At 70.7% G+C, this 55,255-nt stretch carries 60 protein-coding genes and 2 tRNA genes (1 of these 62 cut by a window edge); 39 read left to right on the top strand and 23 right to left on the bottom strand.

All coding sequences use genetic code 11. The annotated features are described in order from the left end of the window. The 9 genes in view from ACFWW9_RS17120 to ACFWW9_RS17080 are tightly spaced (at most 31 nt apart) and all read right to left on the bottom strand, a layout consistent with a single transcriptional unit that may run on beyond the window. Positions 1–490: the 5' portion of a sirohydrochlorin chelatase gene (locus ACFWW9_RS17120; protein ID WP_390377939.1), read on the bottom strand. It extends 260 nt beyond the left edge of the window; the window shows 490 of its 750 coding nt (coding positions 1–490); the start codon lies at positions 488–490; its stop codon lies off the left edge, out of view. Further along, on the bottom strand, positions 490–1,386 hold the full coding sequence (locus ACFWW9_RS17115; protein WP_390377936.1) for an ABC transporter permease: 897 nt from the start codon (positions 1,384–1,386) through the stop codon (positions 490–492). Before ACFWW9_RS17115 ends, ACFWW9_RS17120 begins: the two co-directional genes overlap by 1 nt. Then, positions 1,364–2,161 carry an ABC transporter ATP-binding protein gene (locus ACFWW9_RS17110; protein WP_390377933.1) on the bottom strand — a complete coding sequence of 266 codons (798 nt, stop codon included), beginning with the start codon at positions 2,159–2,161 and terminating at the stop codon, positions 1,364–1,366. The genes ACFWW9_RS17115 and ACFWW9_RS17110 overlap by 23 nt, the downstream gene beginning before the upstream one ends. A gap of 31 nt (positions 2,162–2,192) precedes the next feature. Beyond that, on the bottom strand, positions 2,193–3,281 hold the full coding sequence (locus ACFWW9_RS17105) for an ABC transporter substrate-binding protein (RefSeq protein ID WP_390377931.1): 1,089 nt from the start codon (positions 3,279–3,281) through the stop codon (positions 2,193–2,195). 25 nt (positions 3,282–3,306) lie between these two features. Then, entirely contained in the window at positions 3,307–4,653 is a 1,347-nt protein-coding gene (locus ACFWW9_RS17100) for a sulfate adenylyltransferase subunit 1 (protein WP_390377928.1), read from the bottom strand. Continuing rightward, positions 4,654–5,559 (bottom strand): sulfate adenylyltransferase subunit CysD, encoded by a 906-nt coding sequence (gene cysD, locus ACFWW9_RS17095; protein WP_390377925.1) that lies wholly within the window; start codon positions 5,557–5,559, stop codon positions 4,654–4,656. Further along, positions 5,556–6,257, bottom strand: coding sequence for a phosphoadenylyl-sulfate reductase (locus ACFWW9_RS17090; protein WP_390377922.1), 702 nt, complete (start codon positions 6,255–6,257; stop codon positions 5,556–5,558). Before ACFWW9_RS17090 ends, cysD begins: the two co-directional genes overlap by 4 nt. Next, positions 6,254–6,418, bottom strand: a complete 165-nt coding sequence (locus tag ACFWW9_RS17085) for an Insertion element protein (protein WP_106192632.1) — start codon at positions 6,416–6,418, stop codon at positions 6,254–6,256. The genes ACFWW9_RS17090 and ACFWW9_RS17085 overlap by 4 nt, the downstream gene beginning before the upstream one ends. Continuing rightward, positions 6,415–8,100, bottom strand: a complete 1,686-nt coding sequence (locus ACFWW9_RS17080; protein WP_390377919.1) for a nitrite/sulfite reductase — start codon at positions 8,098–8,100, stop codon at positions 6,415–6,417. The genes ACFWW9_RS17085 and ACFWW9_RS17080 overlap by 4 nt, the downstream gene beginning before the upstream one ends. Positions 8,101–8,398: 298 nt before the next feature. Here ACFWW9_RS17080 and hemW point away from each other — a divergent pair, with 298 nt between their 5' ends. The 6 genes from hemW to ACFWW9_RS17050 all read left to right on the top strand — a co-directional run bounded on the left by hemW (position 8,399) and on the right by ACFWW9_RS17050 (position 13,934). Then, on the top strand, positions 8,399–9,613 hold the full coding sequence (hemW, locus tag ACFWW9_RS17075) for a radical SAM family heme chaperone HemW (protein WP_390377916.1): 1,215 nt from the start codon (positions 8,399–8,401) through the stop codon (positions 9,611–9,613). Positions 9,614–9,692: 79 nt separating this feature from the next. Continuing rightward, the gene (gene hrcA / locus ACFWW9_RS17070) at positions 9,693–10,715 is read left to right on the top strand and encodes a heat-inducible transcriptional repressor HrcA (RefSeq protein ID WP_390377913.1); all 1,023 of its coding nucleotides are present in this window, start codon (positions 9,693–9,695) and stop codon (positions 10,713–10,715) included. A gap of 94 nt (positions 10,716–10,809) precedes the next feature. Continuing rightward, complete coding sequence (gene dnaJ, locus ACFWW9_RS17065; protein WP_390377910.1) at positions 10,810–11,976, top strand: molecular chaperone DnaJ; 1,167 nt, start codon at positions 10,810–10,812, stop codon at positions 11,974–11,976. Continuing rightward, positions 11,973–12,710 (top strand): 16S rRNA (uracil(1498)-N(3))-methyltransferase, encoded by a 738-nt coding sequence (locus ACFWW9_RS17060; protein ID WP_390377907.1) that lies wholly within the window; start codon positions 11,973–11,975, stop codon positions 12,708–12,710. Before dnaJ ends, ACFWW9_RS17060 begins: the two co-directional genes overlap by 4 nt. 203 nt (positions 12,711–12,913) lie before the next feature. Then, entirely contained in the window at positions 12,914–13,579 is a 666-nt protein-coding gene (locus tag ACFWW9_RS17055; RefSeq protein WP_390377904.1) for an alpha/beta hydrolase family protein, read from the top strand. Between the two features lie 10 nt (positions 13,580–13,589). Further along, positions 13,590–13,934: a histidine triad nucleotide-binding protein gene (locus tag ACFWW9_RS17050; RefSeq protein ID WP_390377901.1), complete on the top strand. Its 345-nt coding sequence runs from the start codon at positions 13,590–13,592 to the stop codon at positions 13,932–13,934. On the opposite strand, the gene ACFWW9_RS17045 is transcribed toward ACFWW9_RS17050, so the two are convergent. Beyond that, on the bottom strand, positions 13,931–14,776 hold the full coding sequence (locus tag ACFWW9_RS17045; protein ID WP_390377898.1) for a carbon-nitrogen hydrolase family protein: 846 nt from the start codon (positions 14,774–14,776) through the stop codon (positions 13,931–13,933). The two genes, ACFWW9_RS17050 and ACFWW9_RS17045, sit on opposite strands and share 4 nt — an antisense overlap. Before the next feature lie 12 nt (positions 14,777–14,788). Beyond that, positions 14,789–15,607 (bottom strand): GNAT family N-acetyltransferase, encoded by an 819-nt coding sequence (locus ACFWW9_RS17040; RefSeq protein ID WP_390377895.1) that lies wholly within the window; start codon positions 15,605–15,607, stop codon positions 14,789–14,791. A 195-nt stretch (positions 15,608–15,802) separates the two neighbouring features. Here ACFWW9_RS17040 and ACFWW9_RS17035 point away from each other — a divergent pair, with 195 nt between their 5' ends. The 4 genes from ACFWW9_RS17035 to ACFWW9_RS17020 are packed head-to-tail and all read left to right on the top strand — an operon-like array spanning position 15,803 to position 19,097. Continuing rightward, positions 15,803–16,882, top strand: coding sequence for a PhoH family protein (locus tag ACFWW9_RS17035; RefSeq protein ID WP_390378025.1), 1,080 nt, complete (start codon positions 15,803–15,805; stop codon positions 16,880–16,882). Between the two features lie 4 nt (positions 16,883–16,886). Further along, positions 16,887–17,450 (top strand): rRNA maturation RNase YbeY, encoded by a 564-nt coding sequence (ybeY, locus tag ACFWW9_RS17030; RefSeq protein ID WP_390377891.1) that lies wholly within the window; start codon positions 16,887–16,889, stop codon positions 17,448–17,450. Between the two features lie 11 nt (positions 17,451–17,461). Continuing rightward, on the top strand, positions 17,462–18,775 hold the full coding sequence (locus ACFWW9_RS17025) for a hemolysin family protein (protein WP_390377888.1): 1,314 nt from the start codon (positions 17,462–17,464) through the stop codon (positions 18,773–18,775). Continuing rightward, positions 18,768–19,097 carry a cytidine deaminase gene (locus ACFWW9_RS17020; protein ID WP_390377885.1) on the top strand — a complete coding sequence of 110 codons (330 nt, stop codon included), beginning with the start codon at positions 18,768–18,770 and terminating at the stop codon, positions 19,095–19,097. The genes ACFWW9_RS17025 and ACFWW9_RS17020 overlap by 8 nt, the downstream gene beginning before the upstream one ends. Before the next feature lie 7 nt (positions 19,098–19,104). On the opposite strand, the gene ACFWW9_RS17015 is transcribed toward ACFWW9_RS17020, so the two are convergent. Further along, positions 19,105–21,771 (bottom strand): AAA family ATPase, encoded by a 2,667-nt coding sequence (locus ACFWW9_RS17015; protein ID WP_390377882.1) that lies wholly within the window; start codon positions 21,769–21,771, stop codon positions 19,105–19,107. 129 nt (positions 21,772–21,900) lie between these two features. On the opposite strand from ACFWW9_RS17015, the gene ACFWW9_RS17010 reads away from it, so the two are divergent. The 8 genes from ACFWW9_RS17010 to ACFWW9_RS16975 all read left to right on the top strand — a co-directional run bounded on the left by ACFWW9_RS17010 (position 21,901) and on the right by ACFWW9_RS16975 (position 27,718). Then, the gene (locus ACFWW9_RS17010) at positions 21,901–22,332 is read left to right on the top strand and encodes a 4-oxalocrotonate tautomerase family protein (RefSeq protein ID WP_390377879.1); all 432 of its coding nucleotides are present in this window, start codon (positions 21,901–21,903) and stop codon (positions 22,330–22,332) included. 76 nt (positions 22,333–22,408) lie between these two features. Then, on the top strand, positions 22,409–23,305 hold the full coding sequence (gene era / locus ACFWW9_RS17005; RefSeq protein ID WP_390377876.1) for a GTPase Era: 897 nt from the start codon (positions 22,409–22,411) through the stop codon (positions 23,303–23,305). Next, complete coding sequence (gene recO / locus ACFWW9_RS17000; RefSeq protein ID WP_390377873.1) at positions 23,306–24,058, top strand: DNA repair protein RecO; 753 nt, start codon at positions 23,306–23,308, stop codon at positions 24,056–24,058. A 41-nt stretch (positions 24,059–24,099) separates the two neighbouring features. Further along, positions 24,100–24,921, top strand: a complete 822-nt coding sequence (locus tag ACFWW9_RS16995; RefSeq protein WP_390377870.1) for an isoprenyl transferase — start codon at positions 24,100–24,102, stop codon at positions 24,919–24,921. Next, positions 24,918–25,346 carry a hypothetical protein gene (locus tag ACFWW9_RS16990; RefSeq protein WP_390377867.1) on the top strand — a complete coding sequence of 143 codons (429 nt, stop codon included), beginning with the start codon at positions 24,918–24,920 and terminating at the stop codon, positions 25,344–25,346. The genes ACFWW9_RS16995 and ACFWW9_RS16990 overlap by 4 nt, the downstream gene beginning before the upstream one ends. After that, positions 25,346–25,804, top strand: a complete 459-nt coding sequence (locus ACFWW9_RS16985; protein ID WP_390377864.1) for a hypothetical protein — start codon at positions 25,346–25,348, stop codon at positions 25,802–25,804. Before ACFWW9_RS16990 ends, ACFWW9_RS16985 begins: the two co-directional genes overlap by 1 nt. A gap of 190 nt (positions 25,805–25,994) precedes the next feature. Next, entirely contained in the window at positions 25,995–27,008 is a 1,014-nt protein-coding gene (locus ACFWW9_RS16980) for a permease (protein ID WP_390377861.1), read from the top strand. Next, the gene (locus tag ACFWW9_RS16975; RefSeq protein ID WP_390377858.1) at positions 27,005–27,718 is read left to right on the top strand and encodes a TIGR03943 family putative permease subunit; all 714 of its coding nucleotides are present in this window, start codon (positions 27,005–27,007) and stop codon (positions 27,716–27,718) included. The genes ACFWW9_RS16980 and ACFWW9_RS16975 overlap by 4 nt, the downstream gene beginning before the upstream one ends. 1 nt (position 27,719) lies before the next feature. On the opposite strand, the gene ACFWW9_RS16970 is transcribed toward ACFWW9_RS16975, so the two are convergent. The 3 genes from ACFWW9_RS16970 to ACFWW9_RS16960 all read right to left on the bottom strand — a co-directional run bounded on the left by ACFWW9_RS16970 (position 27,720) and on the right by ACFWW9_RS16960 (position 28,899). After that, complete coding sequence (locus ACFWW9_RS16970; RefSeq protein WP_390377855.1) at positions 27,720–28,142, bottom strand: Fur family transcriptional regulator; 423 nt, start codon at positions 28,140–28,142, stop codon at positions 27,720–27,722. Continuing rightward, the gene (locus tag ACFWW9_RS16965; RefSeq protein WP_390378022.1) at positions 28,139–28,543 is read right to left on the bottom strand and encodes an ArsR/SmtB family transcription factor; all 405 of its coding nucleotides are present in this window, start codon (positions 28,541–28,543) and stop codon (positions 28,139–28,141) included. Before ACFWW9_RS16965 ends, ACFWW9_RS16970 begins: the two co-directional genes overlap by 4 nt. Before the next feature lie 83 nt (positions 28,544–28,626). Then, positions 28,627–28,899, bottom strand: coding sequence for a hypothetical protein (locus tag ACFWW9_RS16960; RefSeq protein ID WP_390377852.1), 273 nt, complete (start codon positions 28,897–28,899; stop codon positions 28,627–28,629). A 17-nt stretch (positions 28,900–28,916) separates the two neighbouring features. Here ACFWW9_RS16960 and ACFWW9_RS16955 point away from each other — a divergent pair, with 17 nt between their 5' ends. Further along, entirely contained in the window at positions 28,917–29,300 is a 384-nt protein-coding gene (locus ACFWW9_RS16955; RefSeq protein WP_390377849.1) for an antibiotic biosynthesis monooxygenase family protein, read from the top strand. Positions 29,301–29,304: 4 nt separating this feature from the next. Here ACFWW9_RS16955 and ACFWW9_RS16950 read toward each other — a convergent pair whose 3' ends face one another. After that, complete coding sequence (locus tag ACFWW9_RS16950; protein ID WP_390377846.1) at positions 29,305–30,153, bottom strand: tetratricopeptide repeat protein; 849 nt, start codon at positions 30,151–30,153, stop codon at positions 29,305–29,307. 103 nt (positions 30,154–30,256) lie between these two features. Here ACFWW9_RS16950 and ACFWW9_RS16945 point away from each other — a divergent pair, with 103 nt between their 5' ends. Then, on the top strand, positions 30,257–31,636 hold the full coding sequence (locus tag ACFWW9_RS16945; protein WP_390377843.1) for a glycine--tRNA ligase: 1,380 nt from the start codon (positions 30,257–30,259) through the stop codon (positions 31,634–31,636). A 43-nt stretch (positions 31,637–31,679) separates the two neighbouring features. Here the strand turns inward: ACFWW9_RS16945 and ACFWW9_RS16940 are convergent, their stop codons facing one another. Continuing rightward, a complete protein-coding gene (locus tag ACFWW9_RS16940; protein ID WP_390377840.1) occupies positions 31,680–33,227 on the bottom strand; it encodes a helix-turn-helix domain-containing protein in 1,548 nt (515 codons plus the stop codon). Between the two features lie 359 nt (positions 33,228–33,586). Here ACFWW9_RS16940 and ACFWW9_RS16935 point away from each other — a divergent pair, with 359 nt between their 5' ends. Continuing rightward, positions 33,587–35,044 carry a DUF1996 domain-containing protein gene (locus tag ACFWW9_RS16935; RefSeq protein WP_390377837.1) on the top strand — a complete coding sequence of 486 codons (1,458 nt, stop codon included), beginning with the start codon at positions 33,587–33,589 and terminating at the stop codon, positions 35,042–35,044. Between the two features lie 530 nt (positions 35,045–35,574). Here the strand turns inward: ACFWW9_RS16935 and ACFWW9_RS16930 are convergent. Continuing rightward, a complete protein-coding gene (locus ACFWW9_RS16930) occupies positions 35,575–36,528 on the bottom strand; it encodes a serine hydrolase (RefSeq protein ID WP_390377834.1) in 954 nt (317 codons plus the stop codon). An 18-nt stretch (positions 36,529–36,546) separates the two neighbouring features. Continuing rightward, positions 36,547–37,278, bottom strand: a complete 732-nt coding sequence (locus ACFWW9_RS16925) for a Type 1 glutamine amidotransferase-like domain-containing protein (RefSeq protein WP_390377832.1) — start codon at positions 37,276–37,278, stop codon at positions 36,547–36,549. 92 nt (positions 37,279–37,370) lie between these two features. On the opposite strand from ACFWW9_RS16925, the gene ACFWW9_RS16920 reads away from it, so the two are divergent. The 9 genes from ACFWW9_RS16920 (at position 37,371) to ACFWW9_RS16880 (ending at position 44,869) form a co-directional block, all read left to right on the top strand. Beyond that, a complete protein-coding gene (locus ACFWW9_RS16920; RefSeq protein WP_390377829.1) occupies positions 37,371–38,282 on the top strand; it encodes an ABC transporter ATP-binding protein in 912 nt (303 codons plus the stop codon). After that, on the top strand, positions 38,279–39,019 hold the full coding sequence (locus ACFWW9_RS16915; RefSeq protein ID WP_390377826.1) for an ABC transporter permease: 741 nt from the start codon (positions 38,279–38,281) through the stop codon (positions 39,017–39,019). Before ACFWW9_RS16920 ends, ACFWW9_RS16915 begins: the two co-directional genes overlap by 4 nt. Before the next feature lie 17 nt (positions 39,020–39,036). Continuing rightward, positions 39,037–40,131, top strand: coding sequence for a sensor histidine kinase (locus tag ACFWW9_RS16910; protein WP_390377823.1), 1,095 nt, complete (start codon positions 39,037–39,039; stop codon positions 40,129–40,131). Further along, a complete protein-coding gene (locus tag ACFWW9_RS16905; RefSeq protein WP_390377820.1) occupies positions 40,128–40,733 on the top strand; it encodes a response regulator in 606 nt (201 codons plus the stop codon). The genes ACFWW9_RS16910 and ACFWW9_RS16905 overlap by 4 nt, the downstream gene beginning before the upstream one ends. 45 nt (positions 40,734–40,778) lie before the next feature. Beyond that, positions 40,779–41,396 carry a YdcF family protein gene (locus tag ACFWW9_RS16900; RefSeq protein ID WP_390378019.1) on the top strand — a complete coding sequence of 206 codons (618 nt, stop codon included), beginning with the start codon at positions 40,779–40,781 and terminating at the stop codon, positions 41,394–41,396. A gap of 13 nt (positions 41,397–41,409) precedes the next feature. Further along, positions 41,410–42,657: a deoxyguanosinetriphosphate triphosphohydrolase gene (locus ACFWW9_RS16895; protein WP_390377817.1), complete on the top strand. Its 1,248-nt coding sequence runs from the start codon at positions 41,410–41,412 to the stop codon at positions 42,655–42,657. 41 nt (positions 42,658–42,698) lie between these two features. Next, positions 42,699–43,751 (top strand): serpin family protein, encoded by a 1,053-nt coding sequence (locus ACFWW9_RS16890; RefSeq protein ID WP_390377814.1) that lies wholly within the window; start codon positions 42,699–42,701, stop codon positions 43,749–43,751. Between the two features lie 82 nt (positions 43,752–43,833). Continuing rightward, the gene (locus tag ACFWW9_RS16885; RefSeq protein ID WP_390377811.1) at positions 43,834–44,715 is read left to right on the top strand and encodes a helix-turn-helix domain-containing protein; all 882 of its coding nucleotides are present in this window, start codon (positions 43,834–43,836) and stop codon (positions 44,713–44,715) included. Then, positions 44,696–44,869: a DUF397 domain-containing protein gene (locus ACFWW9_RS16880; RefSeq protein ID WP_390377808.1), complete on the top strand. Its 174-nt coding sequence runs from the start codon at positions 44,696–44,698 to the stop codon at positions 44,867–44,869. Before ACFWW9_RS16885 ends, ACFWW9_RS16880 begins: the two co-directional genes overlap by 20 nt. Here the strand turns inward: ACFWW9_RS16880 and ACFWW9_RS16875 are convergent. Continuing rightward, a complete protein-coding gene (locus ACFWW9_RS16875; protein WP_390377805.1) occupies positions 44,859–45,059 on the bottom strand; it encodes a hypothetical protein in 201 nt (66 codons plus the stop codon). The genes ACFWW9_RS16880 and ACFWW9_RS16875 overlap by 11 nt on opposite strands. A gap of 128 nt (positions 45,060–45,187) precedes the next feature. Then, positions 45,188–46,114 carry a sigma-70 family RNA polymerase sigma factor gene (locus ACFWW9_RS16870; protein WP_390377802.1) on the bottom strand — a complete coding sequence of 309 codons (927 nt, stop codon included), beginning with the start codon at positions 46,112–46,114 and terminating at the stop codon, positions 45,188–45,190. A gap of 33 nt (positions 46,115–46,147) precedes the next feature. On the opposite strand from ACFWW9_RS16870, the gene dnaG reads away from it, so the two are divergent. From dnaG to ACFWW9_RS16855, 3 genes are read left to right on the top strand one after another with little or no spacing between them, the layout of a single operon-like run. Further along, complete coding sequence (gene dnaG, locus ACFWW9_RS16865) at positions 46,148–48,052, top strand: DNA primase (RefSeq protein WP_390377799.1); 1,905 nt, start codon at positions 46,148–46,150, stop codon at positions 48,050–48,052. 2 nt (positions 48,053–48,054) lie between these two features. Beyond that, positions 48,055–48,564, top strand: a complete 510-nt coding sequence (locus ACFWW9_RS16860; protein ID WP_390377796.1) for a hypothetical protein — start codon at positions 48,055–48,057, stop codon at positions 48,562–48,564. Positions 48,565–48,616: 52 nt separating this feature from the next. Further along, positions 48,617–49,366, top strand: coding sequence for a trans-aconitate 2-methyltransferase (locus ACFWW9_RS16855; RefSeq protein ID WP_390377793.1), 750 nt, complete (start codon positions 48,617–48,619; stop codon positions 49,364–49,366). A 730-nt stretch (positions 49,367–50,096) separates the two neighbouring features. Here ACFWW9_RS16855 and ACFWW9_RS16850 read toward each other — a convergent pair. Next, positions 50,097–50,357 carry a hypothetical protein gene (locus tag ACFWW9_RS16850; RefSeq protein WP_390377790.1) on the bottom strand — a complete coding sequence of 87 codons (261 nt, stop codon included), beginning with the start codon at positions 50,355–50,357 and terminating at the stop codon, positions 50,097–50,099. 133 nt (positions 50,358–50,490) lie between these two features. Here ACFWW9_RS16850 and ACFWW9_RS16845 point away from each other — a divergent pair. The 3 genes from ACFWW9_RS16845 (at position 50,491) to xerC (ending at position 52,251) form a co-directional block, all read left to right on the top strand. Further along, positions 50,491–50,565 (top strand) — tRNA-Asn (locus ACFWW9_RS16845). Between the two features lie 248 nt (positions 50,566–50,813). Beyond that, positions 50,814–50,891, top strand: a tRNA-Ile gene (locus ACFWW9_RS16840). Positions 50,892–51,078: 187 nt separating this feature from the next. Next, a complete protein-coding gene (gene xerC / locus ACFWW9_RS16835) occupies positions 51,079–52,251 on the top strand; it encodes a tyrosine recombinase XerC (RefSeq protein WP_390377787.1) in 1,173 nt (390 codons plus the stop codon). Positions 52,252–52,253: 2 nt separating this feature from the next. On the opposite strand, the gene ACFWW9_RS16830 is transcribed toward xerC, so the two are convergent. Beyond that, positions 52,254–53,414, bottom strand: coding sequence for a hypothetical protein (locus ACFWW9_RS16830; protein ID WP_390377784.1), 1,161 nt, complete (start codon positions 53,412–53,414; stop codon positions 52,254–52,256). Between the two features lie 183 nt (positions 53,415–53,597). On the opposite strand from ACFWW9_RS16830, the gene ACFWW9_RS16825 reads away from it, so the two are divergent. The 3 genes from ACFWW9_RS16825 to ACFWW9_RS16815 are packed head-to-tail and all read left to right on the top strand — an operon-like array spanning position 53,598 to position 55,039. Beyond that, positions 53,598–53,870, top strand: coding sequence for a hypothetical protein (locus ACFWW9_RS16825; RefSeq protein ID WP_390377781.1), 273 nt, complete (start codon positions 53,598–53,600; stop codon positions 53,868–53,870). Positions 53,871–53,924: 54 nt separating this feature from the next. Then, complete coding sequence (locus ACFWW9_RS16820; RefSeq protein WP_390377778.1) at positions 53,925–54,149, top strand: hypothetical protein; 225 nt, start codon at positions 53,925–53,927, stop codon at positions 54,147–54,149. Then, entirely contained in the window at positions 54,146–55,039 is an 894-nt protein-coding gene (locus ACFWW9_RS16815; protein ID WP_390377774.1) for a helix-turn-helix domain-containing protein, read from the top strand. The genes ACFWW9_RS16820 and ACFWW9_RS16815 overlap by 4 nt, the downstream gene beginning before the upstream one ends. Positions 55,040–55,255: the final 216 nt, after the last annotated feature.

Here is a 55,255-nt window from a genome sequence, read left to right as displayed (position 1 = left end):
GTTCCACGCCCGCCCACCCCGACCGCGCGGCCCAACGCTCCGCGATCGTGGCCACGGCGGCGTTCGCCGGGGCGTGCGAGGAGCCCGCGCCCGCCAGGACGATGCCGGTGGTCGGGTCGGCGGGGCGGACACCCGCCTCGGCGAGCCTGCGCAGCGCCGCCGACTCCAGCCACGGGTCGGGGCCGAGGACGTCGCCGACGGTGACCGAGAGCCGGGGGAACTGGCGCTGCACCTCGGCGACCGCGCCCGGCACGTCCACGCGGGCGTGGAAGGCCTTGCCCAGCAGCAGCGGCACGACGACCGCGCGCCGGTGGCCCTCCCCGTGCACGGTGCGGAGCACGTCGCCGAGTCGCGGCGCGGACAGGTCGAGGAACGCGGGCCGCACGTCGACGGCCGGGTTCAGGGCGCGGACCACGTCCAGCAGCGCCATGACCGTGGCGGCCGAACGCGGGTCGCGGCTGCCGTGCGCGACGGCGACGAGCGGGGTCATCAGAGTGCTCCGGTCAGGCCGCGGGCGCGCAGGACAGCGCGTTCCAACGGCCGGAAGAGGAGGAGTTCGATGCCGATGCCGACCAGCAGGATCAGGAAGATCGCGGCGATCACCATCGAGATGTCGTTGAGGGACTGGCCGTTGTGCAGGAACTGGCCCAGGCCCAGCCCCAGTTGCGGGGAGGTCGCGATGATCTCCGCCGCCATCAGCGAGCGCCACGAGAACGCCCACCCCTGCTTGAGCCCGGCGAGGTAGCCGGGCAGCGCGGCGGGCAGCAGGATGTGCCGCGCCGACGACAGCTTCCCCGCACCGAGGGCTTGGCCGACGCGGGGGAGGAGCGGCGGGATCTGGTCGATGCCGGACACCAGGCCGTTCGCGATCGACGGCACGGACCCCATCAGCACCACGAAGTAGATCGCGGACGGCGTGAGGCCGAACCACAGGATCGCGGCGGGCACCCACGCCACCGACGGCAGGCTCTGCAACCCGGTCAGCAGCGAGCCGATGGCCGCGCGGACGACCCGCACCTTCGCGATCAGCAACCCCAGCGGCGTCGCGATGATCACCGCGACGACGAACCCGAGCACCGCGCGGGACACCGACGTCCACAGGATCTCGCCCGCGTCGCCGGACCGCACCGTGGCCCAGATCGTGTCCCACACGGCGGCGGGCGCGGGCAGCTGGTACTCCGGCCAGAACGCCGCGGCCCACAGCGCCTGCCACGCGCCGAGCAGCAGCGCGAACGCCACGATCGGCGGGAGGGCCGTGCGCAGGAACCGCTGCCACGGCGACCGCCGCTGGTTCTGCGACGGCGCGTCGAGCGCGTCCAGCCCGGCGCCGACCGCGGCGAGCCCGCGGTCGGCTTCGAGCGTCTCAGGAGGCTGCGGCGTGGCCACTGATCACCTCTCGCAGGTGGGCGGTGATCTCGTCGATCGACTCCGCCTCGTCGGCGCCCGTCAGGCCGTCGACGGTCCACTCGCGCACGACCCGGCCGGGCCGCGACGAGAGCAGCACGACGCGCTGGCCCAGCCGGACGGCTTCGCGGACGTCGTGCGTGACGAACACGATCGCCGTGCCCGTCTCGCGCCACACCCGCACCAGCTCGGCCTGGAGCACGTCGCGGGTGATCGCGTCGAGCGCCGCGAACGGCTCGTCCATCAGCAGCAGGCCGGGTGTCCCGGCCTCGGCGCTGCCCAGCGTGGACGCGAGCGCGCGGGCCAGCGCCACGCGCTGCCGCATGCCGCCGGACAGCTCGTGCGGGCGCTTGGCGCCCGCCTCGCCCAGCCGCACCAGCGACAGCAGTTCGCTGGCCTTGGCGCGCCGGGCACCCCTCTTCAGCCCGGCGAGCCTCAACGGCAGCTCCACGTTGCGCGCGGCCGTGAGCCACGGCATGAGCGCCGCTTCCTGGAACATCACGGCGGGCCGCGACGTCGTCAGCTCGATGCTGCCCGAGGTGGGCGCGTCCAGTCCGGCGACCAGGTTGAGCAAGGTGCTCTTGCCGCAGCCCGACGCGCCCAGCAGGCACACGAACTCCCCCGGCTCGACCCGCAGGTCGACGCCGTCCAGCGCGACGACCGCGCCCGCGCCGTGGCCGAACACCTTGCGCACCCCGGACAGCGACACGGCGGCGTCGACGTCGGAGGGCGTGGGGGCCTCAAGTGTGGCGGTCATGGTGTGCCTGCCTTCCCCTCGGGTGTCCTGCTTACTTCTTGTCCAGGCCCGCGCTGTCGACGGCGGGCTTGCCCGCCGCGGAGAGGACCTTGTTCAGCAGCGTGAAGTCGGCGAAGCCGCTCACGTCCGCCGCGTCCTTGGCCACGCCCGCGGTGACGGCGTCCTTCGCCAGCTGCGGGAACTGCTTGGCCTGGGGGTCGACGGTCAGCTCGATGTTGTCGAACGCGCGGTCCAGCACCGGCTCGCCCAGCGCCTTGCTGGTCAGCTTCTGCAACGAGTCGTTCACGGACTTCTTGGCGTCCGCCTTGTTCGCCGTCGCCCAGTCGATCGCGGCGACCTCGCCCTTGAGGATGGCCTCCACGGTCCGCGGGTAGTCCTTGAGGAACTGGGTCCGCACGATGATCACCGTGGTGGGGAACTTGCCCTGGTCCCACAGGGTCTTCTCGTCGACGAGCACCTTCGCGCCCGCGTCGAGCACCAGCCGCGACGACCACGGCTCCGGCGCCCACGCGCCCTGGATCTCGCCCTTCTTGAACAGGTCGAGGCTCGCCGAGTTCTCCGTGTTGGTCACGTTGACCTGGTCCGCGCCGCTGCCCGCGGCGATCTGCTGGCCCACCAGCCACTTCTTGAACGACACGTCCTGCGTGTTCGCCAGCTGCGGGGTGCTGATCGTCTTGCCCTTGAGGTCCGCCGCGGAGGTGATGTCCGGCTTCACCACGAGCTGCGCGCCGCCCGAGGTCGCGCCCGCGACCAGCCGCACGGCCTCGCCCTTGGACTTGGCGTAGGCGTTGATGGCGGGGCCGGAGCCGATGAACGCCACGTCGAGCGAGCCGCCCAGCAGCGCGTTGACCTCGTCCGGGCCCGCGTTGAACGTCTGCGTGGTGAGCTTGGTGGAGCCCAGCTCCTTGGCGAACAGGCCCTTGTCGACGCCGATCAGCGCGGAGGCGTGGGTGACGTTCGGGAAGTAGCCGAGCCGCACCTCGGCGGCCGGGCCCTTGTCGTCGGACGCGGCGGGCGCCGCGGCGGGGGTGTCGCTGCCCGCCCGTGAGCACCCGGCGAGCGTGGCGAAGGTCGTGAGGACGGCGAGGGAGGTGGCGAGGACTCTGCGGTTGCTGCTCACGGCTGCGGGGACCTTTCGGGAAAGTTCAGGGGCCGGGGGAAACGAGGGCGTGGTCGTCTGCGTGGGGGGCGGTGCTCCCGCCCTCGGTACAGCTGTCCACGCCGTCCAGCACCGGGAGCCCCGCGCCGACGAGGCCCGCGGCGAGCGTGCCGCCGTCGGCCGCGTCGATCACCAGGAACGCCCCGGTGCGCCTGCTGCTGTAGTACCCGTCGACCGGGAGCGGCTCCGCCGTGCGGATCGCGACCCGGCCGATCTCGTTGAGCCCCAACGAGGCCGGACTGTCCACACTGGCCAGTCGTTGTTCGTCGAAGCGCGCGCGCAGCTCCGTGACGATGGCCTGCACGGTGCGGGCGCCGTGCTTGACCAGCACACGCGCGCCGGGGGCGAGCGGCTTCTCCGACAGCCAGCACAGGGTGGCGTCGAACTCGTCGGTGACCTGCGGGGGAGTGCCCGCGGCGGCGATCAGGTCGCCGCGCGAGATGTCCAGGTCGTCGGCGAGCAGCAGCGTCACGGACTGGCCCGCCGCCGCCTCGTCGAGCGGCCCGTCGTAGGTGTCGATCTTCTCCACGGTGCTGCGCAGCCCGGCGGGCAGGACGACGACCTCGTCGCCCACCTTGACCGTGCCGGACGCCACCAGGCCCGCGTAGCCCCGGTAGTCCAGGTGTTCCGGCGTGCGCGGCCGGATCACGTACTGGACGGGGAAGCGGAACACGGCGTCGTGCGGGTCGGCCTCGACCGGGACGGATTCCAGGTGCTCCAACAACGTCGGGCCGGAGTACCAGGGGGTGTTCGTGGAGTGTTCCACCACGTTGTCGCCCGCGAGGGCCGACACCGGGATGTGCACCACCGCGTCCGGGCTGTAGCCCAGCGCTGTCGCGTGCGCGGTGAACTCCTTGGAGATGCGGGCGAACGTGGTCTCGTCGAAGTCGACGAGGTCGATCTTGTTGACCGCCAGCACGAGCTGCGGCACGCCCAGCAGCGCCAGCACGGCCGCGTGCCGCCGGGTCTGCTCGATGACGCCCTTGCGCGCGTCGACCAGCAGGATCGCCAGCTGCGCGGTGGACGCGCCGGTCACCGTGTTGCGGGTGTACTGCACGTGGCCGGGGGTGTCCGCGAGCACGAACGAGCGCTTGTCGGTGGCGAAGTACCGGTACGCCACGTCGATCGTGATGCCCTGCTCGCGCTCCGAGCGCAGGCCGTCCACCAGCAGCGAGAGGTCCGGGGTGGTCAGGCCGCGGTCGGCGCTCGCGCGGTGCACGGCGTCGAGCGTGTCGGCCAGCACCGACTTGGTGTCGTACAGCAGCCGTCCGACCAGCGTGGACTTGCCGTCGTCCACGCTGCCCGCCGTCGCCAGCCTCAACAGGTCGCTCATTTAGAAGTAGCCCTCCCGCTTGCGGTCTTCCATGGCTGCTTCGGACAAGCGGTCGTCGGCCCGCGTGGCGCCGCGCTCGGTCAGCCGCGACGCGGCCACCTCGGCGATGACCTCGCGGATGTCGGACGCCTCGGACTCCACCGCGCCGGTGCACGAGCCGTCGCCGACCGTGCGGTAGCGGATCGTCTTGTGCAGCACGGTTTCCTCGGGCCGGGGGCCGCCCCACGGGCCCTCGGTCAGCCACATGCCGTCGCGCAGGTACACGTCGCGCTGGTGCGAGTAGTAGATCGACGGCAGCTCGATGCCCTCGCGCTCGATGTAGTTCCACACGTCGAGCTCGGTCCAGTTGGACAGCGGGAACACCCGCACGTGCTCGCCCGCGCGGTGCCGCCCGTTGTAGAGGTTCCACAGCTCGGGGCGCTGGCGGCGCGGCTCCCACTGGCCGAAGCTGTTGCGCAGGCTGAAGATGCGCTCCTTCGCCCGTGCCCGCTCCTCGTCGCGCCGACCGCCGCCGAACACGGCGTCGTACTTGTGCGAGGTGATCGAGTCGAGCAGCGGCACGGTCTGCAACGGGTTGCGCGTGCCGTCGGGCCGTTCTTCCAGCCTGCCGTCGTCGATCCAGTCCTGGACCTTGGCCACTTCGAGCCGCAGCCCGTGCTGGGCAACGACCTTGTCCCGGAACTCGATGACCTCGTCGAAGTTGTGCCCGGTGTCGACGTGCAGCAGCGGGAACGGCACCGGCGCGGGCCAGAACGCCTTGATCGCCAGGTGCACGAGCAGCGTGGAGTCCTTGCCGCCGGAGAACAGGATCACCGGCCGGTCGAACTCGCCCGCGACCTCGCGGAAGATGTGGATCGCCTCGGACTCGAGGCGGTCCAACGTGGTCTGTTGCGTAGGCGCTGTCATCCGTGGAGCCCGCATTCCGTCTTGGCCATGCCCGCCCAGCGACCGGACCGGGCGTCCTGGCCCGGCAGCGGCTTCGCGGTGCACGGCGCGCAGCCGATGGAGGGATAACCCGCCTGCACCAACGGGTTCTCCAGGATCCCGTGCTCGGCGATGTAGGAGTTGAACTCGTCGTCGGTCCACGGCGCGATGGGGTTGACCTTCACCAGCCCGTTGCGCTCGTCCCACTGCACGATCGGCGTGGTGGCCCGCGTCGGCGCGTCGACCCGGCGCACGCCGGTGACCCACGCGTCGTACCGGGCCAGCGTCCGCTGGAGCGGCACGACCTTGCGCAGCGCGCAGCACCGGCCGGGGTCGGTCTTGTTCAGCAGGCCGAACTCGGCCTCCTGGTCGGCGACGGACTGCTCGGCGGCGGCGTTGACGATGCGCACGTCCGGGTAGACCAGGTCCACCGCGTCACGGGTGCCGATGGTCTCGGCGAAGTGGTAGCCGGTCTCCAGGAACAGGACGTCGACGTCCGGCTTCGCCTTCACGGCGAGGTCGATCAGCACGGCGTCCTGCATGTTGGACGCGACGATCCAGCTCTCGCCGAACGTCCGCGCGGTCCACTCCAGCGCCTCCGCGGCGGTGGCGTCGGCCAGTTCGACCGACGCGGCCTCCGCGATCACCCTCAACTCCTCGGTACGGGTAGTCGTGGTCATCGCTTCACCTCCTGTGGCAAGTGCAGTCCAACGAACTTGACCGTGAAAACACGGCGGCACCCGGTGCAGAGCCAGGCCGCGTGGGGCTCCTCCTCCGGGCGAAGGTCCTCGTCCCCGCAATAGGGGCAGTAGAAGGGCGTCGCACGCTCGGTCGCGCTCACTTGAGATCACCCTCGTCCGCGCGCAGGACCCACTGGGCGAACCGCTCGCCGTCGACCCGCTGAGCCACGAAGTTGCGCACGACCCGCTCGACGTAGTCGGACAGCTCGGCGGCGGTCACCTTGTGCCCGCGCACCTTGCGGCCGAAGCCCGCGTCCAGCCCGAGCCCGCCGCCGAGGTGCACCTGGAAGCCCTCGACCTGGTAGCCGTCGGCGTCCGTGACGATCTGGCCCTTGAGCCCGATGTCCGCGGTCTGGATGCGGGCGCACGAGTTGGGGCAGCCGTTGATGTGGATGCTGACCGGGGCGTCGATCTCGCCAACGATGTCGGCCAGCTTCTTCTCCAGCGTGCTGACCAGGTCCACCGCGCGGGCCTTGGTCTCGACGATCGCGAGCTTGCAGAACTCGATGCCGGTGCACGCCATCACGCCGCGCCGCCACGGCGACGGTTCGGTCTGGAGCCCCAGCTTCGCCAGGTCGCCTTGCAGCGCGGGCACGTCCGCCTCGGCCACGTCCAGCACCACGAGCTTCTGCTGCGGCGTCAGGCGCACCCGGCCGGAGCCCGCGCGTTCGACGGCCTTGGAGACCTCGACGAGCGTCGACCCGGACACCCGGCCCGCGATCGGCGCCGCGCCGACGTAGAACAGGCCGTCCTTCTGCTGGTGCACGCCGATGTGGTCACGCGGCTGCGCGGGCACCTCCGGCGCGGGGCCGTCGATCAGCGTCCGCTTGAGGTACTCGGTCTCGAGGACCTCCCGGAACTTCTCCGGCCCCCAGTCCGCCACCAGGAACTTGATCCGCGCCCGGTGCCGCAGCCGCCGGTAGCCGTAGTCGCGGAACACGCTGATCACGCCCGCCCACACGTCCGGCACCTCGTCGCGCGGCACCCACGCCCCGAGCCGCTTGCCGATCATCGGGTTGGTGGACAGGCCGCCGCCGACCCACAGGTCGAAACCGGGGCCGTGCTCCGGGTGGTCCACGCCGACGAACGCGATGTCGTGGATCTCGTGCGCCACGTCCGGCAGCCCGGAGATGGCGGTCTTGAACTTGCGCGGCAGGTTCGAGAAGGCCGGGTCGCCGATGTAGCGCTCCAGGATCACGTCGATCGCCGAGCTGCCGTCGATCACCTCGTCCACGGCGATGCCCGCGACCGGCGAACCGAGGACCACGCGGGGGCTGTCCCCGCAGGCCTCCATCGTGGTCAGGCCCACGCCCTCCAGCTTCCGCCAGATCGCGGGGACGTCCTCGATGCGGATCCAGTGGTACTGGATGTTCTGCCGGTCGGTGATGTCGGCCGTGTCGCGCGCGTAGGTCTGCGACACCTCGCCCAGCACGCGCAGCTGCTCGGTGGTCAGCCGACCGCCGTCGGAGCGCACCCGGAGCATGAAGAACTCGTCGTCCAGCTCCTCCGGCTCCAACGTGGCCGTCCGGCCGCCGTCGATACCGGGCTTGCGCTGGGTGTAGAGCCCGTACCAGCGGAAACGGCCGCGCAGGTCGGCCGGGTCGATGGAGGCGAAACCGCCGTGGGCGTAGATGTTCTCGATCCGCGCGCGGACGTTGAGCGGGTTGTCGTCCTTCTTGCTGCGCTCGTTGGGGTTGAGCGGTTCGCGGTAGCCGAGCGCCCACTGCCCCTCACCGCGGCGTTGCTTCGTGCCGCGCTGAGACGTCGTAGTCGGGGGGACCATCGTCGTCCTCCGGGGTTTCGGGGCGCTGGGCGCGCGCGGCCGAGTCCCGGTGGAGCGTGGTGGGAGGTCTCGTCAGCGCACCCGGCGCCGGCGGGAACAGATCAATAGCAGGCGCTGGCTATGCCGAAGGACGGCACAACGCGCTGGAGACACGACGGAAGTCGACGTGGCGGCGTACCACCAGGCGGACTCCGGTCGAGGTCATGGCTTGAGAGTGCCACCTGTCCACCCCGTGGTCCACAGCCAACCGAATGCTGGGACGGCGTTCGGACGTGTGTTAAGTGGGAGACTGGACCCCATGCCCTCCGCCCTTCCCGCTGGTGATCCCGCACCCGCCGACGGCTCGCTCCCGCCGTCGGCGTTGGCCGGGCTCGGCAGCCGCCCGTTCGGCGTCTACGTCCACGTCCCGTTCTGCGCCACCCGCTGCGGCTACTGCGACTTCAACACCTACACCGCCGGTGAGCTGGGCACCTCCGCCTCGCCGCAGTCGTGGCTGGAGGGCCTGCGGCGCGAGTTGGACCTGGCCGCGGCGGTGCTCGGGACGCCTCCGCGCGCCGACACGGTCTTCGTCGGCGGCGGCACGCCGTCGCTGCTGGGCGCGGACGGGCTGGCCGACGTGCTGGCGGCCGTGCGGTCGTCGTTCGGCCTCGCCCCCGGCGCGGAGGTGACCACCGAGTCCAACCCCGAGTCCACGTCGGCGGAGTTCTTCGCGGGCATCCGTGACGCGGGTTACACCAGGGTGTCGCTGGGCATGCAGTCCGCCGCCCGCCACGTGCTCCAGGTCCTCGACCGCAAGCACACGCCGGGCAGGCCGGTCGACGCCGCCCGCGAGGCCCGCGCCGCCGGGTTCGAGCACGTGAACCTCGACCTCATCTACGGCACGCCCGGCGAGACGACCGACGACCTCAAGTCCTCGCTCGACGCCGTGTACTCGGCGGGCGTCGACCACGTGTCCGCGTACGCGCTGATCGTCGAGGAGGGCACGGCGCTGTCCCGCAAGATCAGCCGTGGCGTCCTGCCGATGCCCGACGACGACGTGCTCGCCGACAAGTACGAGCAGATCGACGCGGCCATGACCGCGCAGGGGATGCCCTGGTACGAGGTGTCCAACTGGGCGACCGACGCCTCGGCTCAGTGCGCGCACAACCTCCTCTACTGGCGCGGCCACGACTGGTGGGGCGCGGGGCCCGGCGCGCACAGCCACGTCGGCGGCCTGCGCTGGTGGAACGTCAAGCACCCCGCCCGCTACGCCGAGGTGCTGGCCAAGGGCGAGTCCCCGGCCGCCGGTCGTGAACTGCTGACCGCCGACGACCGCCGCGTCGAACGCGTCCTGCTGGAGCTGCGCCTGCGCGACGGCCTGCCGCTCGACGTGCTCGACCCCGACGGGCAGGCCGAGGCGAAGCTCGCTGCGGACGACGGGCTGCTGGAGCCGGACGCGCTGGCCGAAGGCCGCTGCGTGCTGACCGATCGGGGGCGGCTGCTCGCCGACGCCGTCGTGCACCGGCTCACATGAGGCCGTATCGGTGCACAGCCACGCGTCAACGCTCCGTAAACTTGACCCCAGCGCACTCAACATCTGGAGGTGACGCGCCGTGAACGCCGATGAACGCCGGTTCGAGGTGCTGCGCGCGATCGTCGCCGACTACGTCTCCAACCAGGAGCCCGTGGGCTCCAAGGCACTGGTGGAGCGGCACAACCTCGGGGTCTCCAGCGCGACCGTGCGCAACGACATGGCGTCGCTGGAGGAGGACGGCTACATCACCCAGCCGCACACCAGCGCGGGCCGCGTCCCCACGGACAAGGGCTACCGGCTGTTCGTGGACCGGCTGGCCGAGATCAAGCCGCTGTCCACGGCCGAGCGCAAGGCCATCTACAGCTTCCTCGAAGGCGCGCTGGACCTGGACGACGTGCTGCGCCGCAGCGTCCGGCTGCTCGCCCAGCTCACCCGGCAGGTCGCCGTCGTCCAGTACCCCGTGCTCAGCGGGGCCACCGTGCGGCACCTCGAAGTCCTCCGCATCACGCCCGCGCGGCTGATGCTGGTGCTGATCACCGACACCGGCCGCGTCGACCAGCGGTCCGTGGACCTCGGCGACGTGATCACCGAGGACAACGTGGCCCGGCTGCGGTCGATGCTGAACGCCGCCATGGCGGGCAGGCGGCTCGCCGAGGCGTCCGCGAAGGTCGCCGAGCTGCCCGACCAGTCGCCGACGGACCTGCGCGCCGTGATGATCCGGATCAGCACCGTGCTCATCGAGTCGCTCGTCGACCACCCCGAGGAACGCCTGGTGCTGGGCGGCACCGCGAACCTCACCCGCAACGTGGCAGACTTCCCCGGCTCGCTCCGGCAGGTGCTGGAAGCGTTGGAGGAGCAGGTCGTGGTGCTCAAGCTGCTCGCCGCCGCGCGCGATCCGGGGACGATCCTGGTGCGCATCGGCGAGGAGAACGAAGCCGCCGAGATGCGCAGCACCTCGGTGGTGTCCATCGGCTACGGCAGCCATGACAACCTGCTCGGCGGCATGGGTGTCGTGGGGCCGACCCGGATGGACTACCCGGGGACCATGGCGGCCGTTCGCGCGGTCGCCAACTACGTCGGGGAGATCCTGACGGCGCGCTGAGGGGCGGAACAGCCCTGGCACGTTCGACGTTTCGGTACGCGAGCACGGAACAGACGCAAGCGGGAGCGGATCGCGCCCGCAGGAGGACAACACGGTGGCGAGGGATTACTACGGCACGCTCGGGGTCGGGAAGAACGCGACCCCGGAGGAGATCAAGCGCGCCTACCGCAAGCTCGCGAGGCAACTGCACCCGGACGTGAACCCGGACGCGGAAGCGCAGTTCAAGGAGGTGACCGCCGCCTACGAGGTCCTGTCGGACCCGAAGAAGCGCCAGGTCGTCGACCTGGGCGGCGACCCGCTGGAGTCGGGCGGCCGCGGCGGTGGCGGCGGGGGCATGGGCGGCGACCCGTTCTCCGGGTTCGGCCTCGGCGACATCATGGACGCGTTCTTCGGCGCGAACAGCGGCGCGGGCGGCGGGCGCGGACCGCGCAGCCGCGTGCAGCCCGGCTCGGACGCGCTGATCCGGCTCGACATGACGTTGGAGGAGTGCGCGGCGGGCACGAGCCGCGAGCTGACCGTCGACACGGCCGTGCTCTGCGACCGCTGCCATGGCGGCGGCTGCGCCGAGGGCACCTCGCCCATCACCTGCGACACCTGCGGTGGCCGCGGCGAGGTCCAGTCCGTGCAGCGCTCGTTCCTCGGTCAGGTCGTGACGGCCCGCCCGTGCCCGGTGTGCCGCGGCTTCGGCGAGGTCATCCCGGACCCGTGCGGCCAGTGCGGCGGCGACGGCCGGGTGCGGTCGCGCCGGACCATCACCGTGCAGATCCCGCCCGGTGTCGCCGAGGGCATGCGCGTGCGCCTCGCGGGTCAGGGCGAGGTCGGCTCCGGCGGCGGCCCCGCCGGTGACCTGTACGTGGAGATCGAGGAGCAGCAGCACGACGTGTTCGAGCGCGACGGCGCCGAACTGCACTGCGTGGTGCGGATCCCGATGACCGCCGCGGCGCTCGGCGCCGTGCTGCCGCTGGCGACGCTGGACGGCGAGGAGGAGCTGGACATCGAGCCCGGCACCCAGCCGAACACGGAACTGCTGCTGACCGGCCGGGGCATGCCCCGACTGCGGTCCAACGGCCGCGTGGACGGGCGGGGCGACCTGCACGTGCACCTGGAGGTCGTCGTCCCGACCAAGCTCGACGCCCGGCAGACCGAACTGCTGCGCGAACTGGCCACCGAACGGGGCGAGGAAGAGCCCACGCTGGCGCACAACGGCAAGAGCGGCGGCGGCCTGTTCTCCCGCCTGCGCTCCGGCCGCGGCAACCGGTGACGCTGCCCGTCTTCCTGGTCGACCGGCTCCCCGCCGGTGACAGCGGGCTGCTCGACGGCCCGGAGGGCAGGCACGCCGCCACCGTGCGGCGGCTGCGCGCGGGGGAGGAGCTGGTGCTCTCCGACGGCTCCGGCGACCAGGTACGGTGCGTGATCGACGAGGTGCTCGACAAGGACGCGCTGCGGCTCACCGTGGTCGAGCGCTGGACCGTGCCGGACCCGTCGCCGCGCGTCGTGCTGGCGCAGGCGCTCGTCAAGGGCGACCGGGGCGAGCTGGCCGTGGAACTCGCCACCGAGGCGGGCGTCGACGGCGTGGTGCCGTGGCGCGCCGCCCGGTGCGTGACCAAGTGGGAAGAGGGCCCGCGCGGCGCGAAGGCCCTCGCCCGCTGGCGCAGCACCGCCCGCGAGGCGGCCAAGCAGGCCCGCCGCGCGCGGGTGCCGTCGGTCGACGAGCCGGTGAGCACGTCCGGGCTGGTTCGACTGGTGTCCTCGTCGGCGTTGACGTTGGTGCTGCACGAGTCGGCGTCCGTACCACTGAACGCGGTCCCATTGCCGACCGATGGAGACGTGCTGCTGGTCGTGGGCCCGGAGGGCGGGATCACCGACCAGGAGTTGGTCACCCTGACGGAGGCGGGCGCTCACGTAGTGCGACTGGGACCGACCGTTTTGCGGGCTTCTACCGCCGCAGCGGTCGCTTTGGGTGCTCTGGGTGTATTGAGCAGTCGCTGGGAGTGAAGATTCCTGGCCTTTTTGCTTACTCCTAGCGAACTTGTGCGCAAACGAGTTACCCTAATCACCTGAGGGGGCGAACGACTTTGGCCTCTTCAGACCATAACTCGCCGGACACCTCCCCCCTCGGTCCGGCGCCGCCGCGCCGCAGCGGGACGACCCCCAGGTCCCCCTGCGGCGCGGCACCTTTTTGGGGCAGGATCGCCCCCATGCAGCGCGTCTCCTACGGCGATCACCCCAGTCAGTTCGCCGAACTCACCGTCCCGTCCGACGCCACTGACGTTCCCGTGGTGGTCGTGATCCACGGTGGCTTCTGGATGCAGCAGTACGACCTCGACCTTGGTCGTCCGCTGGCCGACGACTTGGTCGCCCACGGTGTCGCCGCGTACAACATCGAGTACCGCAGGCTCGGTGGTGGCGGCGGCTGGCCGACCACCGGGGACGACGTGCTGGCCGCGATCGACGCGCTGGACGACCCTCGGCTCGACCTCACCCGCGTGGTCACCCTGGGTCACTCCGCGGGCGGTCACCTGGCCGTGTGGGCCGCCGCTCGGCACGAGCGCGTCACCGGAGCCGTGTCTCAGGCGGGCGTGCTGGACCTGGCCGCGCACCCGCGGTCGGCGTTCCTGCTCGGCCCGGACCCCGACTACGCCGACGCGTCGCCGATCGCGATGCTCCCCATCGGTGTCCCGGTCGTCTGCGTGCACGGTGAGGCCGACGTGGATGTGCCGGTCAGCCAGTCCGAGGCGTTCAGCGCCGCGTCCGGGTGCGAGTTCGTCCGCTTGGCCGGGGTCGGGCACATGGATCTCGTGGACGTGCGCACCGAAGCGTGGAAAGCCTGCCGGGAGGCCGCGCTCCGGCTCGCGGGTCGGTAACCTCGCCCGCATGTCGGACGACTGCCTGTTCTGCCGCATCGTCGCCGGGGAGATCCCCGCGACCGTCGTGCACGAGACCAAGACCATCCTCGCGTTCCGCGACATCGCGCCCCAGGCGCCGACGCACGTGGTGCTCGTGCCGAAGCTGCACGAGCCGAACGCGCTCGCCCTCGCCGAACGCGCGCCCGGCGAGCTGACCGACCTGTTCGTGGCCGCGGGCGACGTCGCCGAGGCCGAGGGCATCGCCGACAGCGGCTACCGCCTGCTGTTCAACACCGGCGCGGACGCGGGCCAGACCGTGTTCCACGCCCACCTGCACCTGCTCGGCGGCAAACCCCTCGGCCACCTCGCCTAGTCGGCGCGGAAGACCACGCCGACCCGCGCGGTCTCGTCCACCGAGAGCGCGAACACGTCGGGCCGCGCGTAGTGGCCCGACACGTCCAGGTCGCACCGGGCGGCCACCAGGTCGTCCGGGTCGATCGTCGCGGTCAGCAAGCCCGCCGCACCGCGCAGCGGGCCCGCCAGCACGTCCCCGAGCGGTCCGACGATCACGCTGCCCCCGAGGAACGGGTCGGCGTGCTCGGACGGCGACTCGAACTGGCAGGCGCTCAACACGAAGCACCGGCCCTCGCCCGCGATGTGCCGCATCGACGCCAGCCACGCCTCGCGGTCGTCCACGGTCGGCGCGCACCAGAGCTCGACGCCCTTCGCGTACATGGCCGCGCGCAGCAGCGGCATCATGTTCTCCCAGCAGATCACCGCGCCCGCCAAGCCCGCGGCGGTCGGCACGACGGGCAGGGTCGACCCGTCGCCGCGACCCCACACCAGCCGTTCCCGAGCCGTCGGCACCAGCTTGCGATGGGTGCCGACCAGGCCCGCCGAGGGGTCGAGGAACAGTGCGGTGCAGTACAGCGTCGACCCGGCCCGCTCGACCACGCCCACGACAAGGCTCGCCCCGGTCCGCGCGGACAGCCCGGCCAGGACGTCGACCTCGGGGCCGGGCACCGCGACGGCGGCGGCCGCGTAGCGCGGGAACCCCGCCCCGGTGACCCCGCCGCGCGGGTAGCCGCCGAGGATCGCCTCGGGCAGCACCACGAGCGCCGCCCCCGACTCGGCGATCTCCCGTTCGTGGCCCAGGATCCGCTCCAGGGTCGCCGCCGTGCCCTCCGGCGAGGTCCCGGTCTGGAGCACCCCCACCACGACCACCGGCTAGCCCAAGGCCTGCATCAGCGGCACGTGCAGGCGGGCGCGGTCGCCGGGGACGTCGGTCGCGCCGTGCACCATCAGGTCGACCGACGAGCGCTCCACCAGCCCCTTCCGCTCCAGCCACGACCCCAGTTCGTCCTGGTAGGTGTCGACCCGCAGGTCGCCGTCGACCCCGACGGCCAGGTCGCCGATCAGCGTCTTCGCGTCGTCGACGGTGTCGGCCACGACCGGCCCGACCACGAGGGTGTCGACGCTGCGCCACGTCGCCGCGAAGCCGCCCACGGCGTCGAGCCGCACCTGGTCGGTGAACCGGAAGTAGTCCTTCCACAGCTGCTCGCGCTCGACCCCGAACACCTCGGCGTCCTCGCGCACCACGGCGGCCAGGTCGGCGCGCACGGCGGCACGGGTCCTCCCGGACAGCTCACCGGCCGGGAACGTCCCGTAGTACGAGGTCAACCGCGCCACGCTGCGGAAACCCAGCTTCTCGTAGAGCGGCCTGCCCAACGCCGTGGCGTGCAGCGACACGACCGGGCACCCGGCGTTCGCCAGCGCGTGCCCCACCAGCCGCCGCCCCAGGCCCCGCCCGCCGTGGCTCGACGCGACCAGGACCATGCTGATCACGGCGTGCTCGGCGCCGTAGCGGGTGACGATCGTCGTGCCGACCAGCGCGCCCGACTCGTCGAAGAGGCCGTAGCCGCTGCCCAGGTCGAGCAGCAGCCCCCACTTGCGCTCCTCGGCGGGCCAGTCGCGGTCCGCGGCCAGTTTCAGGCAGGCGGCCAGGTCGTCGTACACGAGTGCGCGCAGTGCGGGATCGGTGGTCACGGTGATCCAGTACACACCGTCTGTCCAGCGGGTTGTTTACTTCGGTGCGTTTTGTCGGTACTCGCGACTACCATCGGTGTCGTCAACGAGGACCTACCAGGTTTGGCGCGAAAGCGCAGGAAGCAGGCCCGAGGCTACGTGGTCGGTACCGCAGCGGGTGGAGCCGCCCGATTCCCGGAGGAGCGCCCGGTGAGCATCGCCGCGAGCGCCGCCAACGGAACCAGGAAGTCGTCGTCGGCCGGCCAGGCCCCGACCTACGCCCAATCGAAGATCGCCGTGCCGGACGACGCGCTGCTCGTGCTGCTCGGGTCGCGCGACGAGAACCTGCTCCTCGCCGAGGACCTGCTGGACGCGGACGTGCACGTGCGGGGCAACGAGATCACGTTGTCCGGCGAGCCCGCCGAGGTGGGGTTCGCGGAGCGCGTGTTCTCCGAGCTGATCCAGCTCGCGAGCCGCGGCACGCAGGTCGGCCCGGACACGGTCCGCCGCACGGTCGTGATGCTGTCGGCGAACACGACCGAGTCGCCCGCCGAGGTCTTCAGCCTCGACATCGTGTCCCGCAAGGGCCGCACGATCCGGCCGAAGACGCTGAACCAGAAGCACTACGTCGACGCCATCGACGCCAACACGATCGTGTTCGGCATCGGGCCCGCGGGCACCGGCAAGACGTACCTGGCGGTGGCGAAGGCCGTGCAGGCGTTGCAGGCGAAGCAGGTCAGCCGCATCATCCTCACCCGACCGGCGGTCGAGGCGGGGGAGCGGCTGGGCTTCCTGCCGGGCACCCTGAACGACAAGATCGACCCGTACCTGCGGCCGCTGTACGACGCGCTGCACGACATGGTCGACCCCGAGTCGATCCCGCGGCTGATGCAGGCGGGCACGATCGAGGTCGCGCCGCTGGCGTACATGCGCGGTCGAACGCTGAACGACGCCTTCATCATCCTGGACGAGGCGCAGAACACCACGCCCGAGCAGATGAAGATGTTCCTGACCAGGCTCGGCTTCGGGTCCAAGATCGTCGTCACGGGTGACATCACCCAGGTCGACCTGCCCGGTGGGCAGCGCAGCGGTCTGCGGGTCGTGCGGGAGATCCTGGACGGGGTCGAGGACGTCAACTTCTCGCTCCTGGCCAGCAGCGACGTGGTCCGCCACCGGTTGGTGGGCGACATCGTGGACGCTTACGAGAAGTGGCAGGTCGTCCAGGACAACGCCGACCAGCACGGGCGCCAGACCGGACCCGGTGCACGACGTGGTGAGCAGCGCCGGGGACGATAGGCCCGTGAGCATCGAGATTGCCAACGAGTCCGGGGTCCCGGTCGACGAGCCGTCGATCGTGTCGGCCGCCCGGTTCGCCCTCGACCGGATGGGCGTGAGCCCGCTGGCCGAGCTGTCCGTCCTGCTTGTCGAGCTGGACGTGATGGCGGACCTGCACGAACGCTGGATGGACCTGCCCGGTCCGACGGACGTGATGGCGTTCCCCATGGACGAACTGGACTCGGCCCGGCGCCCCGACGCGGCCGGGCTGGGTCCGGCGTTGCTGGGCGACATCGTGCTGTGCCCGGCGTTCGCCAAGGACCAGGCGAAGAAGGCGGGCCACGGCCTGCTCGACGAGCTGCACCTGCTGACCGTGCACGGCGTGCTGCACCTCCTCGGGTACGACCACGCCGAGCCCGCCGAGGAGCGCGAGATGTTCACGCTCCAGAACCGCATCCTCGCGGACTTCCGGTCCGCGACCGCCGAGGCGGAGCGGCTCGCGGTGCAGCGCGCCTCGGACTCCAAGCTCCTCGGCGCCGTGGGCCTGGAGCACTCGGACCATCCCGAACCCTCCGACCCCAACGCGTAGAGGTCGAACCGGTGACCACGAGTTCCGCGAGCTTGATCTTCCTGGCCGTGGTGCTGGTGCTGGCGGCGGGCCTGTTCGCCGCGGCCGACGCGGCGCTGGGCACGGTGTCCCGCGCCCGCGTCGAGGGCCTGCAACGCCAGGGCCGCACCGGCGCCCGCCAGCTCCTCCAGGTGCTGGCGGACCGGCCGAGGCACGTGAACCTGCTGCTCCTGCTCCGGCTGGCGTGCGAGCTGTCGGCGACGGTGCTGGTCACGGTCGTGTGCCTGCGGCTGGTGTCGCCGCCGTGGCTGGCCGTCGTGACGGCGGGGCTGTCGATGCTTGTGGTGTCGTACGTGCTTGTCGGCGTCGGCCCGCGCACCATCGGCCGCCAGCACCCGTACGCCGTCGGCCTGGTCGCCGCCGCCCCGATCCGGGTGCTCGGCCGCGTGCTCGGGCCGTTGAGCAGGCTGCTGATCCTGGTCGGCAACGCGATCACCCCCGGCAAGGGCTTCCGCGAGGGCCCGTTCTCCTCCGAGGTCGAGCTGCGCGAGCTGGTCGACATGGCCCAGGAGCGCGGGGTCGTGGACGAGGGCGAGCGCGAGATGATCCACTCGGTGTTCGAGCTGGGCGACACGATCGCCCGCGAGGTCATGGTGCCGCGCACCGAGATCGTGTGGATCGAGCAGGCCAAGTCGCTGCGGCAGGCGCTCGCGCTGTCGTTGCGCACCGGGTACACGAGGGTGCCGGTGATCGGCGAGAGCGTCGACGACATCGTCGGCGTGGTGAACCTCAAGGACCTCGTGCGGGTGACGTTCGCGGACGAGGTCAACGGCACGACCGTCGGCGAGATGATGAAGCAGGCCACCTTCATCCCCGACTCGAAGCCGCTCGCCGACCTGCTGCGCGAGATGCAGCTGTCCCGCACGCACCTGGTCATCGTGATCGACGAGTACGGCGGCACCGCGGGCCTGCTGACCATCGAGGACATCATCGAGGAGATCGTCGGCGAGATCACCGACGAGTCCGACACCGACGACCGCCCGCCGGTCGAGCACCTGGCCGACGGCGCGGTGCGGGTGAGCGCCCGCCTGCCGGTCGACGACCTGGACGCCCTGTTCGGCACGGAGCTCGACGAGCACGAGGTCGAGACCGTCGGCGGACTGCTGGCCCAACGCCTGGGCCGGGTCCCGCTGCCCGGCACCGAGGCCGAGATCGCGGGCCTGCGGATGCGCGCCGAGGGCGGCAAGGACGAACGCGGCCGCATGCGCATCACCACCGTCCTGGTACGCCCGGTCGCGCTCGCGGAACCGGCAGACGACAAGGAACGCGAGGACCACCGTGCCTGACCTGGACGCCGAGGACCAGAAGATCGTCACCCTCGCCCGCGCCGTGCGCGCCCGCACGGGTGCGGCGGAGGGCGCGGCCGTCCGCGACACCGACGGCCGCACCTACGCCGCCGCCACCGTGACCCTCCCGTCCCTGCGCCTCACGGCGTTGCAGGCGGCGGTCGCGGCCGCGGTCTCCAGCGGCGCGGAAGCCCTCGAAGCCGCGGCCGTGGTCACCGAGGCGGACGAGGTCGACGCCGACTCCCTGTCCGCCGTCCGCGACCTCACCACCGGCCCGGTCTTCCGCGCCGACACCTCCGGGACCGTGGTCGACACCGCCTGAGGGGCCGTCACCCCCGCCGGTGCAGCAGGTTCGCCAACTGCACGCGGCTGCGCACGTCGAGCTTCGCGAACACCGACCGGACGTGCGTCCCGACGGTGTTGACCGACACCCCGAGTTCGGCCGCCGCCGACCGGTTCGTGTGCCCGTTGCCGACGAGTTCGGCCACGGCCGACTCCGTCGCCGTCAACGACTCCCACCCGAACGTCGGCCGCGGCCCACGTCGACCGACGGCACCCAGCGCCCGGTCCAGCACCGAGGCGGGCAGCACCGCCCCAACGGCGTCGTAGAGCCGTCGTGCCTCGGTCAGCCGACGCACGGCCTCCTCCCGGTCCACCGCCAGCAACGCGGTCCCGAGGTCGCCGAGCGCGGCGGCCAGCAGCAACGGCCGCGGCCCCTCGCGCAGCACGTCGACCGCCTCTCCCACCAGCCGCACGTCCCCGTCGACCAAGCCACGCGTGTGCAACGCCAACCCGCCGAAGCTGGCCACGCCGGGGTTGCGCTCGGCCGCGGTCTCGGCGAGCGCGGCGGCCTCCGACGCGAACGCGTGATCACCCACCGCCAAGCCGACCTGCACGAACGGCCGGGTCCACAGCGGGAACCACGGCCAGTACTCGCGGCTCGTGCGGGCGACCGCGAGCAGGGGCCGGTAGTCGGCGGCGGCCTCCTCGGCCTTCCCCTCCAGCAGGGAGATCCACCCCCGCATCAGCCGCGTCGCCGTGGTGTGGATGGCGGGGCTCGGGCGGGAGTGGGCGGCCAGGCGCGACCGGGCCGTGGCGAAGTCGCCGCGGACCATGGCCGTGAAAGCCAGCACCGACCCCGCGTCCAGGGTGCTCACGTGCTCGCCGACCTCGTCCGCGAGCCGGACGAGGGTGTGCGCCTGCGCTTCCGCCTCGTCCAGGCGACCGAGGTTGACGTCCTGCCACATCCGGGCGTGGACCAGGTCGGGGCTGTCGCCCGCGTCGGCCAGCAGGACCGCGGCCTCGTCGTAGCGGTCGAGCATCTGGAGCGCCCGGACCTCCTCGGCCAGGTGCTCGTCGCCCGCCAGGGCGCGCAAAGCGTGGACGCGGGCGTGCGCCACCGCGTGGCGGCCCTCCTGCCTCGCCACGACCGACAGCGCGAGCAGCGCCAACCGTTCCGCCTCGCCGTCACCGACCCGGCGGGCCTCGGCCAAGGCCGCCGACGCCTCGCGCGCGGCGTCCGAGGACGTGCCCACCCGCACGAGCGCCAACGTGCCCGCCGCGGCGAGCCGGGCCCGTGAAGTCGGCGACAAGTCGCCGGGAACGCGCGTGCGCTCACCGATCTCGGCGAGCCGGTTCATCGACCACAGCGCCCGGCTCGCGAGCACCTGGAGCCGGGCGCGGGTGTCGGCGTCGGCGGCGTGCGGCAGGAGCCGGTCCACGACCTCGACGGCCTGCCGCCCGCGTTGGAGCCGCACCAGGAGTTCGGCACACTCCTCGCCCACCTCGGCCCACGACGTCGAATCCTCGGCGGTCAGCCCGAACGCCCGGAGCGCGAGGTCCGCGGCGACGTCCGGCACCGCGCTCACGGCCGCGGCCGCGCGGAGCACGGTGACGGCCTCGTGGTCGCCGACGACCGCCCCCACCTGGAAGTGCGGGGCCGCGGCGAGCGGGTCGTCGAGCAGGAGCCGTCCGCAGGTGCGGTGCAGCGCGAACCGGTCGTCCGCGCCCAGGTCGGCGTACACGGCCTCGCGCAGGAGGTCGTGCCGGAACGAGACGTGCCACCCGTCGCGGCGCAGCAGTCCTTCGGCGACGCCCTGCTCGGCCGCGTCGAGCACGACGGCCGCGGGCAGACCGCCGAGCAGGACCGCGGCCTGGTCGGCGGTGATCGCCCGACCCCACACGGCGCAGAGCCGCAGCAGCCGCACCAGGTCCGCGCCCAGCGACGGCATCCGCCGCCGGACCCCGAGGACGACCTCGGCGGGCAGGTCCCCGTCGGCGTCGTCCCAGGCGGCGTCGAGCACTCGCACGGCCCAGAACGGGCTGCCGCCCACGCGGCTCAGCAGGGCGGCGGTCCGGCGGTCCGGTGACGAGCCGAGGCGGTCGCGGGCCAGGTCCTCGATGCCCGCGGCGTCCAACGGGCCCAGGGCGATGCGCTGGTCCGCCCGGCCCTCGACCGAGCGGCCCGCGAGCAGCCAGACGACGGGGGAGCCGGTCAGCCGGTCGGTGAGGACCCGCAGCGCGAAGCGGGTGAACCCGTCGGCCCACTGGAGGTCGTCGACGCCGACCAGCACGGGCGCGTCGAGGGCGCGTTCCTCCAGCAGCACGGCGACGCGGTCCACCAGCCACAGCGGGCTGTCGCGCAGCGCGGCGAGGTCGGCGAACGACTTCTCGTCGAGCAGCGGGTGCGGGCCGGAGCGCAGGGCGACCAGCAGCGGCGCGCCCTCGGTGATCCGGTCGATCTCCTCGGCCTTGCCGGTGCCGACGAGGTACCCCGTCCGGCGGGCGTTCTCGGCCACAGCTTCGAAGAACGCGGTCTTCCCGATGCCCGGCTCACCGGTCACCGCGAGCACGGCCCCCCGCCCCGAGCGGGCGGTGCGGCGCAGCACGGCCAGCGCGGCGGACAGCTCGGCACCACGGCCCCTGAGCGTCTCCAGCGTCGTCCCCGTCCCTGCTCCCCGGTGGGGCCCGGATGCTACCCGGAGACCCCTCCTCACCTGTTCAGGTGAGGTCCGCCGACCCGCGTGAACCCGCGCCCGTCAGAAGACCACGGGTTCACGCGATCCGCCCGAGGTGCCCTCGGTGGTGTGCTGCCCGTACCGACCGAGAAACCACGGAGAACCGCCATGCCGATGATCGACGCCTACGCCGTCGCCGGAACCTTCCCCGACAAGCACAAGCTGGCCGTGGACCTCGCCTCCGCCGTCATGCGGATCGAGGAGGTCCCCGCCATCCCGATGTTCCGGCAGAACACCGCCGCGTTCGTGCACGACCTGCCCGCCGACTCGCTGTCCAACGTCGACGGCGACAGCGACTACGTGCGCGTGCAGGTGCTCACCAACGCGGGCGCGCTCGACCGCGACAAGCAGCTCGCCGTCGTCCGCGAGCTGACCGCGATCGTCGCGGACGCGGCGGGCGACCCGACCCTGCCCGACCGCACCTGGGTCCTGCTCACCGAGGCCCCCGAGGGCGGGTGGGGCCTCAAGGGCCACGCCAACACCAACGCCGAACTCGTCCTCGCGGCACGGGCCCAGATCGCCGAGCTGTCCGGGAAGTGAGAACCCGCCGACCGGGTTCGGGGGCGTTCACCCCCACCCGGTCGGCGCCGCTTTCGGCACCAGGGACAATGGACGGATGGATGGTTACCGCTCAGGGTTCGCGTGCTTCGTCGGCCGTCCGAACGCGGGGAAGTCGACGCTGACCAACGCGCTGGTCGGCACCAAGGTCGCGATCACGTCGAGCAAGCCGCAGACGACCCGCCACACCATCCGGGGCATCGTGCACCGCGAGGACGGCCAGCTGATCCTCATCGACACCCCCGGCCTGCACCGGCCGCGCACGCTGCTCGGCCAGCGCCTCAACGACCTGGTCCGCGAGACGTGGTCGGAGGTCGACGTGGTCGGCTTCTGCGTGCCCGCCGACCAGAAGGTCGGACCGGGCGACAAGTTCATCGCCGCCGAACTCGAGAAGATCGCCAAGAAGACGCCGGTGATCGGCATCATCACCAAGACCGACCTCGTGCCGCAGCAGCAGGTGGCCGAGCAGCTGCTGGCGTTGCAGAACATCATGGAGTTCGCCGACATCATCCCGGTGTCCGCGGTGGACGGCTACCAGGTGGACACGCTGGAGAAGCTGCTGCTCGACCGGCTGCCGGAGGGCTCGCCGCTGTACCCGGACGGCGACCTGACCGACGAGCCGGAGGCGACGCTGATCGCGGAGCTGATCCGCGAGGCCGCGCTGGAGGGCGTGCACGACGAGCTGCCGCACTCCATCGCCGTGCTGGTCGAGGAGATGGCGCCGCGCGAGGGCCGCGACGACCTGATCGACGTGCACGCGAACCTGTACGTCGAGCGCACCAGCCAGAAGGCGATCATCCTCGGCCACCGCGGCGAGCGCCTGAAGCAGGTCGGCATCACCTCCCGCAAGCAGATCGAGGCGCTGCTGGGCAGCAAGGTGTTCCTGGACCTGCACATCAAGATCGCCAAGGACTGGCAGCGCGACCCGAAGCAGCTGCGCCGACTGGGGTTCTAGATGGCGAACCTGTACCGCGACACCGGGATCGTCCTGCGCGTGCAGAAGCTGGGCGAGGCGGACCGGATCATCACTCTGCTGACCCAGAAGCACGGCAAGGTGCGGGCGGTGGCGAAGGGCGTGCGCCGCACGTCGTCGCGGTTCGGGGCCAGGCTGGAGCCGTTCGGGCACGTGGACGTGCAGTTCTACCCCGGCCGGTCGCTCGACGTCGTGACGCAGGTGGAGACGCTGGACGCGTTCCACGTGAGCCTGGTCGGCGACTACTCCCGCTACACGGCGGCGTGCGCGGTGCTGGAGACGGCCGACCGGCTCACCGCCGAGGAGGGCGAACCGGCGCTGCGGCTGTACCTGCTGGTCACGGGCGCGCTGCGGGCGTTGGCGGCGGGGGAGCGGGACGGCTCGCTGGTGCTGGACGCGTTCCTGATGCGCGCGATGTCCATCGCGGGCTGGGCACCGGCCGTGGACGAGTGCGCCCGCTGCGGCGAACCCGGCCCGCACCGCGCGTTCAACGTGCAGGCGGGCGGCGTCGTGTGCGCGAACTGCCGCCCGGCGGGCTCGGCGACCCCGTCCGCGGACACCCTGCGACTGCTGATCGCACTGCTGCACGGCGAGTGGGACGTGGTGGACGCGCTACCGGTCGGCGCGCGCCGCGACGCGAGCGGCCTCGTCGCCGCTCACCTCCAGTGGCACATGGAGCGACAGCTCCGTTCGCTACCTCTGGTCGAGCGAACGGGACGTCCGGTCGAGGGCTAAAGTTCGGCCACCGCACAGTCTTCGAGAGGAACCCCAACACCATGCTGCGCCGAAGGCGGGCCGAACGCGAGACGCGTGTGCCACGACCCCCGGACCCGCACCCCTCCGGCGCCAAGCCGCCCGCGATCCCGGCGGAGTTCGTGCCGAAGCACGTCGCGATCGTCATGGACGGCAACGGGCGCTGGGCCAACCAGCGCGGTCTGTCCAGGGTGGAGGGGCACAAGCGGGGCGAGGCCGTCGTGGTCGAGGTCGCGCGCGGCGCGATCGAGCTGGGCGTCAAGTGGGTGTCGCTGTACGCGTTCTCGACCGAGAACTGGCGTCGCAGCCCCGAAGAGGTCAAGTTCCTGATGGGCTTCACCCGCGAGGTCATCCACAACCGGACCGACGAGCTGGACGAGCTGGGTGTCCGCGTCCGGTGGTCCGGCCGCAAGCCGAGGTTGTGGCGCAGCGTCATCTCCGAGCTGGAGGACGCCGAGGAGCGCACCAAGGACAACAAAGAGCTGAACCTGGCCATGTGCATCAACTACGGGGGGCGGGCCGAGATCGGCGACGCCGCCCGTGAGATCGCCCGCCTCGCCGCCGCCGGGAAGATCAACCCGGACAAGGTCGACGAGCGCACGCTCGCGAAGCACATGTACCAGCCCGAGATGCCGGACGTGGACCTGTTCATCCGCCCGTCGGGCGAGCAGCGCACGTCCAACTTCATGCTGTGGCAGTCGGCGTACGCGGAACTGGTGTTCCAGGACATCCTGTGGCCCGACTTCGACCGCCGCGACCTGTGGGCGGCGTGCGAGGTCTTCGCCCGCCGGGACCGCCGGTTCGGCGGAGCCGTGGACAAGCCAGACGAGGAGACCACCGCGTGACCGACGAAGACGCCGCCGCCATCACCGCCGCACTGCTGACCTCCGCCCGCGAGGCACTCGAACTGTTCCACGACGTGCACGTCGACGACGACGGCGCGTTGAGCTTCCTGCACGGCGAGGTGCCGTGCGCCATCCAGGCGATGCAGCTCGCCGAGGGGCTGACCGTCCTGAGCCTCACGTGCGTCGTCGCGTGGGACCTGCCGGAGGACCGCGACCTCGCCGTGTCCGCGGCGGAACGCGCCGGTCAGGGCCTCTTCGGCACGCTCGGCGTCGTGCACACCGATCGCGGCATGGACGTGACCCTGCGGTACGCGTTCCCGGCCGAGGGCATGAAGCCCGAACCACTCAGCACCCTGCTCATGCTCGTGGTCTCCACCGCATCCCAACTGCGCGGCGAACTCCTCGCCGACGAAAGGACCCCCTGATGGGTGGCGTGATCATCTACGAGCCCGACGAGGACTCCGCTGTGCTCGAGTTCCCCTGGGTGGTGACGTTCGAGCCGTCCGGCGGCGAGGAGTGGGACTCCTTCGTCTGCGGCCCGTACGAGCGCGCCCACGCGGTCGCCCTCGCCGAGGCCGTGGCGCTGGCCGAGGACGGCATGCTCGCCGTCGTCGAGCCGATGATGCCGGTGCTCAGCGCGGACGAGGTCCTCGCCACCATCGACGACCTCCGCGAGGCCGAGGAGGAGGTCGAGGAGATCGACAGCCCCCTGGTCGAGACCAAGGTCAACGGCACCCACGTCGACCTCGACCTCGGTGAGACGGACCTCGTCGAGGAGGAGATCGCGGACGACTTCGAGCCGCCGACGCCGGAAGAGGTCCGCGCGGGCATGGAGCGCACGTTCCGCCGCCTGCTCGCCGCGACCGACCCGAGCGCTTCCTGACCCTCCACGACTCCGAAGGGGCGCGTCCGAACTCCGGACGCGCCCCTTCGGCGCATCGTGGCGCTTTCACGCCACCAGGCACGAAGTTCGGGCTGTATGTGCCGTTCCCGGCGCCGGTTTCCGGATTTCGGAGAGAAAGCGACGTCAGGCGGGTGGGGGGATCGCCCGGTCGCCTGGCATCATCGCCGAAGTGACAATCACTTCCGAGATCAGGGACTCGCGGCCGTCCGGTCGCGGGCCCCTGCGCGGGAAGATCACCTCGCTGGAGGTGCTCTGCCTGCTGCTGGTCCTCGCGCTGGTCCTCCAGGACTGGCTGGTCGGCGTGCTGGACGTGCCGCAGCTGCGCACGGCGTCGACGGTGTTCGTGGCGGTCTGCGTGCAGGCGATGCCGTTCCTGGTGTTCGGCGTGCTGATCAGCGGGGCCATCGCGGCGTTCGTGCCCGCGAGCGCGTTGCGCCGCCTGCTGCCGAAGAAGACGGCGCTGGCGGTGCCCGTGGCGGGACTGGCGGGGGTCGCGCTGCCGGGCTGCGAGTGCGCGTCCGTGCCCGTCGCCCGCAGGCTGATGCAGCAGGGCGTGCCACCGGCCGTGGCGCTGTCGTTCCTGCTCGCCGCCCCGGCCGTGAACCCGATCGTGCTGGTCGCGACGGCCGTGGCGTTCCGCGACGCGCCGATGATGGTGCCCGCCCGGTTCGTCGGCTCGCTGCTCACGGCGATGGTCATGGGCTGGCTGTGGACCAAGTTCGGCAAGGCCGAGTGGATCGCCGAGCGGGCGCTGCGCAAGCTCGAGGAGAAGGAGGGCACGTCCCGCTGGACGGTGTTCACCGAGACCGCGCGCCACGACCTGGTCGAAGCGGGCGGCTTCCTGGTGCTCGGCGGTGTGTTCGCCGCCGCGTTCAACGTGCTGGTGCCGACCGCGTGGCTGGAGGCGCTCGGCGCGCAGATCGTGTTCGGCGTGATCGTGATGGCCCTGCTGGCCGTCATCCTGGCCCTGTGCAGCGAGGCCGACGCGTTCGTGGCGGTGTCGATGAGCGCGTTGCCGCTGCTGCCCCGGCTGGTGTTCCTGGTCGTCGGCCCCGCGGTCGACGTGAAGCTGTTCGCCCTCCAGGCGGGCACGTTCGGCAAGTCGTTCGCCCTGCGCTTCGCGCCCGCCACGTTCGTCGTGGCCATCGCGAGCGCCCTGGTCGCTGGAGTGGTGTTCCTGTGAGGCGCGAGACGCAGAACATCCTGCTCATCCTGCTCGGTGGCGCGCTGCTCAAGCTGAGCTTCACCGACATGTACCTGAGGTACGTGAAGGCGGGCCTGCAACCGCTGCTCATCGCGGCGGGCGCGACCATGATCCTGTTGGCGGGCCTCGCGATCGTGCGGGACCTGCGGGCGGGCAAGGAGGTCCCCGAGGCGCACGGCGACCACGAGCACAAGTCGTCGCGCAGCCCGTGGATGCTGCTGCTGCCGGTGCTCGCGGTGTTCCTGATCAGCCCGCCCGCGCTCGGCGCGGACACGGTGAACCGCTCGGACCGCAACGCCGCCCAGGAGGCCAAGAGCGCCAACGGGTTCGCGGCGCTGCCGGAGGGCGCGGTCATCCCGTTGAGCCTCGGCGAGTTCGTCACGCGCACCGCGTGGGACGACTCGGGGTCGCTGGACAACCGGGCGGTGAAGCTGACCGGGTTCGTGGTGCGCAAGAACGACTTCACCTACGTCGCCCGGCTGGCGATCTCGTGCTGCGCGGCCGACGCGTCGCCGATCAAGGTGCGGCTGACCGGGTCCGGCTTCGACGCGATGCCGACCGACCAGTGGGTCGAGGTCACGGGCAAGGTCGTGCCGAAGTCCGCGACCAAGGAGACCGCCTACGTGCCGACGTTCACCGTCTCGGAGATCGCGCCCATCGCGACCCCCGTCGACACCTACGAGAGCTGAGTCAGCTCTTCCTGGTGCAGCCCGCGCACGTGCCGAAGATCTCGACGGTGTGGCTGACCTCGGAGAACCCGTTCTCGGCGGCGATCCGGTCGGCCCACTTCTCCACGGCGGGGCCCTCCACCTCGACGGTGCGCCCGCAGGTGCGGCACACCAGGTGGTGATGGTGGTGCGCGGAGCAGCGCCGGTAGATGGCCTCGCCGGTGTCGGTCCGCAGCACGTCGACCTCGCCCGCGTCCGCCAGCGACTGGAGGGTGCGGTAGACCGTGGTCAGCCCGATGCCCTCACCGCGCTTGCGCAGCTCCTCGTGCAGCTCCTGGGCGGAGCGGAACTCGTCGAGCTGGTCGAGCAGCTTGGACACCGCCGTGCGCTGCTTGGTCGAGCGCAGTCCGGGCACCGCGGTCGTCGGGCGCTCGCTTGTGGTCACAGGTCCTCCGTCCGGTCTGGTTCGTTGATACCAGCGACCACCGACCGGGCAGAAGTCCCCCCGCCTTCTTCGACGTGGATGACCGCGTCGACGACGATGTGCGCGAGGTGCTCGTCCACGAGCCGGTACACGACTTCCCGCCCGTGGCGCTCCCCGTGCACCACCCCGGCGGCCTTGAGCACCCGCAGGTGCTGGCTGATCAGCGGCTGCGCGACCCCGAGCGCCTCGACCAGCTCGTGCACGCACCGCTCGGCCTCCTGGAGCTGGAGCACGATCGCGATCCGCACCGGCGCGGCCAACGCCCGCAGCAGCTCACCGGCCTCGGCCAACGTCCGGGCCGACCGCGGCGGCGAGGGCCGGGGAACGTCCCGCTCGGGGGAGTGCGTGTGCTCACCGCGCACGGGGACCGTCGTCGCGTCCTGGGTCAAGCCACGCACCCTCTTCGGTCCTAGCTGGAATGGATTATCAGCACCAATCCTAGGCGCTATCCGGGCAGAACCGAGATCGTGACGCCCACGAGCAGCAGCAGGACGACGATCCGCAACACCCGCCCGGCGGGCGCGAGCACCTTCCAGGTAGCCGCCAACAAGATCGACACCCCCACCAGCAGCACGCAGAGGAAGAGCGCGCCCACCACCCCGCGAACCAGCACACCGGCCGCGAACAGGCCGATGACCAGCAAGAACGCCACGGTCCCCGGCACCTTGGCCAGTGGTCCGTCACCAGGGATCAGGGTGCGCTTGGAGTCGTTCGCCACCATGGCATCCTTGCACTGTGCTGCTCGTGTGCAGGTTCACCGTCCTCGAACCCGACGTCGCCGCTTTCACCGCGCGCACCAACAGGGCGCTGGAACTGCTGATCGCCCGCCCGGGCTGCCAGCGCGGCCTGCTCAGCCAGTCGCTCGACGAGCCGGAACGGTGGGTCCTGACGGTCGAGTTCGACTCGGTGGTCTCCTACCGCAGAGCACTGTCCCCGTTCGAGGTTCGGGAGCACGTGATCCCGCTGCTCTCCGAGGCCCTGGTGGACGAACCAGCGGCCTACGAACCGGTGTTGGTGGCGTCCGACGGCGCGGTGACCCGCCAGGTGAGCTTGCTGGCGCACGACGCGGGCACGGTCCGGCTGGGCGAGGCCTCCGGCCCGTCGACCACACCGCGCTGAACCCCTACCGAGGCCACTCCACAACGGGCCGATCCGCGACCAGGGCCTTCAACCGCTCCACCCGCGCCACATCGCCCTCCACCATCCCCAGAGCCACTTCGGCCTGCTCAGCGGCCTCGGCCCGCATCCCCGCGGCCGAGTAGTCCTCGGCCAACTCCTCGTGGAACCACCCGTCGGCCACCCCGGCTTCTCGAGCCCACCCGACCGCCACCTTCATCAACTCGACGGCCTCACCGGCCCGCCCCAGCATCCGCAACGTCTTGGCCACCGCGTACCGGGCGACCTCCACCTCGTGCGGGTTCCCCACGCTCTGCTCCCGAGCCACCAGCGCCTGCTGGAACACCCCGAGAGCCTCCTCGAACCGCCCACCCTCGAAGTGCGCCCACCCGAGGTTGTTCAACAGCGGCCCGACCCACCCCCGGACCTGCGCGTCCCCGGAAGCGCGGGCCAACTCGACCCCGCGCTGGGTCCACTCCTCCACCTTGTCCACCAACGCCGCCATGTGGGCGGCATCGACAGCCAAGTACGAATCCCCCCGATGCCCGGCCAGCACGAACGCGGCCGTGAACAACGGCAACGACTCGGCCGCCGCCCCGGAGGACCGCAACAACCGCCCCCGCTCCAACAGCACCCGCACCCGTCCAGCCGAGTCCGCCGGAGCCAGCGCCTCGGCGGAGTCCACCAGCGCGTGCCCGGAGGCGAAATCCCCGCGCAACCCGGCCACCCGCCCGAGCTGCGTCAGCACCTCCGCCCGCCGCCCGTCGTCCAGCGGTTCGGCGAGCTTCGCCCGGAACCGCCCCTCGGTCGCCGTCAGGTCGGCGAAGTCCCACATCTCCCGCAGCTCGTCCGCCATCAGCGCAGCGTAGGCACAGAACCCGCCCGGTCGCCCATTAGAGGCTCGCACCGGCGCGTTACGCTGGACACTTTCCCTTTGCCCAGTCCCTTGGGGAGTTCCCGTGCCAGCCGATCGCGTCGAGACCGTCGTCAGCCTGTGCAAGCGCCGTGGCTTCGTGTACCCGTGCGGTGAGATCTACGGCGGTACCAGGTCGGCGTGGGACTACGGGCCGCTCGGCGTGGAGCTCAAGGACAACATCAAGCGCCAGTGGTGGAAGTTCATGGTGCAGGGCCGCGACGACGTGGTGGGCCTGGACTCGTCGGTGATCCTGCCGCGCGAGGTGTGGGCCGCGTCCGGCCACATCGAGGCGTTCGTCGACCCGCTGGTGGAGTGCAACTCCTGCCACAAGCGGTTCCGCGCCGACACCCTGGTCGAGGAGTACGCCGAACGCAGCAGCAAGGCCGAGGGCGGGTTGGACGACGTGCCGTGCCCGAACTGCGGCACGCGCGGCCAGTACACCGAGCCGAAGATGTTCAACGGCCTGCTCAAGACCCACCTCGGCCCGATCGAGACCGACGAGGGCCTGCACTACCTGCGCCCGGAGACCGCGCAGGGCATCTTCACGAACTTCCTGAACGTGCAGACGACGTCGCGGAAGAAGCCGCCGTTCGGCATCGGCCAGATCGGCAAGTCGTTCCGCAACGAGATCACGCCCGGCAACTTCATCTTCCGCACCCGCGAGTTCGAGCAGATGGAGATGGAGTTCTTCGTCGAGCCCGGCACGGACGAGGAATGGCACCAGTACTGGATCGACGAGCGGTCCCGCTGGTACACCGATCTCGGCCTGGCCAAGGAGAACCTGCGGCAGTACGAGCACCCCAAGGAGAAGCTGTCGCACTACTCCAAGCGGACCGTGGACATCGAGTACCGCTTCCGCTTCGGCGGCCAGGAGTGGGGTGAGCTGGAGGGCATCGCGAACCGCGGCGACTTCGACCTCACCACGCACTCCAACCACTCGGGCGTGGACCTGTCGTACTTCGACCAGGCCACGAACTCGCGCTACCGGCCGTTCGTGATCGAGCCCGCGGCGGGTGTCGGCCGTCCGATGATGGCGTTCCTGCTGGAGGCCTACCACGAGGACGAGGCCCCCAACGCCAAGGGCGGCGTCGACCGCCGGGTCGTGCTGAAGCTCGACCGCAGGCTCGCCCCGGTGAAGGCGGCGGTGCTCCCGCTGTCGCGCAACGCGGACCTGTCGCCGAAGGCGCGCGACCTGTCGGCGGCGTTGCGGCGCAACTGGAACGTCGACTTCGACGACGCGGGCGCGATCGGCCGTCGCTACCGCAGGCAGGACGAGATCGGCACGCCGTTCTGCGTGACGGTCGACTTCGACACCCTGACCGACCACGCCGTCACGGTGCGGGAGCGCGACACCATGTCGCAGGAGCGCGTGTCGATGGACCAGCTCGAGGGCTACCTGGCCGCGCGGCTCGTCGGCTGCTGACGGGACCGGGGGCGGTGCGCCGAGCCGCCGCCCCCGGACCGGGTCAGTTGTCGCGGAACGTGTGGATCCGCGCCCCGAGCAGGTTGAGCCGCTCGGCGAGCTGCTCGTAGCCGCGGTTGATCACGTACACGTTGCGCAGCACCGAGGACCCCTTCGCGGCCAGCATCGCCAGCAGCACCACGACGGCGGGCCGCAGCGCGGGCGGGCAGATCACCTCGGCCCCGGACCAGTGGGTCGGCCCCTCCACGTACACGCGGTGCGGGTCCATCAGCGTCACCTTCGCGCCGAGCTTCGTCAGCTCGGTGAAGTACAGCGCGCGGTTCTCGTAGACCCAGTCGTGGATCAGCGTCGACCCCTGCGCGACCGCCGCGATGAGCGCGAAGAACGGCAGGTTGTCGATGTTCAGGCCGGGGAACGGCATCGGGTGGATCTTGTCCACCGGCGCGTGCAGCACCGAGGGCCGCACCACGAGGTCCACCAGCCGGGTCCGGCCGTTGGCCGCCGGGTACTCCTCGCTGCGGTCGTAGACCAGGCCCATCTCCTCCAGCAGCGCCAGTTCGATCTCCAGGAACTCGATCGGCACCCGGCGGACGGTGATCTCCGACGACGTCACGATCGCCGCGGTCACGAGGCTCATCGCCTCGATCGGGTCCTCCGACGGCGAGTAGTCCACGTCCTTGCGCAGCTTCGGCACGCCGTGCACGGTCAGCGTCGTCGTGCCGATGCCGTCGATCCGCACGCCCAGTTCCACCAGGAAGAAGCACAGGTCCTGGACCATGTAGTTCGGGCTGGCGTTGCGGATCACCGTGACGCCGTCGCGGCGGGCGGCGGCCATCAGGGCGTTCTCGGTCACGGTGTCGCCGCGCTCGGTCAGCACGATCGGCCGGTGCGGGCCGGTCGTGTCGCCGACCTCGGCGTGGTAGCTGCCCGCGGTCGCCTTGACCTCCAACCCGAAGGGGCGCAACGCGGTCATGTGCGGTTCGACGGTCCGGGTGCCGAGCGCGCAGCCGCCCGCGTAGGGCAGCTCGAACGTGCTCTCGTGGTGCATCAGCGGGCCGAGGAACATGATGATGCTGCGGGTCCGCCGCGCCGCCTCGACGTCCATGTTCGCCAGGTCGAGCCGGGCGGGCGGGACGACCTCCAGGTCGTTGGCGTCGTTCAGCCACCGGGTGCGGACGCCGATGCTGGCGAGCACCTCCAGGATCCGGTTGACCTCCTCGATCCGCGCGACCTTGCGCAGGATGGTGCGGCCCTCGTTCAGCAGCGACGCGCACAGCAGTGCCACGCCCGCGTTCTTGCTCGTCTTCACGTTGATCTCGCCGGACAGCTGGTGGCCGCCCTCGACGCGCAGGTGCACCGGCCCGGAGCGGCCGAGCGAGACGATCTCGGAGTCGAGTGCCTCGCTGATCCGGGTGAGCATCTCGACGGTCAGGTTCTGGTTGCCCTGCTCGATCCGGTTGATCGCGCTCTGGCTCGTGCCGAGCGCGTCGGCGAGTTGGACCTGGGTCCAGCCGCGGTGCTTGCGCGAGTCGCGGACGAGTCCGCCGATCCGGCGGAGGTGCTCGTTGGGTTCGGGAAGATCGCTGACCATGGCGGCGAAGATATCTCACTCGTGACGTCACGCTTGCCCGTGGGGTGCCCTTCGGCCTGTTTTCGGTGCTCACGTATGCGCTGGGTGAGATTTTCCGGGATTCACGACTTCGGTCGAGATGATCTTCGGTGGACCTCTCGCGACGGTGTGGATCAAGAGTCCATTTGCGCAGTTCAGGCGGTATGGGCGGTGGGCGTTCCTCGATTTTCCGGCCCTCGAGCTCTCATCGGATTCTAATGTAACGAATCGATAACGTCGTGAACACGGTTGGGGAGGCGTATCTCGACCGTGCGTATGCCCCAGTGAGCCGGCCTGAAACGCCGCTTCGGAAGCAACCCGACGACAGAGGTGAGCATCGAATGACCCGGACCGGTGGACGACACCAGATCTCCAGCAGAACGAAGATCGCCTCGATCGGCGCGGCCGTGGCGATCGCGGCTGGCGTGGTCGTGGTCACGACCAACACCGGCGATCAGGCTTCCGCCGACGGCGTGGACATCTCGCAGTTCGTCGACATCACGACGGTGCAGCCGAACGTCAAGCAGGTGAAGAAGCAGGGCAACGCGTCGAAGGGCACCTTCACCGTCAACTGCGGCGTCAACGAGAACGGCCACTTCAACGGCGACAACTTCATCGCCGCTCCGGGTGTCGAGAACGGTGCCGAGCACCTCCACGACTACGTCGGCAACCTGTCGACGAACGCGAACTCCACCAACGAGAGCCTCCAGGCCGCGGGCACCACCTGCAAGAACGGCGACAAGTCGACCTACTTCTGGCCCGTCATCCGCATCGACACGGCGGACGAGGAAGAGGCGAACCAGGTCGACCAGAAAGCCAAGCAGGCGCAGGAGAAGCAGGCCGCGGCCGACGTGGACGCGAAGAAGAAGGGCCGCCCGCAGCTGGTCTGCCCCGACGTGGCCAGCAAGCTCGACGAGGTCCCGGAAGAGCTCCAGCCCGAGGTCGACAAGGCCCTCGACGAGGTCGACCAGGTCACCGAGGAAGCCGAGAAGAAGCTCCCGGCCGCGGTGGACGCCAACGCCGTCGACGCCCAGGTCGTGAACCCGTTGCTGGAGAAGCGGAAGGCCATCCTCGACCGGATGACCCTCGCGCTGGGCCGCCCCGGCCGCCAGCCGATCGACTTCGGCGCACTCTCGCGCTGCTCGGTGAAGAAGCCCGACGAGGCCTCGCCCATCGGTGACGGCTCCGAGAACGGCGAGAAGCCGCCGGTGGAGGCCGACCCGGCCGACCAGCCCGACGACAACAACGAACTGCCCGGCAACGACGGCGAGATCCAGCGCCCGCTGAGCGCCGAGCTCACCTTCCGCGGCAGCCCCGTCGGCAAGGTCACCGCGATGCCGAAGTTCCTCCGCATCCTCTACGGCGACGCGAAGGTCTCCATCAACGGCACCAAGAACACCCGCGACTCGTGGACCTGCTCCGGCTTCGAGGACAAGGTCCAGATCGCCAAGTACGTGATCTGCCCCGAAGGCTCGAAGGTCAAGCGCATCCACGACTTCCCGAGCTGCTGGGACGGCAAGAACACCGACTCGGCCAACCACCGCACGCACATCGTGTTCCCGGACGCCGCCACCGGCAAGTGCGCCGACGGCTTCAAGGCCGTCCCGCAGCTGCGCACGACCCTCACCTACGACATCCCGAGGGACGTCCAGCTCAAGGGCCAGTACAAGGTCGACTCGTTCCCGAACGAGAAGCACAACCCGGTCAGCGACCACGACGACTTCGCGAACGTCATGTCGCAGAAGATCATGAACCGCCTCGTCAACTGCGTGAACTCCGGCAAGAAGTGCAAGGAGTAGCAACGACTTCCGCGTAGCAGTACGTGGAAGGAAGAAGGCCACCTCGGCGGCGGGGTGGCCTTTTTCCTTTTCCTGTGGGCTTTGGGGTCTCGCGGCTGCGGGTTTTTGGCGGGCTCACCCTGCTTATCCTCGGTGGTCACCCGGCGGCTGCTGCTTTCAGCAGGCGGCCCAGCGACTTCCGCTTCCAGCGGCACATCCAGCGGCTTCCGCTCTCAGCGGCTCGCGCCCGGCGACTGCCGCTCCCAGCGGCCCACCCGGCGGCCAAGATTTCCAGCGGGGCGGCCGATTTGACTCGGGGACCCCTCGATTTGGCGCTTGATCGGACATAAAGGGCAGGCTCAATGCCTGCCCGATCCACAAGTTTAAGCGCCAAATCCCCCGAGTAAAATCGGCCGTGCTTCCGTCGCCCCGGCCGCGAGCAGGTGGTGGGTCACCAGGAAGCTTCGCCCGGCCCTCGGCCCCGGCTCCCGGCCCCGGTCCTTGCCCCGCCCTCTGCCTTGCCCTGCCTCTGTCTTTGTCCCTGCTTTGTCCTATGTGGCGGGAAGTGGTGTGAGTGCGGCGCTGACGATCTTCGCGACCTGGTCCTTCGCCGCGTCCGTGGACACTCCTGTTTGGATGGTCAGCACTGCCACCGCGTAGCGGTTGTCCACGATTCCCGCGCTGTGCAAGTACACGTCACTGGGCAGGTAGTACATCCACCCCTGCTTCGCGTACGCGGCCCGGCTTCCCCGAGCGTTCGCGTCGAGCAGGCCGAAGAACTGGTCGAAGCCGTCTGCCGCTTCCTCCTGCGCTCCGGAGAGGGCGTCGACGATCAGGTCGCGGTCGGCCTCGGCCATCTTCCCGCTGAGGATGTACTGGTACAGCTTCACCATGTCGTCGGCCGTGATCACGACCTCGCCCCACTGCGACGGGTCGTCGGGGGAGTGCGTGCCGGTCATGCCCAGGCGCTCGGCCACGCGGTCGATCGCGGCCATGCCGTCGAACCTCGTCCACAGCGCGTCCATTGCCTCGTCGTCGCTGTAGGTCAGCGCGCGGTCGACGAGTTGGAGGTCGTCGTCGGACAGTTCCAAGCCGTTCTCCGCCCGTCGGTCGAGCATGTCGACCACGAGGATCAGCTTGCTCAGCGACGCGGAGTAGAACTGCTTGTCGCCGTTGCTCCCCACGACCTGGCCGGTCTGGAGGTCGAGGATCGCGACGCCCAGGTTCACCGAGTCGCCCGCTACCGCCTCGGCCGACGGCAGGCCCGCGCCGAGGTCGACCTGCGGGGCGGGCTCCGTCGTCGTGGTGGTCGGGGGTTCGGTCGTGGTGGGTTCCGGTGACGAGGTGGCGGCCGCCGGGGGTGCCGCGTGGACCCTCGCGTCGGCCGCCGCCGTGCTCACCTCGGTCGGCGAGCCGGTGTCGTACGCGAGGAACGCGGAGGAGGCGACCGCCACCAGCAAGGCGATCACCCCGTAGAGCCCGACACGTCGCGTACGTTCACCCACAGTTATTAACTGAACGCTCTACAACCTCGTGATGTCGAGCTTTTCCTCCTGTGCGGTTCCTGAAGACTCGTCCCGTTGCACTACGTAACCGCCACCGTGGGAGATCTCGGACACCACCTGGACCAGTTCGGTACCCCGGTAGAGCAATCCGGAGCCGTCGTCGGTGCAGTACGTGAGCGGCAGTTCGCCCGAGGCGACGGCCGCGTGCACGGCGGGCCGCCGGGTCTTCTCCGAGTCGTAGTGCACGCCGTTGCCGTAGGGGAGCAGCGCGAGGCCGTTGGTCACGACCCGCAGCTCCGGGCCGAACGAGTCGGTCGTGCCGCCCATGTGCCAGCAGATGGACCCGGCGGACACGCCGCTGAGCACGACCCCGGCCTGCCACGCCTCGCGCAGCACGTCGCCGAGCCCGTGCACCTGCCACACGGCGAGCAGGTTCGCCACCGAGCCGCCGCCCACCCACACCACGTCGTGGGAGAGCACGAAGCCCCGGAGGTCGTCGGTCGGCGGCATGGTGAACAGGTTCAGGTGCGAGACGTCCCAGCCGACGAGCTGACCCGCCTCGGAGAAGCGGGCGTTGCCCGCGCGCTGGTCGCCGTTCGCGGTGCCGATGTGGCACACGGACGGCCGTCGACCGTCCACCCCGGACAGCTCCACGGCGAAGTGCAGGAGCTTGCCGAACTCGAGGTCGGTGCGGTAGCCGGCCCGGTAACCGCCGGACGTGGCCAGGATGGTGGGTTCTGATGCGGGCATGGCGGCGATCCTGCCGGCCCGTGACACCTGTCATGGCCAGGTCGTGACGGTCGACCCCTCGGCGGGGCCCCGCGGCGCAGCACGATCGTCACATGACGCAAACAACCGCACTCCGCACGGCGGTGACCCTCACCGGCCTGCGCAAGAGCTACGGCGACGTGCACGCGGTGGACGGCGTCGACCTGGTCATCGCCCCCGGCGAGGTCGTCGCGCTGCTCGGCCCCAACGGCGCGGGCAAGTCCACCACCGTCGACATGCTGCTCGGCCTCACCGTGCCCGACGCCGGCGAGATCTCGGTGTTCGGCCAGACGGCGCGCCAGGCCGTCGTGACCGGCACGATCGGCGCGATGCTCCAGAACGGGTCGCTGCTCGACGACGCCACCGTCGCCGAGACCGTCGGCCTCGTCGCGGCGCTGCACCGCAAGCCGCTGCCGGTCGCCGAGGCTTTGGCCCGCGCGGATATCGCCGACCTGGCGAACCGCAAGTGCACCAAGCTCTCCGGCGGGCAGAAGCAGCGGGTCCGCTTCGCGCTGGCGCTGGTCTGCGACCCCGACCTGCTGGTGCTGGACGAGCCGACGGTCGCCATGGACGTGGAGACCCGCCGCCAGTTCTGGCGCGGGATGCGCGAGTACACCGACTCCGGCCGCACGGTCCTGTTCGCCACCCACTACCTGGAGGAGGCGCAGGAGTACGCCGACCGGGTGGTGCTGATGCGCGCGGGCCGGGTCGTCGCGGACGGCTCGGTGGCCGAGGTCCGGGCCACGGTGTCCGGCCGCACGCTGCGCGCCGTCGTGCCCGGCGCGACGGCGGCGGCGCTGGAATCGCTGCCCGGCGTGCAGGCCGTCGAACTCCGCGGCGACGCCGTCGCGCTGGCCTGCGCCGACTCCGACGCCGCCCTCCGGGCCCTGCTCGCCGGGTGGCCCGCCGCCCACGACATCGAGATCACCGCCGTCGGCCTCGAGGACGCGTTCCTCGCGCTGACCGCTTCCGAGGAGAAGAAGTGAACGCCCGGTTCCTGGCTCTGGAAGTCCGCCGCGCCGTCCGCAACACCCGGTACCTGATGTTCACCGTCGTCATGCCGACGGTGATGTTCCTGCTGTTCGTCAACCTCTACGGCGCCAAGGGGCAGGTGTTCCCCAACGGGCTGCCGGTCACCACGTCGCTGATGCTCAACATGGCCGTGTTCGGCCTGATGTCCGCGCCGCTGGCCGCGGGGGCCCGGATCGCCGTCGAGCGGAGTTCCGGCTGGCAGCGCCAACTGCGGCTGACCCCGTTGAGCAGCCTGGGTTACGTGCTCACCAAGGGCGCGCTCGGCATGGTCGTCGCGCTGCCCGGCATCCTGCTGGTGATGATCGTCGGCGCGCTCGTCGAGGACGTGCGGATGTCGGCCGTGCAGTGGGTGGAGGTCGCGGGCGGCCTGTGGCTGGCCACGCTGCCGTTCGTGCTGATCGGCATCGTCATCGGCCTGCTGGCCACCGCCGACGGCATGCAGGCGCTCACCGGCGTGCTGTCGATGGCGTTCGGCCTGCTCGGCGGCATCTGGATCCCCGCGGAGGTGGCCCCCGGCTGGCTCAGCGCGGTCATGCACGTCATGCCGACCTACTGGGTGAAGCTGGTCGGCCAGGCCCCGCTCGTGGGCGGAGCCGACCTGGGCACCGCGGTGCTCGTGCTCGGCGCCTGGGTCCTGGGGCTCGGTCTCATCGCCGCCAAGCGGTTCCAGACGGACACCGCACGGGTCTGAGGCCTACGGTGACCGGTGTGGTTCGCGCGGCTGAGGGCATGTGGCGAGGGGGATCCCGCTGGATCCTGGTGGGTCTGGTGTTCCTGGGGCTCTACATCCCGTTCATCGTCTACGGGGTCGTGGTCGACGACCAACCGCTGTGGCGGAAGGTCCTGCTGATCACCGGTCTGGTGGCCTACTCGCTCGGCTGGCTCGCCATGCCGTTCCTGGGCTGGGTGGACAAGCCCGTCCGGACGCGGGTGGTGGGCAGCCTGGCCCTCACCGCGGTCGGGCTGGCGGTGGTCTTCGGGCTCGGGCTCGGCTCGTCCGGGCTGATGGTCTACGTGATGTCGGCGACCGCGATGATCCTGCCGTTCGTGCCCGCCGTCGTGATCGACGGCTCCGTGCTGGTCCTGCTGGTCGCCGCCTCCTACCTGTTCGGCGAGATCGGCTCGGACTTCGACCAGTTCGGCACCCTGCTCTCGGTCTCGCTGGGGATGACCTTCATGGGCCGGATGCTGCGGGCCAACGCCGAGCTGCGGAAGGCCCGCGACGAGATCGCCACGCTCGCCGTCGCCGAGGAGCGCCACCGGCTGGGCCGCGACCTGCACGACATCCTCGGCCACAGCCTCACCACGATCACCGTGAAGGCCGGACTCGCCCGGCGCGTCCTGGAGAGCTCGGGGGACGTCCAGCGGGCGCAGGACGAGATCCGCGAGGTCGAGGAACTTGCCCGGCAGGCGTTGGGGGACGTCCGGGCCACGGTGTCGGGCTACCGGCAGGTGTCGCTGTCGGCGGAGGTCGTGGGAGCGCGGGCCGCGCTGCGCGCCGCGGGCGTCCAGCCGGACCTGCCGCACGCCGTGGACAACGTGCGGCCGGAGTTGCAGGAGGTGTTCGGGTACGTGGTGCGGGAGGGCGTGACGAACGTGCTGCGGCACTCCCGCGCGACGCGCTGCGAGGTCCGGCTCGGCGACACGTGGCTGGAGATGCGCGACGACGGCCGGGGCGCGGGGGACACCCCGGAGGGCAGCGGGCTGAGCGGTCTGGCCGAACGGCTGGGGCAGGTCGGTGGGAAACTGGCCGCGGGTCCGCTGCCCGACGGCGGGTACCTGCTGCGGGCGGAGGTCGCGTGATCCGGGTGTTGCTGGCCGACGACCAGGCGTTGGTGCGCGGCGCGCTGGCCGCGATGCTGGGCCTGGAGGCGGACATCGAGGTCGTCGCCCAGGTGGGGTCCGGCGACGAGGTCGTCGACGCCGCGAAGCGGTTCCAGGCGGACGTCGCCCTGCTGGACGTGCAGATGCCCGGCAAGGACGGCCTCACGGCCGCCGCTGACCTGCGGACCGCCGTGCCCGGCTGCCGGGTCATCGTGTGCACCACGTTCGGCCGCCCCGGCTACCTGGCGCGGGCGATGGCGGCGGGCGCGCTCGGGTTCGTGGTGAAGGACGCCCCGCCGGAGCAGCTGGTCGACGCCGTGCGGCGAGTGCACGCGGGCCTGCGGGTCGTGGACCCCGTGCTGGCGGCCGAATCCCTGGCCAGCGGGGCGAGCCCGTTGACCGACCGCGAACGCGACGTGCTGCTCCGCGCGCAGGACGGCGGCACGGTGTCGGACCTGGCCAAGGCGCTGCACCTGTCCGACGGGACGGTCCGCAACCACCTGTCGTCGGCCATCGGCAAGACCGGGGCCAGGACCAGGGCGGAAGCCGTGCGGCTGGCCGAGGAACACGGGTGGCTCTGATTCTGGGACGATGAGCGGGTGCCCCTCACTCCTCTCGCCAGAATCATGCGGTTGCTGCTGCGCACGGTGCTCGGCGGACTCGTGATCAGCGCCCTCGTGGTCGGCGGCACGGCCTTCCGGGTGTGGCAGGTGGCCAGGGACGACGACCGCACCCACGCCGACATGGCGGTGGTGCTCGGCGCGGCCCAGTACAACGGCGTCCCGTCCGCGGTCCTCGAAGCCCGCCTGGAACACGCCCGCAAGCTCTACGAGCAGGGCGTCGTCAACTACATCGTCACGACCGGCGGCAGCCAGCCGGGCGACAACTTCACCGAGGGCCAGGCGGGCAAGCTCTGGCTGGTCGACCACCAGGTGCCCGAGGACCGGATCGTCGAGGTCGGTGAGGGCAACGACACCCTGGGCAGCATCCAGGCGCTGGGCGTCGCCGCCCGCGAGCGCAACCTCAAGACCGCCGTCATCGTCAGCGACCCGTGGCACTCCCTGCGCGCCCGCACGATGGCCGAGGACGAGGGCCTGGACGCGTGGCCGTCCCCGACCCGCAGCGGCCCGAACGTGCAGACCAGGGAAACCCAGGTGTTCTACATCCGCCGCGAGACCGCCGCGCTGCTGTACTACCACCTGATGAAGGCCCCCGCCGGAGCCTTCGACGGCATCACGCTCTGACTACGCTGACCGGATGAGCCAGGGTTACTCGGAGCACGACGCCGCTCGGGTGGTCGAGGAGGAGCCGAAGGGCGCTTCGCCCTGGGGCGCCTTCGGCGAGCACCGCACCCCGTACGCCAGGGACCGGGCCCGTGTCCTGCACTCCGCGGCCCTGCGCAGGCTCGCGGGCAAGACCCAGGTCGTCGGGCCCGGCGAGGGTTCCGGTGTGCCGCGCACCCGTCTGACGCACTCGTTGGAGGTCGCCCAGATCGGTCGCGGCATCGGCGAGGCGCTGGGCTGCGACCCGGACGTCGTGGACACCGCCGGCCTGGCCCACGACATCGGCCACCCGCCGTTCGGCCACAACGGCGAACGCGCCCTGCACGCCCTCGCGGGTCCGTGCGGGGGCTTCGAGGGCAACGCCCAGACGTTGCGCATCCTCACCCGTCTGGAACCCAAGACGGCCCGCGGCCTCAACCTGACCCGCGCCTGCCTGGACGCCTCCACCAAGTACCCGTGGCCGCACACGCCCGGCATCACCAAGTTCGGCGTCTACCCGGACGACGTCGAGGTGTTCGAGTGGATCCGCGAGGGCGCGCCCGCCCGGCGGCAGCCGATCGAGACCCAGGTCATGGACTGGGCCGACGACGTGGCCTACTCGGTGCACGACGTGGAGGACGGCGTCCTCGCCCACCGCATCAGCCTGGCCGCGCTGTCCGACCCGTCCGAGCGGGCCGCGGTCGCCGAGCTGGCGGCGAAGCACTTCTCCGGCGAACCGGTGTCGCAGCTGGAGGAGGCCGCCCGCGAACTCCTGCGCCTGCCGGTGATCGCCGACCTCGCCCACGCCGAGTACGACGGCTCGCTCGGCGCCCAGGTGGCGTTGAAACGGCTGACCAGCGAACTCGTCGGCCGCTTCGCGTCGGCGGCGGTCATCGAGACCCGCGCGCACCACGGCGACGGCCCGCTCGTCCGCTACGCCGCCGACCTCGCCGTCCCGCGGCTGGTCGCGGCCGAGGTGGCGCTGCTCAAGGCGGTCGCCGTCCGGTACGTCATGTCCGACCCGGTCCGGCTGGCCATGCAGACCCGCCAGCGCGAGCTGATCACCGAGCTGGTCACGACCCTGGCCGAGCACGCCCCGGACGGCCTGGACCTCGCGTTCGTGCCCGCGTGGGAGGCCGCGGCCGACGACGCCGCCCAGTTGCGCGTGGTGATCGACCAGGTGGCCCTGCTGACCGACGCGGAAGCCGTGTCCTGGCATCGAACCCTGCTGGGCGGCGCCTGACGGTGGCAGACTCGGCCACGTCCCCTGCCTTGAGGAGTCCCGTGTCCGAGCACCTGGCGTTCGCCCTCGCCCTGCACGACGTCGTCGCGGCCGACCGGACGGCGAACGCGTGCTGGTCGCCCTACTCCGTGGCCAGCGCGCTCGGCCTGGCGTCCCTCGCCGCCCGCGGCGAGACGCGCGAGCAGCTCGTCGCCCTGCTGGGCGAGGACAACGCGGCCGTGCTCCTCGAGGGCGTGCCGGACGACGACGCCGTGTTCGCGGTGGCGAACACCCTGTGGGCCGCCGAGGACCTGGTGGTGGAGCCCGCGTTCACCGACGGCCTGGCGAAGTGGCCGGGCGCGAAGGTGCGGCTCGCGCCGTTCGCCGAGGACCCGGACGGCTCCCGCAAGCTGATCAACGCCGACGTCGCCGACACGACGAACGACCTCATCCCGGAGCTGCTCGGACCGGGCTCGATCGCCTACGACACCGTCGCCACCCTGGTCAACGCCCTCTACCTGAAGACCGCGTGGCTCGGGGCGTTCTCCGACACCGCGCCGCTGCCGTTCCACGCGCCCTCGGGCGTTGTGGACGTGCCGACCATGCGCCGCGAGGCCAAGTTCCGCTACGCCGCCCAGGACGGCTGGCAGGCCGTGTCGGTGCCCGCCCACGGCGGCATGGAGGCGCTCGTCCTGCTGCCCGACGGCGACCTCGACGCCATCACCCCCGACCGGCTGACCGGGCTCGTGGACGCGCTGGACTTCCGGCAGCTGGAGCTGTTCCTGCCCGCGCTGTCCGTCACGACGTCCACGACCCTCAAGGCCGCGCTCCGGCGGCTGGGCGTGGAGAAGGTGTTCGAGCACGACGGCGACCTGACCGGGCTCACCCCCGATCCGCGCGTGCTGGTCGACGAGGTCGTCCACGAAGCCGTGCTCAAGATCGACGAAGAGGGCTTGGAGGGCGCCGCCGCGACGGCCGTCGTGTTCCGGTCGCTGTCGTTCGAGGGCTACGTCGAACCGCTCACCGTCCGGGTGGACCGCCCGTACCTGCTCCTCGTGCGGCACGCCGGGACCGGGGCCCTCCACTTCCTCGCGCAGGTCGCAGATCCATCCTGACTGGTGATCAAGTCGTCCTTCGATAGTGGGGTTTCGGGCCGCAATGGGCGAATTAGCTGATCAGACGACCTAGCGTCACAGCATGACGAGCACCGACTCCACGGCGTCCAGTCGGGAACTGGGCGACGAGCTGCGGCGGCTGAGGGACCTGACCGGACTGGACGGGGCGCTGCTGGCCGACCGGCTCGGTTGGCACGCGACGACGCTCGCCCAGGTGGAACTCGGGCGGGCGCGCATCGGCGAGCTGGACCTGCTGCGCCTGCTCGTCCACTGCGGACTCGAGCGCACGGCGATCGACGGGTTCGTGACCCGGCACCAGTCCGCGGTCGAGCCCTACCTGTCCCGGCCCGGCTGCGACCGGCTGCCGGAGAACCTGCGCGCCCTCACGCTCGCCGAGGCGGCCGCGGAGGCGATCACCAGCTTCGACCTCGCGACCATCCCCGGCCTGCTCCAGACCGAGGACTACGCGCGGGCGCTGCTCGACCAGCTCGGCCTCACGCCGCCGGACGAGATCACGCCCGCCGTGCGCGCCAGGGTCGGCCGCCAGGCGATGCTGCGGCCGTACTCGGGGCCGTTCTGCACGTTCTTCGTCCACGAGAACGCGCTGCGGACGAAGGTTGGCGGGGACCGGGTGATGGAGGACCAGCTGCTGCGGCTGATCTTCCAGGCCACCAGCCCCCGCTGCGTGATCCGGATCGTGCCCGCCTCCGTCGGCGGCGCGGGCGCGCTCAGCGCCGGGTGCAAGCTCATCGAGTACCCGGACGCCGTGCCGCTGGTCTACACCGAGACCGAGATGACCAGGTCGTTCTCCACCGAGCCGCACGCCATCGCCCGGAGCCAGCTCATCTTCGCCCGGTTGGACCAGCTGGCCATCCAGCGGCAGGCGTCGCGGACGCTGATGATGGAGTACATGGCCGAGTACGACCGGCCTCGGGAGGGTGACGATGACCCGGACCTGGCGTAAGAGCAGCTACAGCGGCGGCATCGCGGACAGCGACTGCGTCGAGGTGTCGTTCGCGGACGACGTCGCCGTCCGCGACTCGAAGAACGCGCCGGGGCCGGTGCTGGCCTTCCCCCGCGCGCGGTGGCGGTCGTTCGTGCGGCGGGTCAGTCGGTAGGCGCGTCCGGCATCCTCAGGTGCAGCCGCATCCCGTGGCCGCGCTCGGCGGGCAGCGCGCACAGCAGCAGCGTGCCGGACTTGCCGTGGCGCACCTGCACCGCGCACGAGTCCCCGGCCAGGAGGGTGCCCGCCAGCAGGCCCGCGGCCTCGGGGTCGAGCTCGAGGGTGAACCCCTTCGACATGGTCATGGCTGGACCGTAGGGCTTTCCCGCCGGTCACATCAGTCACCCGGTGGTGTCACGTTTGGCGCGTCGCCCTCGCCGGAGGTGCCCGTCCGGGTGGCTCCGTGCGGGGAACCCGCTGGTCAGAGGCAGTGTCAAGCGAACGGCACGTGACCGATCTTGTCCGGGTTCGCCACGTCGAAGAGGCCGACGACCAGCCCGTCGCGCACCACCAGCGCGTCGACCCGGCGCGGCACGCCCTGCGTGGTCGCGTCGCCGGGGTGCTCCGGGATGACGATGCCCAGGTCGCCGTTGACCAGTGCCACGAACCCGGCCGCAGTGGGGTCGATCCGGTACTTGGCGACCAGCCCCAGCAGGAAGCGCGCCACCTTCGTCGCGCCCACCACCTCGTGGATCGCGGTGCGGACCTGGCCGCCGCCGTCGCCGATCGCCACGACGTCCGGGTGCAGCACGCCGATGACGGCCTGGACGTCTCCGGACGCCAGCGCCGCGAGGAACCGCTCCAGCACCACCCGCTGCTCGGCCAGTGCCACCCGCGGCGGCGGGGCGGCGTCGGCCAGCGCCTTGCGACCGCGGGACGCGTGCTGCCGGGCCGTGGGCGTCGAACAGCCCAACGCGGCGGCGATCTCGTCGAACGGCACCGCGAACGCGTCGTGCAGCACGAACGCCACCCGCTGCTCGGGCGTGAGCCGGTCCAGCACCACCAGCGCGGCCAGCCGCACGCCGTCGTCGCGCACGACGTGGTCCAGGGGGTCCTCGCCGGTCGAGGTGAGCGAGGTCACCACGGGTTCCGGCAGCCACGAGCCGACGTAGGACTCGCGCCGCACGGCCGCCGACCGCAACCGGTCCAGGCAGATCCGGCCGACCACCGTCGTCAGCCACCCGCGCAGGTCGCGGATGTCGTCGCGGGCCTCGGCCGTGAGCCCGGCCAGCCGGAACCACGACTCCTGCACCGCGTCCTCGGCGTCGGCCACGCTGCTGGTCAACCGGTAGGCCACGCCGATCAGGTGCGCGCGGTGCCCGGTGAACGTCCTCGCCAGCGACTGGTCGGCAGCGGTCACGAGCACCAGTGTGCCAGCACTAGACTCGACGACGTGGCAGGACGCATCCGGGAGAGCGACATCGCGCTGGTGCGTGACCGCAGCCGAATCGACGAGGTCGTGGGCGACCACGTGTCCCTGCGCAACGCGGGCGGCGGTTCGCTGAAGGGCCTGTGCCCGTTCCACGACGAGAAGTCGCCGTCGTTCAACGTCCGCCCGTCGCACGGCACCTACCACTGCTTCGGCTGTGGCGAGGGCGGCGACGTGATCAAGTTCGTCATGAAGATCGACCACCTCGGCTTCATCGAGGCGGTCGAGCGCCTGGCGGACCGCACCGGCATCACGCTGGTGTACGAGGGCGGCGGCTCCGCCGTCCAGCGCGACCGCGGCACCCGCACCCGGATGATCGAGGCGCACCGCGCCGCCGCCGACTACTACCTCGAGCAGCTGCGCACGCCGGACGCCCTGAAGGCGCGGGAGTTCCTGGCCGAGCGCGGCTTCGACGAGGCCGCCGCCGGGATGTTCGGCTGCGGGTTCGCGCCCAGCGGCTGGGACAAGCTGACCAAGCACCTCCTCGGCCGCGGCTTCGAGCTGGAGGAGCTGCTCAAGGCGCAGCTCACCAAGGAGGGCCGCCAGGGCCCGATCGACCGGTTCCACCGCAGGCTGCTGTGGCCGATCCGCGACATCAGCGGCGACGTCGTCGGCTTCGGCGCGCGGCGGATCTTCGAGGACGACCCGATCCAGGCGAAGTACCTCAACACCAGCGAGAGCCCGATCTACAAGAAGTCCCACGTCCTGTTCGGCCTGGACCTGGCGAAGAAGGAGATCGCGCGGCGGCACCAGGTCGTGGTGGTCGAGGGCTACACCGACGTGATGGCGATGCACCTCGCGGGCGTGCCGACGGCCGTCGCGTCGTGCGGCACGGCGTTCGGCACCGACCACATGAACCTGTTGCGGCGCCTGCTGATCGACGACGACATGAACGGCGAGGTGATCTTCACCTTCGACGGCGACGCGGCGGGCCAGAAGGCCGCCATGAAGGCGTTCGAGGGCGAGCAGAACTTCTCCGCGCAGACCTACATCGCGGTCGCGCCGGACGGCATGGACCCGTGCGAGCTGAGGCAGGACAAGGGCGACGTGGCCGTCCGCGACCTCGTCGCGCGGCGCACCCCGTTGATCGAGTTCGCCGTTCGCACGCAGCTCAAGGAGTACGACCTCGACTCGGTCGACGGCCAGGTCGAGGCGCTGCGCAAGACCGTGCCGCTGGTCGCGCAGATCAAGGACCGCGCCAAGCGCGACGGCTACGCCACCAAGCTCGCCTGGTGGGTCGGCTGGAACGACGAGGCCGCCATCGTCCGCCGCGTCCGGGAGACCGCGGGCGGGGGAGCGGCGCCCGCGCGGCAGCAGCGCCGGTCCGCGCCCCCCGTGGTCGACCCGTACCAGGCGGCGATGCCGGTGGAGACCGCCGCCCGCCGCCCGGACAAGCGCGACCCCAGGCTGTGGCACCAGCGCGAGGCGCTGAAGGCCGCGCTCCAGGTGCCGGAGGTGGCCGGGCCGTACTACGACGCCCTGCCCGACGAGGTGTTCAGCCACCCGATGTACCTCGCGCTGCACCAGGCGATCCGCGACGCGGGCGGCGCGTCGTGCGGCCTGTCCGGGCCGGCGTTCGTCGAGGCCGTGAGCCAGGCGTGCCAGGAGGACTCCGGCCGGTCCGTGCTGACCGAGTTGGCCGTGGAACCGTTGGAGTGCAAGGCGAACGACGAGTTCCGCCACGTCTCGGCGGTGCTGGCGCGGTTGCAGCAGATCCTCGTGTTCGGCCAGATCTCCGAGATCAAGTCGAGGCTGCACCGCATCTCGCCGGTGCAGGACCCGGACGAGTACCGCGCGCTGTTCGGCGACCTCGTGGCGCTGGAGGAGTACCACAAGGCGCTGGGCCAGCAGGCTGTTGGAGGCCTCTAGACATGACCGCGTTGTGGCGCAAGCTGTTCAAGCAGGGCCTGCCCGCCGGTTTCGACGGCGTCCTGGACCGCGACGAGGCCGTCATCGCCCACGCCCCGGTGCGCGGCGGCGGGTTCCTGGTGGCGACTTCGCTGGGCCTGTGGCTGCCCGGCCCGAGGCGCGTCGGCTGGCACCTCATCAGCAAGGCCACGTGGGGCGGCAGCGCGTTGGTGGTCGTCGAGGCGACCGAGGACGACGAGGCGGGCCACGCCGTCCTGCTCACGGACCTGCCCTCGCAGCGCTTCGTGCTGGAGGAACCGGGCAAGGTCCCCGAGGTCGTGCACACCAGGGTCACCGCGTCGTTCAAGAGCAAGCACCACATCGGCGACGCCTGGTACCTCCAGCGCAAGGTCCCCGGCAAGGGCGGCGTGACCCTCCAGGTCCGCCCCGATCCGGGCGCTGACCTGAACGCCGTCCGCGACATCGCGGCCGACGTGGCGGCGAAGATGAAGGACCTCAAGCCCTCCCAGTAGTACGCGCGTACTGTTACAGTACGGCCGTACTGTTTCGAGGAGGCGCACACCCATGTGGGATCCCACGAAGTACCTGGCTTTCGCCGACCACCGCTCCAGGCCGTTCCACGAGCTGGTGGCAAGAATCACCACGACGACTCCACGTCGCGTGGTCGACCTCGGCTGCGGCCCCGGCAACCTCACGGAAACCCTCGCCGAACGCTGGCCAGACGCGGCCTTGGAAGCCTTCGACTCATCCCCCGAGATGATCGAGGCGGCCCGCGCAAGGGGCCTGGACGCAACGGTCGCAGACGCCACCACGTGGACCCCGAAACCCGACACGGACGTCCTCATCACGAACGCCGTCCTCCAGTGGCTCCCCACCCACCCCCAACTACTCCGCCGCTGGACCGCAGAACTTCCCCAGGGTGCCTGGCTGGCCATGCAGGTCCCCGGCAACTTCCACGCGGACTCCCACGCCCTGGTCCGCGACCAGATCACCACCAACTGGCCAACCCTGACGGACACCCTCCGCGACCAAATCCCAGTCCTCGATCCAGCGGGCTACGCAGACCTCCTGGGCGACTGCGACGTGGACGCCTGGGAAACCACCTACCTCCAGCGTTTGGAAGGCCCTGACGCCGTCCTGGAGTGGATCACCGGCACCGCCCTCCGCCCAGTACGCGCCATCCTGGACGACACCGCCTGGACCACCTTCCGCGCCGAACTGGCCCCCAAACTCCGCCGGGCCTACCCCCAACGCCAGGACGGCACCACCTGGTTCCCGTTCCGCCGCGTCTTCGCCGTGGCAAGAGTCCGCTAGCCCCCGGACGCCTTTAACGCCGCGCTCAGCCTTCCCTCTTGGCGGCCGCGGTCGGCTTCCCGGCACTCCCCGCCCGCCGAAGGCGACTTTTGACCAGCGACTGGGCCCGTTCCGCCGCGGGCGACCTTTGACCTACCACCGGTCCGCACCCGCCGAAAGCGACCTCTACCCGCCGAAAACGCTCCTGGGCGGACAGGCGTTCCCGCCTATGATCCCTTTGACCTGCGGCGAACACGTCACTGCCGAAGGCAACTTTTGACCACTGGGCAACCCTCGTCGCAGGCCCCTCGACCGCCGTCAACCTCTCCCACCGGCCGCGACCCGTCGACCCGTGGTCAACGCTTCTCCCGCCGCCAGGCGGCCCTCCCCAAGGTGGGGCTGCCCCGCCGTAGGCGACCCACGCCCGCGGTGACGTGTTCCCCCAAAGTGGGCGACTTTTCATCCGAAGGAGGCCCGCCGCAGGCGACTCTTCACGTGTGGTGAGGTCTTCCCCGCTGTAGGCGACCTTTCGCCCGGAGCAGGTGTTGGCCCGCCGCAGGCGACCTTTCGTCCGAGCCGGTCGCTTCTCCCGCCGCAGGCGACCCTTCGCCTTGAAGTGGGGCTAGGCCCGCCGCAGGCGACCCTTCACTCGCGACGGCCGTCCGCCCGCAGCAGGCGACCGTTCACCTGCGCTGGGTGCTTCCCCCGCCGGAGGCGACCGTTGATCGCCTCCGGCGGGCGCAGCACCCGTTCACGCCCGCGGAATCACCGACTCACGCCGAGCCTGCCCGTTGGTGCCGTTGGTGCCGCTGGTGCCGTTCGTGCTCGAGTGGGCTCGATGCCCGAACCCGGTCTTCTCCCCGACCTTGGCCCGCACGATCCCAGCCGCTCCCTGCACCGCGGGGTGGTCGGCAAGCCGCCGATAGGTCCGGACAATCTGGTCATACCGCCCACGCCCGGCCCGCGCACCCAGCACGTAACCCACAGCGGCGCCCAGCAGGATGCCCTTCATGGAGGTCTCCTCTCGTGTCGTGCCTGGTAGCACCCATCTTGTCGCATCAGAGGGGGGTGTGTGCGAGCCCCGTTCCGCATGCGCTAGAGTTCTCACCTGTCAGGCCGAAGCGGCCAGGCGAACAACAGAACATTCCCCCTTAGCTCAATGGCAGAGCATTCGACTGTTAATCGAAGGGTTACTGGTTCGAATCCAGTAGGGGGAGCCACTAGACGGCCCCAGGTCCCCGGACCTGGGGTTTTCTCGTTCATGGCCCACGGGTACCCACCATCGCCCGCACGCAACCAGCACCCCCACCGCTTTGTCACACGATCGGGCGCATTTCCCCACCGCACCCACCCAAACCACATCAGCGACAGAAGAACCCGAGGTTCTTGAGACGCGCGGATCGCTGATCGGTACTCTCCACAGCGCGGCAGCGCAACCCACGTTCCAGGTGGGCTGCGACACGTGCAAGGGGCAGTAGCTCAGCTGGTCAGAGCAGCGGACTCATAATCCGTCAGGTCGAGGGTTCGAACCCCTCCTGCCCCACCACTTTACCAGCAAGAACAAGCTTTTCAAGATCCACTGAAGATCATTTGTCCATGGCCTTGTCCATTGACACTCGTGTGCCCATGGATCCATGGGCACACCGCAGAGCAGTGACGACGCTCGAACACGGGGCAGCATCCGCGTCCGAGGCAACTCACTCCAGGTCCGCGTATTCGCGGGCAAAGACCCGGTGACGAACAAGGACGTCTACCTGTCCGAGACGGTCAAGGGCACCGACAAAGCCGCCCAGAAGACCGCAGCGAAGACCATGACCCGGTTGCAGGCGGAAGTGGACGCGCGGCGCTCCACGAGCACCGCCGTGACGTTCTCCTACGCCGTCGACGAGTGGCTGCGCACCTCCGAACTGGAGGACAACACGCGAGACACCTACGTCGGCTACATCGAACGCACCATCCGACCTGCGCTCGGCAAAGTAGGCCTGAAGAAGGTCACCGCCCGTTCGCTGGAGAACCTGTACGCGGACCTTCGACGCTGCCGTGTCCGCTGCGACGGCAAGCCATTCATCGAGCACAAGTCGACCGACGAACACGACTGCCAGAAGTCGAAGTGCAAGCCCCACGCGTGCAAGCCCATGGCGGCGTCCACCGTGCGCCAAATCCACTCCATCATCAGCGGCACGCTCAACGCCGCCGTCCGCTGGGACTGGATTGCCGCCAACCCCGCAAAGGTGGCTCAGAAGCCACGTCAGACCCCGCCGCAGCCTGACCCGCCGTCACCCGCCGAAGCGGCCCGCCTCGTGGAAGCCGCATTCGAGATGGACGACGACTGGGGCACCCTCGTGTGGCTGGTCATGACGACCGGCGTCCGACGCGGCGAGATTTGCGCCCTCAAGTGGTCCCGCGTGAACCTCGAAGAAGGCATCGTCGAAATCCGCCGCAGCTACACGCTCCGCCGTGGCGTCGGCAAGGAGAAGGACACCAAGACGCACCAGATGCGCCGCATTGCCCTCGACACGGAAACCGTCGTGCTCCTCATCGAACACCAGCAGCGTTGCCGTGAGTGCTACGCGGAACTAGGCATCGAACTCACCGATGACATGTACGTCTTCACCGGCGTGTTCAAGGCCGACCCCACCACCCCGTATTCGCCACACGCCGTGTCGAGCCGCTACAAGGACATGGCCGAACGCCTGAAGATCAAGACTCACATCCACGCCCTGCGGCACTACTCGGCCACCGAGTTGCTGACGGCCGGAATCGACCTGAGGACCGTTGCGGGTCGACTCGGCCACGGCGGGGGAGGGGCAACCACCCTGCGGGTTTACGCGGCCTGGGTGGCAGCCTCAGACCGCAAGGCAGCCGAAATCCTCGGATCGAGGATGCCGAAGCGCAACCCGAAGTGAAATCACACGAGCAGCGCGTCAAGCCGCCGGCGCTGCCGTGTTGACCCGATCTGCGCCGCCAACAACCGCGCGTGCCGTTCGTGCTCGGCCGCCAACTCCCTTTCACCGGTAGCTGTGAACACCTGCACGAGATCCACCCGCAGCGCCGTCGCCGCACGGGTGAATGAGGGGTCCAACCGGTCCAGCACGTCGGACAGCACCCCGATTGCTTCCGGCTCCCCAAGTCGAGCGAGCGCGTTCCCGCGCCAGCGCTCCAAGTGCGTGGCGTCGAAGACCAGATAGGGCGACTCGGCGGACTCGGGTCGCGCGCTCATCAACCGCAACGCGTCATCGAAGGCACTGAGGCATTCCAGGGGTTCCCCATTGGCCGCCAACGCCTCCCCATGTCCGGCCGTCAACCACGAGTAGAGCAACTTCGACGTCCGTCCCTTGGAAATGGTGCGCGCGTGCTCCGTGAGTTCCACGGCCGCGCGCGTGTCGCCAATGTCGAGCAGCACGACGGCCTGCCCCGCGCACGCGTAGGCCTCCAGTTCGCGCGAGCCGGATTCCTTGGCTGCCGTACGAGCGCGGTTGTAGTGGTTCCACGCGTCGCTCACCAACCCCTGATCAAGCGATTGCCACCCCGCGAGCGTGGACGCGTCCACGAGCACCTCGGCCAGGTTCGACCGCATGGCCGGATCCAGCGCGTTGCCCAACGCCTGTTCCATCTGCTCGATTTGCCCGCGAAGTTCACCCAGTAGAGCGGACGCCCCCAACCGCCGATCGATCACCCGCGTGATGTCGAGTTTCTTTCGCAGAAGATCGATCGTCTGAGCGTCGACGTTCCTCCCCGCCGCGATCCTCGCCCGGAGGCTCAACGCGTCATCCGAGGAATCACCCTGCCCGGACTCTGCGGCGGGCACCGGTCGAAGCAGACGTTCCACGGGCACGCTGAACATCTCTTCGAGCAGCTTTCGCGTACCTGCCCGGACAGGTCCAAGCGACCGCCCGTCATCACGGCCACCGGACATCAGTCGGTGCAGGTGACGGGCGCTCAACGTCGCGTCGATGCCGTGTTCGCGCGCGAACACTTCGGCGTCCTCGCTGAATTCCTCAGCGGTCTGCCCCCGTTGCCGCACCAACTCGCCCAGCAGCGTCCGAGCACGCTTGCGCTCCGAATTCATCGGCTGGCCTCCGTTCGCCAATGTCAGCGCTGACGAGTCTAGGTCGCCACATGGCCAGATAGGTCATTGCCAGGTCATTTACCCCCGAACGGCATCAAAGAAAGCTGACATCTGCGCACCTGATGTCAACGGAGGCGGGTGGAACCGGTGTTGAGCAACTTGGCAGGTGATGGCCCAGGGATCGTGCTGTTCCTGATCTGGCTGGTGCTGCCACCGGTCTACATGGTGGTGATCGGCAGGCGGTACGCCCAGCAGTGCGCGGAGAGCGCCTACGAAGCCGTGTGGGCTCGCGAAGAGCTTCGGCAGGTACTCGACGACCTCCGCGCGGTTCCTGAGCCTGAAGAGCCCGTCACGGTCCCGCTGGCCCGCCAGTACCGCGCCGAACCGAGTGCACCTCCCGGACGACATCGGCTGCGCACGGATCGATCCGTTCTGCTCGCTCGCACGGGCACGTGAACACCCTCGGGATGAACTAATGATCAACAAGTCGACTTATCGAGGTGTCGCCTCGTGATCCGGGACCTGCGGCTGTTCCTGGCATCAGTGGCCGCCGTCAACACCGAGACCGCGCACTACATCTTCGGACTGATGGATGCGAACAACAATCTCTCCCTGTCCGAGTTCGACCCGGACCGCGAGGAAGCCCTGGGCACGCAGATGGTGCGACTCGGCGAGACCTTGCAGGAACGCGCTCGCGACCGTCGCCGGACCGTAGAGGGAGGCCAGCAACCGTGACGCCCGACAACGAGACCAAGCAGCAACGCACGACCACGGCCCAGAGCCGCGAACTCGGAGCCGAACTCAAGGCCGCCCGCCGACGCGCCGGACTCCGTGGAACCCGAGTCGCCGCTGAACTGGACTGGTCCACAGCGAAGCTCTCCAAGTTGGAGAAGGGGTGGCGCGGCACGAGCGAGTGGGAAATCGGCGTCCTGCTCGGGAAGTGTGGAACCGACAAGCCAACCCGAGACCGCATCATGCGTTTGATGCGCGAGCACCACACCGGGCACTTCCTTCGATCGCACTCCGACGAGCCCGCCGACGTGCTCCTGAGCCTGAACCTGCACGAGCGGTTGGCGACGTCGCTGACCTGTTACGAGCCGTTGGGGATCCCGGCCTTGCTCCAGAGCGAGGACTACGCCCGCTCACTCCTGTTCTCAGCCACACATCCCCCGGTCACGGTGGAACCTGCGGTTCGACGTCGGATGGACCGGCAAGGCGTGCTGTCGGGAGAGCACGTTGACGGGTTCGCGTTCTACATCCACGAGGCCGCGCTTCACCTGTGGGTCGGTGACCGGGCGACCATGTCCGGCCAAGCCGAACGACTGGTGCACCTGAGCACACACCCGAAGCTCACCCTCCGGGTGATCCCCACGGGCGCGGGCAACCATCCCGCCCTGCACCACGCCTCTACGGTGCTGACCTTCCGCAACGGGCTAAAACCGTTGGCGTACGGTCAATCCGACGTGAACACCGCGTTCGTGGAGGACGAACAGGCCATCAAATCCCACCTGGCCAAACACGTGGCGCTTTCGGCGCTCGCGCTCGATTCAACGGAGTCCCGCAAGGTCCTCACCGAGTGGGCGAACGACCACAGCCGCCCGAATGAAGACCTCCAAGCTTCCTGAGACTGCCGGCCCCCGCCTCCGCCTCCGTGGGGTCGGCACACCAGGGGCCGGTACGGCGCGTGCCGACACCCACGCCGTACCGGCCCCGCTGACGTGACGGGTTGCCGTGGGGGGCGGCCGCGGTGGGGGTTTGGGGGGGCCACCGCGGCTATAGGGGGGGGTGTGGCGGTTCCGGTTTGAGTTTGTAGTTTTAAAAAAAAACAAACCACCCGAACG

The sequence above is a fragment of the Umezawaea sp. NPDC059074 genome (assembly GCF_042738955.1).
GTDB lineage: Bacteria > Actinomycetota > Actinomycetes > Mycobacteriales > Pseudonocardiaceae > Umezawaea.
This window is presented reverse-complemented; position numbering and strand designations above follow the sequence as displayed.

Coding starts and splice junctions, on each gene's coding strand:
- ACFWW9_RS17110 (WP_390377933.1), bottom strand. CDS start 2,161: ATGACCGCCACACTTGAGGCCCCCACGCCCTCCGACGTCGACGCCGCC.
- ACFWW9_RS17100 (WP_390377928.1), bottom strand. CDS start 4,653: ATGAGCGACCTGTTGAGGCTGGCGACGGCGGGCAGCGTGGACGACGGC.
- cysD (WP_390377925.1), bottom strand. CDS start 5,559: ATGACAGCGCCTACGCAACAGACCACGTTGGACCGCCTCGAGTCCGAG.
- ACFWW9_RS17090 (WP_390377922.1), bottom strand. CDS start 6,257: ATGACCACGACTACCCGTACCGAGGAGTTGAGGGTGATCGCGGAGGCC.
- ACFWW9_RS17080 (WP_390377919.1), bottom strand. CDS start 8,100: ATGGTCCCCCCGACTACGACGTCTCAGCGCGGCACGAAGCAACGCCGC.
- hemW (WP_390377916.1), top strand. CDS start 8,399: ATGCCCTCCGCCCTTCCCGCTGGTGATCCCGCACCCGCCGACGGCTCG.
- ACFWW9_RS17055 (WP_390377904.1), top strand. CDS start 12,914: ATGCAGCGCGTCTCCTACGGCGATCACCCCAGTCAGTTCGCCGAACTC.
- ACFWW9_RS17050 (WP_390377901.1), top strand. CDS start 13,590: ATGTCGGACGACTGCCTGTTCTGCCGCATCGTCGCCGGGGAGATCCCC.
- ACFWW9_RS17010 (WP_390377879.1), top strand. CDS start 21,901: ATGCCGATGATCGACGCCTACGCCGTCGCCGGAACCTTCCCCGACAAG.
- era (WP_390377876.1), top strand. CDS start 22,409: ATGGATGGTTACCGCTCAGGGTTCGCGTGCTTCGTCGGCCGTCCGAAC.
- recO (WP_390377873.1), top strand. CDS start 23,306: ATGGCGAACCTGTACCGCGACACCGGGATCGTCCTGCGCGTGCAGAAG.
- ACFWW9_RS16995 (WP_390377870.1), top strand. CDS start 24,100: ATGCTGCGCCGAAGGCGGGCCGAACGCGAGACGCGTGTGCCACGACCC.
- ACFWW9_RS16985 (WP_390377864.1), top strand. CDS start 25,346: ATGGGTGGCGTGATCATCTACGAGCCCGACGAGGACTCCGCTGTGCTC.
- ACFWW9_RS16950 (WP_390377846.1), bottom strand. CDS start 30,153: ATGGCGGACGAGCTGCGGGAGATGTGGGACTTCGCCGACCTGACGGCG.
- ACFWW9_RS16940 (WP_390377840.1), bottom strand. CDS start 33,227: ATGGTCAGCGATCTTCCCGAACCCAACGAGCACCTCCGCCGGATCGGC.
- ACFWW9_RS16935 (WP_390377837.1), top strand. CDS start 33,587: ATGACCCGGACCGGTGGACGACACCAGATCTCCAGCAGAACGAAGATC.
- ACFWW9_RS16925 (WP_390377832.1), bottom strand. CDS start 37,278: ATGCCCGCATCAGAACCCACCATCCTGGCCACGTCCGGCGGTTACCGG.
- ACFWW9_RS16920 (WP_390377829.1), top strand. CDS start 37,371: ATGACGCAAACAACCGCACTCCGCACGGCGGTGACCCTCACCGGCCTG.
- ACFWW9_RS16900 (WP_390378019.1), top strand. CDS start 40,779: ATGCGGTTGCTGCTGCGCACGGTGCTCGGCGGACTCGTGATCAGCGCC.
- ACFWW9_RS16895 (WP_390377817.1), top strand. CDS start 41,410: ATGAGCCAGGGTTACTCGGAGCACGACGCCGCTCGGGTGGTCGAGGAG.
- ACFWW9_RS16885 (WP_390377811.1), top strand. CDS start 43,834: ATGACGAGCACCGACTCCACGGCGTCCAGTCGGGAACTGGGCGACGAG.
- ACFWW9_RS16880 (WP_390377808.1), top strand. CDS start 44,696: ATGACCCGGACCTGGCGTAAGAGCAGCTACAGCGGCGGCATCGCGGAC.
- ACFWW9_RS16875 (WP_390377805.1), bottom strand. CDS start 45,059: ATGACCATGTCGAAGGGGTTCACCCTCGAGCTCGACCCCGAGGCCGCG.
- ACFWW9_RS16860 (WP_390377796.1), top strand. CDS start 48,055: ATGACCGCGTTGTGGCGCAAGCTGTTCAAGCAGGGCCTGCCCGCCGGT.
- ACFWW9_RS16855 (WP_390377793.1), top strand. CDS start 48,617: ATGTGGGATCCCACGAAGTACCTGGCTTTCGCCGACCACCGCTCCAGG.
- ACFWW9_RS16850 (WP_390377790.1), bottom strand. CDS start 50,357: ATGAAGGGCATCCTGCTGGGCGCCGCTGTGGGTTACGTGCTGGGTGCG.
- ACFWW9_RS16830 (WP_390377784.1), bottom strand. CDS start 53,414: ATGAATTCGGAGCGCAAGCGTGCTCGGACGCTGCTGGGCGAGTTGGTG.